Source organism: Bacillus cereus group sp. Bce019, assembly GCF_051781745.1.
GTDB classification, from domain to species: Bacteria; Bacillota; Bacilli; order Bacillales; family Bacillaceae_G; genus Bacillus_A; species Bacillus_A cereus.
In genome coordinates this window covers 1-43,817 of sequence record NZ_JBPWJX010000031.1, presented here as the reverse complement: position 1 = coordinate 43,817, position 43,817 = coordinate 1, and the positions used below count along the sequence as shown (strand labels likewise).

Sequence of the window (43,817 nt, the reverse complement as noted above, 5' to 3'; positions counted from 1 at the left end):
GCATGTATTAGGCACGCCGCCAGCGTTCATCCTGAGCCAGGATCAAACTCTCCAATAAAGTTAGTTTGTCTAGCATCAAAAATAAAAATTGACGTTTCACGTTGTTTGTTTCGTTTAGTTTTCAAAGTTCAACATCGCGTTTCAGCGACTTTTATAATATATCATACTATATTATTTTCGTCAACAAGTTTTTTTGATAAGTTGTATCTCTCATTTGCTGACTCTGCCTATTATATAGGCTTTCTCTTCCCTATGCAAGTATTATTATAAAAAAATAAAGAGAGGGAAAATTCCCTCTCTTATTCTTCTGAAGAAACCTCTTCACTCGTTTCTTCCTCTTCATCTTTTTGTGCTTTTGCTACCGTCGCTACCTCTTGGTCTTCCTCTAATCGAATTAGACGAACACCTTGTGTATTACGTCCCATTTGAGAGATTTGATCAACTGGCATACGAATAATAACGCCTGCCGCTGTAATTAACATAATATCTTCTTCACCTGTAACAGACTTAACAGCTACTAATTTACCGTTCTTATCTGTAATGTTACAAGTTTTCAGACCTTTACCACCGCGACTTTGCAGACGGTATTCATCAATCGGTGTACGCTTTCCGTAACCATTTTTCGTTACAATTAGAACATTTACATCCTCTTCGACAATTTCCATACCTACAACTTGGTCTTCATCGCCCAACGTAATAGCTTTAACACCTGCAGCATTACGTCCCATAGAACGAACATCTTGTTCATTGAAACGAATTAGCATACCGTTACTTGTCCCGACAATAATATCCTTATCACCCGATGTTAAACGTACAGATATTACTTCATCCTCTTCACGAAGAGAAATTGCAATTAAACCATTTGTACGTATATTTGCAAATGATGAAAGTGGCGTTCTCTTAGAAACCCCTTGTTTTGTCGTAAAGAATAAGAACTGATCGTCACCAAATTCACGAATCGGAATAATAGCGTTAATCCACTCACCCTTATCTACCCCTAATAGGTTAATAATTGGTAGTCCTTTTGCAGTACGACTATACTCTGGAATTTCATATCCTTTCGTACGGTATACTTTACCCTTGTTTGTAAAGAATAAAATATGATCATGAGTAGACGTTGTTAATAAATGTTCAACAAAGTCATCATCATTCGTACCCATTCCTTGCACACCACGTCCCCCACGGTTCTGTGTTTTGTACGTAGAAGCTGGTAACCTCTTAATATAACCGTTATGAGTTAACGTAATCGCAATGTTTTGTTCAGGAATTAAATCTTCATCTTCAATAAATTCCATACCGCCAATTGTAATTTCTGTTCGTCTCTTATCATTGAAACGCTCTTTTACTTCTGTTAATTCTTCACGAATAATCTCAAGAACTTTTTCTTCATCTGCTAAAATCGCTTTTAATTCAGCAATTAACTTCATTAAGTCTTGATATTCTTGCTCAATTTTTTCACGTTCTAATCCAGTTAAGCGTTGCAGACGCATATCTAAAATCGCTTGCGCTTGTTTCTCACTTAAACCAAAACGTTCCATTAAGCCTTGCTTTGCAATATCTGCCGTTTTTGAACTACGAATTAACGTAATAACTTCATCAAGATGATCTAAAGCAATTCGTAATCCTTCTAAAATATGAGCACGTGCTTCTGCTTTTTCTAATTCATAAGCAGTACGTCTACGAATTACTACCTTCTGATGCTCTAAATAATGATATAGATTTTGTTTTAAATTTAGTACTTGTGGCTCCCCATTTACAAGAGACAACATATTAATACCGAAACTTGTTTGAAGCGCTGTATGTTTATATAGATTGTTTAATAGTACGTTTGCATTAGCATCACGACGTACTTCCATGACAATACGCATACCATTACGATCTGATTCATCACGTAAATCTGTAATACCTTCAATTTTCTTATCGCGAACTAATTCTGCGATTTTTTCAATTAATCGCGCCTTATTAACTTGATAAGGTAGTTCAGTTACGATAATAGATTGTTTACCGTTTGACTTCTCTTCAATTTCAACCTTAGCACGAAGCATAATGGAACCGCGACCTGTTTCATAAGCTCTTCGAATTCCACTTCTTCCTAAAATTAAACCTGCCGTCGGAAAGTCTGGACCAGGAATATATTCCATCAATTCTGCGATAGTAATATCAGGATTATGACTTAATGCCAGCACACCATCAATTACTTCGCCAAGCTGATGCGGCGGTATATTTGTTGCCATACCAACAGCAATACCTGTTGTACCGTTTACTAATAAATTAGGGAAACGCGCTGGTAGTACTATCGGTTCTCTTTCGGAACCATCATAGTTATCTTGATAATCAATTGTATTTTTTGAAATATCACGTATTAATTCCATAGAAATCTTAGACATTCTTGCCTCTGTATAACGCATTGCTGCTGCTGAATCTCCATCTACAGAACCGAAGTTACCATGCCCATCTACAAGCATATAACGTTGACTAAAATCTTGCGCCATACGTACCATTGTTTCATAAACGGCTGAATCACCATGAGGGTGATACTTACCGATTACTTCACCGACAATACGTGCTGATTTCTTATACGCTTTATCAGCTGTAATTCCTAAATCATTCATCGCATATAAAACCCTACGATGCACAGGTTTTAATCCATCACGAACATCTGGTAATGCACGAGATACGATAACACTCATTGCGTAATCTAAAAATGAGGTACGCATTTCATGACTAATATTAATTTCTCGAATTCGTGCTTGTTGTTGATTGTCTGACATCAACGAGCACCTCCTCTTACATTTCCGTTACACATACATTGATTTATATGTAGAAGACAGGAATACTTAGATTCCTGTCATTACTCATTTAAATATCAAGGTTCTTCACGTATTTTGCATTCTCTTGGATAAAGTTACGACGCGGTTCTACTTTATCACCCATTAAAATTTCAAACGTTTCGTCTGCTTCTATTGCATCTTGAAGAGAAACTTGAAGTAACGAACGTACTTCTGGATCCATTGTCGTCTCCCATAGCTGAGTTGGATTCATCTCCCCAAGACCTTTATAACGTTGAATTCCTGGTTTCGGCTGGGCTGGTAGCTCAGCTAAGATTTTTTCAAGTTCCTTATCGTTGTAAGCATATTGAATTTTTTTACCTTGTTGTATTTTAAACAATGGCGGCTGTGCAATATAGATATAACCACACTCAATTATTTGACGCATATAACGATAGAAGAACGTTAATAATAGGGTACGAATATGTGCACCATCAACATCGGCATCGGTCATAATAATAACTTTATGATAGCGTGCTTTTTCAATATCGAAGTCTCCACCAATATTTGTACCGATTGCCGTAATAATTGTACGAACTTCATCATTTGATAAAATCTTATCTAAGCGCGCCTTTTCCACATTAATAATTTTACCTTTCAGCGGTAAAATTGCTTGGAAATGACGATCGCGTCCTTGTTTTGCAGATCCACCCGCAGAGTCACCCTCTACGATGTAAATTTCACTAATTGCTGGATCTTTCGAAGAGCAATCAGCTAATTTACCAGGTAAACTTGAAACTTCTAACGCACTCTTTCGACGTGTCAATTCACGCGCTTTTTTCGCAGCTACACGTGCACGTGCAGCCATCGTACCTTTTTCTACAATTTTTCGCGCTACATTAGGATTTTCTAGTAAGAACTTTTCAAATGCCTCTGAGAATACAGACTCTGTAATTGTTCTCGCTTCACTATTCCCAAGTTTTGTCTTCGTTTGTCCTTCAAATTGTGGATTTGGATGCTTGATTGATACAATTGCTGTTAAACCTTCACGAACATCCTCACCAGTTAAATTACTGTCCGCATCTTTTAAAATGCTATTTTTACGACCATAGTCGTTGATTACACGAGTTAAAGCTGTTTTAAAACCTACCTCATGTGTACCACCTTCATACGTATGGATGTTATTCGTAAATGAGTAAATATTATTTGTGTATCCTTCGTTATATTGAAGAGAAACCTCAACCTGAATACCATCTTTTGAACCTTCTACGTACACAGGCTCTTCATGAATCGGTTGTTTTGAGCGATTTAAATGCTCAACGTATGATTTAATTCCACCTTCGTAATGGAATTCTTTCTTTTGCTTATGTTCACGTTTATCTTCAATTGTTAATTTAATATTACGATTTAAAAACGCTAATTCACGCATACGAGTTGCTAGCGTATCAAAATCGTATACTGTTGTTTCTTGGAAAATTTCCGGATCTGGTTTAAATCGAGTTATTGTTCCTGTTTGATCGGTGTCACCAATGACTTTTAAATCTGCAACCGGAATACCTCTTTCGTATTTTTGATAATGGATTTTACCTTCACGATGTACAAATACTTCTAATTCTGTTGATAGAGCATTTACAACCGATGCCCCAACACCATGTAAACCACCAGAAACTTTATAACCGCCACCGCCAAATTTACCACCGGCGTGGAGAACAGTCATAATAACTTCTACAGCTGGACGTCCCATTTTTTCTTGTATACCAACCGGAATACCACGCCCATTATCCGTTACACGAATACTATTATCTTCTTCGATACTAACATTAATTTCATCACAATAACCTGCAAGTGCTTCATCAATACTATTATCTACGATTTCCCAAACAAGATGGTGAAGCCCTTTTCCACTTGTAGATCCAATATACATACCAGGGCGTTTCCGAACTGCCTCTAGTCCTTCAAGCACCTGTATCTGACTTTCATCATATGCATTTTCTTGCATTTGCTTTTGTTCCATTGACACAAAGATCACCTACTTTTCCATTTAAACAGGGGTTATTCCCTATCTATTTCACAATCTACAGTGCCGTTCGTTACATGAATTGTTTTCGCTTCTTTTAATGTTTCGTGTTCAATTCCGTCGACACTCGTCGTTGTAACAAATGTTTGCACTTTTCCTTGAATTGTATTTAAAAGATGTGATTGACGATAATCATCTAATTCTGATAAAACATCATCCAACAAAAGGATTGGATATTCTTTAACCTCTGAATAAATCAATTCAATTTCAGCTAATTTTAGGGATAGTGCGGTCGTTCGTTGTTGTCCTTGCGAACCAAAGACTTGAACATTTTTACTATTAACGAAGAATTGTAAATCGTCACGATGAGGACCAATTAAAGTCGTACCACGGAAAATTTCACGTTGTTTCACAGATTGAAAACTTTCATAGTATACTTCTTTTATTTTCGACAAATCCATTGATTCTGATACATCTACACTTGGTTTATAGACAATTTCTAACTCTTCTAATCCACGGCTTATACCTCGATGAATTGGAGCTGCCCATTCCTGTAGCAAATGCAAAAATTCAAAACGTTTTTGCAGTATTTTCGCACCATGCTCAATTAGTTGAAGTGTAAATACATCCAACATCGTTTCCTCATTCTTACTATTCCCTTGCATTTTTTTCAACAAGTGATTTCGTTGCGTGAGCACCTTTTGATATTGACTTAATTCATACAAATATACAGGAGCTATTTGTCCTAATTCCATATCTAAAAAGCGTCTTCTTACTTGAGGGCTTCCTTTTACAAGATTTAAATCTTCTGGGGCAAACATGACAACGTTCATCACGCCAATATATTGACTTAACTTTTGCTGTTCAAGTTGATTTAATTTTGCCTTTTTACCTTTTTTCGAAATATTTAATTCCAAAGACAAAGAACTGTTTCTTTTTTGTAATTTCCCTTTTATTTGACCAAAATCTTCATCCCAGCGGATAAGTTCGCGATCATTAGAGGTTCTATGAGATTTCGCCATCGCTAAAACATAAATAGCTTCCATCAAATTTGTTTTCCCTTGCGCATTTTCGCCGATAATTACATTTACCTTATCTTCAAAGGAAAGCTCTAATTTTTCATAATTGCGATAGTTTTTTAATTGTATTTCTGAAATAAACAAAGGGCTCCCCCTTTATGCCTGAACTTGGAAAGTTCCGCTTCCTGGAATTTCAATAACATCATTCGCATATAGTTTGCGACCTCTTCTATTTTCAAGTTCGTTGTTCACGTACACTTCATATTCTTGTAAAAACCATTTTACAGCGCCACCTGTATCAATTACATCAGCTAACTTTAAAAATTGTCCTAGTGTAATATACTCTGTTGAAATTTTAATACGTTTCATAAAATCGCTCACTTTCTGAAAGTGTTCATTCTTTCATTGTACTAAATAAACTAGCATTAGGAAAGTAATACCCAAAAATCAAATAAGGGCCACTAGCATCTTTAAACTAGCAACCCTTATTCCTTACCTAGTAAGTACGAACCGGTAAAATTAATTGAATAATTGAATCATCATTTACTGTACGAATTAAGAACGGTCTCATCGCCCCAGTAAAGCTAACTTTAATCTCTGTACTATCCAAAGCTTTCAATGCATCCATCATATATTTTGCACTAAAAGATATTTTTAACTCTTCTCCATCTACTTTTTCGCATTGTACTTCTTCGACAACTTTTCCGATTTCTGGTGAATTCGAAGAAATCTCTAGCATTTCTTGCTCTAAAGTTGATAATTTAACAACGTTATTGCGGCCATCTCTTGCTAATAGTGAAGCACGATCAATTGCTTGTAGGAATTCTTTTGTATTCACAAAAATATCCGTTTTACTCTCTGCCGGAATTAAACGTGTCGTATCAGGATAATTCCCTTCTAACAATCTTGAGAAGAATAATAAATGTTTTGTACGGAATAATACTTGATACTCCGTAATAACGATATCTACCATTTCTTCAGACTCATCTAAAATTTTACTTAATTCATTTAAGCTCTTACCTGGGATAACAACATTAGCTTGGAATTCATCTGCAATATTATGTCCTTCAATTTTTGCTTTTCGAAGTGCCAGCCTATGACTATCTGTTGCAATACAAGTTAACTCGCTGTTATATACCTTCCAGTTTACACCTGTCAAGATTGGTCTTGTTTCAGAAGTAGAAACTGCAAATACAGTTTGTCTGATCATATGTTTAAGTAAATCTGTTGGTATCTTAAATACATGATGTTCTTCAATCTGTGGCAATAACGGATATTCTGCAGAATCTAAACCATTTAAGTTAAACTCTGATTTTCCAGATTTTATTTTTGTCATAAAATGATTTTCTACAGAAATTTCGACAGTGTCTTTAGGTAGTTTTTTTACAATCTCACTAAAATATTTTGCCTGTAAAACAATGCTTCCTGATTGAGCTATTTCTACGATTTCTTTTCCATCTTCTTCGACTGGAATAAACGATTCAATCGAAATATCAGCATCGCTTCCTGTTAATGTAACTCCTTCTTCAGTTGCTACAACTTTAATTCCCGTAAGAATTGGGATTGTTGTACGAGAAGAAACTGCCTTCATTACATCTTGTACACCTCTTACAAGATAGTCTTTTTGTATTGTAAAACGCATAAAGAAAAACCTCCGGTAAGTATAAGATTTTATTTAATTAATAAAGATAAAAAATAGTAGTAATAGTAATAGGGCTTGTGGATATGTGGATAACCCCGCTAAAGGATGTAAAAACAGTCTATCTACATGTGGATAGACTGTGCGTAAAACAAGGTAAGTTATTCACACTATTCAGCTACTACTTTAAAATACCATTAATTTCTTCAACTTGCTTTTGTAATTGCGTATCGGTTTTTAGTAGTTTAGAGATTTTTTCATGGGCATGGATAACTGTTGTATGATCACGTCCACCAAATTCTTCACCTATTTTTGGTAAAGAGGAATCTGTAAGCTCGCGCGATAAATACATTGCAATTTGGCGAGGAAACGCAACTGATTTTGTACGTTTTTTCGCTTTAAAATCTTCTAATTTCACTTGATAAACGTCCCCGACAGCTTTTTGAATATCATAAATAGAGATAATTTTCGGCTTAGAATTTGGAATAATATCTTTAAGTGCTTCAGCTGCTAAATCAGCATTAATATCTTTATTAATTAAAGATGAATAAGCTACAACTCGGATAAGTGCACCTTCTAATTCACGAATATTTGAATCAATTTGATTTGCGATATAAAGCATAACTTCATTTGGTATATCAAGCCCTTCAGCTTTTGCTTTTTTGCGTAAAATCGCAATTCGTGTCTCTAAATCTGGCGGCGTAATGTCTGTAATAAGTCCCCATTCAAAGCGGGAACGAAGACGATCTTCTAAAGTTGGAATTTCTTTTGGTGGTCGGTCACTAGAAATTACAATTTGTTTACTTTCTTCGTGTAATGCATTAAATGTATGGAAAAACTCTTCTTGAGTCTGTTCTTTTCCAGCAAGAAATTGAATATCATCTATCAATAAAACATCTACGTTACGATATTTATTACGAAAATCAACAGCTTTATTATCACGAATAGAGTTAATAAATTCATTTGTAAATTTTTCTGATGATAAATATACAACTTTTGCATTTGGATTATGTTCAATTACATAATGACCAATTGCGTGCATTAAATGTGTCTTTCCAAGTCCAACTCCCCCGTAAATAAAGAGTGGATTATACGCTTTAGCTGGCGCCTCAGCTACAGCTAATGAAGCTGCATGGGCAAAACGGTTACCAGAGCCAATAACAAATGTATCGAATGTATATTTTGGATTTAACATGCTCTGTGGTAAATGAGCTGAATCATCTTGTGCTGGATTCGGCTTAACTGGAGGCAGATCAATGTCCTCTTCAGCTTGACTTTGGGGAATAATAAAGCGAATTGCTAATTTTGCCCCTGTTAAATCGTATAGTGTTTCTGAAATTAGTTCGGAGTAATGAGATTCTAGCCAGTCACGAGCAAATTCATTCGGAGCTGTAATCGTTAATACGTCTTTCTTCAAGTTATGAGCCGTTGTGGATTTTAACCATGTCTCATAACTAGGCTTGCTTACCTTTTTTTCTAATTCTTTTAAGGCACTATTCCATAAATCAGAGATATTTTCCAAAGGTGTCCCTCCTTTACTAAGTTGGTAAAAGAATAAGGTTGCGCAACAAATGTACAACCTAATAAATATAAAATGTATATTTATACGAAACGTATTTTAAAACCTAAAAACGTCGTTTGTATATGAGATAGGGTTTTCGACAAAAAAAGCAAATGTGGACAACTATTTACCCACATGTGATTAAAACTGTCCACATGTTATACACAAATTGTGGATAAGATAAAGGTGTGGAAAACTTATTCAAAGTGAAAACACAACTATAATATCAAAAAAAAGTGGCTATAGCAATGAATTTAAGAAAGTTATCCACAAAATCAATACCTTGTGGAATAAACTTGTCCACAACACGATATACTGTGTAAAAGTGCGAAAAAAGTTTGTGGATATAAAAAACGTGAAAAAATATTTATCCACAAGGAAATATAGGTGCTGTGAAAAAGTATGTGAATAGGTTCAAAATGAATATTTGATGAAAATTTCTAGAACCATTGACATTTTCCTAGTTAATTAACTATAATTTATAGGACTGTCTTTAACAGATATTCCTCAGGGAGGTGTCATATAATGAAAAGAACTTACCAACCAAATAAACGTAAGCGCAGCAAAGTACATGGTTTCCGCAGCCGTATGAGCACAGCGAACGGACGTAAAGTGCTAGCAGCTCGTCGTCGTAAAGGAAGAAAAGTATTATCTGCGTAGACCACTGATCGTTCAGTGGTCTTTTTTTCTAATAATAGTGAATTTCCGCTGATGAAATACAGGAGTGTCAATTGATATGAAGAAAAAACATCGTATAAAGAAGAATGATGAATTCCAGGCGGTTTTTCAAAAAGGAAAATCAAATGCAAATCGTCAGTTTGTTGTATACCAATTAGATAAAGAAGAACAGCCAAACTTTCGCATCGGCCTTTCTGTTAGCAAGAAAATAGGAAATGCAGTAGTTCGTAATCGAATTAAGCGCATGGTCCGTCAGGCTATTACAGAGTTAAAAGATGAGATAGCTTCTGGAAAAGATTTTGTTATAATAGCAAGGAAGCCTTGTGCAGAGATGACATATGAAGAAGTAAAGAAAAGCTTAATTCATGTCTTTAAACGCTCTGGTATGAAAAGAATAAAAAAGTAGCGTAAGGAAATGAATTACACTATATACATACCGATACAAGGAGGAGTAGGCTTTGAAAAAGAAATTAGGTTTACTAGCCATGCTTATTGCATTAATGGCGATTACTGCTGGCTGTAGTGAAGTAAATCAGCCAATTACACCAAAAAGCACTGGAATTTGGAATGAATACTTCGTATACCCGCTTTCTCAGTTAATCACGTATTTTGCAAACTTATTTAACAGTAATTATGGTTTAGCAATTGTTGTTACGACTCTTATCATTCGTTTTGCGTTATTACCATTAATGATTAAACAAACGAAGAGTACGAAAGCGATGCAAGCGTTACAACCGGAAATGGTGAAGTTAAAAGAGAAATATAGCTCTAAAGATCAAGCGACACAGCAAAAACTGCAGCAAGAAATGATGCAGTTATACCAAAAAAATGGTGTAAATCCATTAGCTGGTTGTTTACCAATCTTTATTCAAATGCCAATTCTGTTCGCTTTTTATCATGCAATTATGAGAACAGCTGAAATTAAACAACATAGTTTCTTATGGTTCGATTTAGGACATGCAGACCCGTTCTATATCTTACCAGTCGTTGCAGCAATTACGACATTTATTCAGCAAAAGCTTGCAATGGCAGGAACAGCTGGCCAAAATCCACAAATGGCAATGATGCTTTGGCTTATGCCGATTATGATTTTAATCTTTGCAATTAACTTCCCAGCTGCATTATCACTTTACTGGGTTGTTGGTAATATCTTTGGTATTGCTCAAATGTACTTTATTAAAGGGCCAGAGATTAAGGCTAGTAAGGCTGGTAAGGCTGGAGGCTCAAGCAAGTGAGTGTAATTACTGCTAAAGGACAAACAGTCGAGCTGGCAGTAGAGGATGCTTTAAGGCAATTAAATACATCAAAAGATCGAGTAGATATAAATATTGTCGATGAGGGTAAAAGGGGATTCTTAGGTTTATTTGGGAATCGCCCTGCAGTAGTAGAAGTTGTATTGAAGAAAGATCCAATTCAAGAATGTGAAGAATATTTAAGAAATGTTATTCACGATATGGGTGTGGAAGTCGAGATTAGTAAAATTGTAAAAGGACGCGAAATTGAATTTACAATTTCTGGTGATAATGTAGGTGTTTTAATTGGGAAAAGAGGTAATACATTGAACTCTTTACAGTATTTAACAAAACTTGTCGCGAATCGTAACACGAAGCAGTATATCGGTATTACACTAGATGCTGAAAATTATCGTAGTAAAAGAAAAAGTACGTTAGAATCACTTTCTTATCGATTAGCGAAACAAGTATTTAATACGAAAAAAAGAGTTATTTTAGAACCGATGCCATCTTTTGAACGAAAAATTATTCATCAGGCATTATCAAATCATCAAGGTATCAATACAACTTCTGAAGGAAATGAACCACATCGGCATGTTGTAATATCTCCTAAATGACCGGTTGCTCAAATGAGTGCCGGTTTTTTTGAGCGGAAAATAGATGTGGATAACTAAAAAACACTAAACTTATCCACTGTGAATAAGTTTAGTGTTTTTTACATGGGGATATAATAAAATGAGTTATTCTTCTTTTGTAGATAGGTTCGTTATGGTATCCTAATAATTTAGTGAAAGAAATAATCATGTTGAAATAGAGATAAATAAGCAAGTGAGGTGAAAGGACATGGAATTTGATACAATTGCTGCGATTTCCACAGCGCTTGGAGAGGGTGCAATTGCCATTGTTCGAGTAAGTGGGGATGATGCGGTTGAGAAAGTTGATCGTATTTTTAAGGGGAAGGATTTAACAGAGGTTCCTTCTCACACTATTCATTATGGTCATATTGTTGATTTAGATACAAATCAAGTTATTGAAGAAGTTATGGTGTCTATTATGCGCGCACCAAGGACTTTTACACGTGAAAATATAGTGGAAATTAACTGTCACGGTGGACTTGTTTCAGTAAATAAAGTATTGCAACTTATTCTAGCACAAGGAGTACGATTGGCAGAACCGGGCGAATTTACAAAACGTGCTTTTTTAAATGGACGTATCGACTTATCACAAGCAGAAGCTGTTATGGATTTGATTCGAGCAAAAACAGATCGTGCGATGAATGTAGCAATTAATCAAATGGAAGGGCGATTATCTAAATTAATTGGTCTTTTGCGTCAAGAAATATTAGAAACATTAGCTCATGTTGAGGTAAATATAGATTATCCAGAATACGATGATGTAGAAGAGATGACACATAATATTTTAATTGAGAAAGCGACGCATGTTCGTTCGGAAATCGAAAAAATATTAGAAACATCAAAACAGGGGAAAATTTTACGTGAAGGTATTGCTACAGCAATTATCGGTAGACCTAACGTTGGGAAATCATCGTTATTAAATAGTCTTGTTCAGGAGAAAAAGGCAATTGTAACTGATATTGCAGGAACAACTCGTGATGTTATTGAAGAGTACGTTAACGTGCGTGGTGTACCTCTTAAACTTATAGATACAGCCGGTATTCGGGAGACAGAAGATGTTGTTGAACGAATTGGTGTGGAACGTTCAAAAGAAATGATGAGCCAAGCGGATTTAGTATTAGTTGTTGTCAACTATAGCGAGGCTTTAACAAATGAGGATGAAGATCTATTCCGTGCGGTACAAGGAAAAGACTTTATTGTTATTGTGAATAAGACTGATTTACCGCAAGCGATTGATATGGAACGTGTTACAGAGTTAGCCGCGGGAAATCGTGTTATTACAACATCCTTAATTGAGGAACAAGGAATAGATGAACTCGAAAAGGCAATAGCTGATTTATTCTTTGAAGGAACAATCGATTCTGCAGATATGACATATGTTTCTAATGCGAGACATATTGGATTATTAACACAAGCAGGAAAAACAATCGGTGATGCAGTTGAGGCGATTGAAAATGGTGTACCAATTGATATGGTACAAATTGATTTAACAAGAACGTGGGAAATACTTGGTGAAATTACTGGGGACACAGTGCATGAAAGCTTAATTGACCAGTTGTTCTCTCAATTTTGTTTAGGAAAATAATATAGTGAAGTTGTAGAAAGATAGAGATTATTAGGAGGAATAAACAATGGGATACAATGCCGGTTCATACGATGTCATAGTAATCGGTGCAGGTCATGCAGGATGTGAAGCTGGTCTTGCGGCAGCACGAATGGGCTCAAAAACATTAATGTTAACAATTAATTTGGATATGGTAGCATTCATGCCATGTAACCCTTCTGTTGGTGGACCAGCAAAAGGGATTGTTGTTCGTGAAATTGATGCATTAGGCGGAGAAATGGGACGTAATATTGATAAAACTCATATTCAAATGCGTATGCTAAATACAGGTAAGGGACCAGCCGTACGTGCACTTCGAGCGCAAGCTGATAAATTCGCTTACCAACATGAATTAAAGAAAACAATTGAAGAAACACCAAACTTAACGTTGTTCCAAGGAATGGTAGAGCGTTTAATCGTTGAAGAAGGTGTATGTAAAGGGGTAGTTACACAAGCTGGTGCAGAATATACAGCAAAAACCGTTGTAATTACAACTGGAACATTTTTACGCGGCGAGATTATCATGGGCGACTTAAAATATTCAAGCGGTCCAAATAATCAGCAACCGTCTATTACATTATCTGAGCATTTAGAGGAACTTGGATTTGATCTTGTTAGATTTAAAACAGGGACACCTCCGCGTGTAAACAGTAATACAATTGACTACAGTAAAACAGAAATTCAACCAGGTGATGATAAGCCACGTGCGTTCTCTTTTGAAACAACGAAATTTATTATGGATCAAATTCCATGTTGGTTGACATATACAAGTACAGAAACACACCGTTTAATAGATGAAAATTTACATCGTTCAGCTATGTATTCTGGTATGATTAAAGGAACAGGCCCTAGATACTGTCCTTCTATTGAAGACAAAGTAGTAAGATTTAATGATAAACCACGTCATCAAATTTTCTTAGAGCCAGAAGGGCGTAATACACAAGAAGTATATGTACAAGGTTTATCCACAAGCTTACCAGAAGATGTACAACGTGACATGCTTAGAACAATTCCAGGCCTAGAAAATGTTGAAATGATGCGTACAGGTTATGCAATTGAATATGATGCAATTGTGCCAACACAACTATGGCCAACACTTGAAACGAAAAAGATTAAAAATTTATATACAGCAGGACAAATTAATGGAACTTCTGGTTACGAAGAGGCGGCCGGACAAGGGCTTATGGCTGGAATTAATGCAGCATGCCGTTCTTTAGGTAAAAAAGAAGTTGTTTTAGGTCGCGAGGATGCTTATATTGGCGTCTTAATTGATGATCTTGTAACGAAAGGTACAAATGAACCATATCGTTTATTAACGTCTCGTGCAGAATACCGTCTATTATTACGCCACGATAATGCTGATCTTCGTTTAACTGAAGTTGGTCGTGAAATTGGATTAATTAAAGAAGAGCGCTATGAGCGATTTACAAATAAAAAATTACAAATTGAACAGGAAAAGGAACGTTTAAGCAGCATTATTATTAAACCACGTCCTGAAGTTCAAGAATTAATTCGCAATATTGGCGGAAGTGAATTGAAAGATGGAATACGTGCAAGTGACTTATTACGTCGTCCAGAGATGACATATGAGCATATTCATCTTTTAGTACCAAGTGAAGTAGAATTAAGTGATGAAGTTAAAGAACAAGTTGAAATTCAGATTAAGTATGAAGGGTATATTGAAAAATCTTTACAGCAAGTAGAGCGTATGAAGAAAATGGAGAGTAAAAAAATCCCTGTAGATATTGATTATGATGCGATTTCTAGCCTTGCTTCAGAAGCTAGACAGAAATTGAAAGATGTTCGTCCACTTTCAATGGGGCAGGCTTCACGTATTTCTGGCGTAAATCCAGCGGATATTTCCATTTTACTTGTGTATATAGAACAAGGAAAAATTGCACGCGTATCGAACCAATAAATAGTAAGGAGATATTGCTAGATGAACATAGAACAATTTCAATCTATGCTAGAAGAGAAGGGAATCACCCTCTCTTCTAGACAGTTAGAGCAGTTCAAAATCTACTTTGAAACATTAGTAGAGTGGAATGAAAAAATGAACTTAACGGCTATTACAGAAAAAGAAGAAGTATATTTAAAACACTTTTTTGATTCCATTACAGCTGCTTTTTATTATGATTTTTCAAAACCATTCTCAATTTGTGATGTTGGTGCAGGGGCTGGATTCCCAAGTATTCCTTTAAAAATCTGTTTCCCGCACTTAAAAGTAACAATTGTAGATTCATTGCAAAAACGTATTAATTTCTTAAATCACTTAGCCCAAAAGTTAGAATTAAGTGATGTTGCATTTTGTCACGATCGTGCTGAAACATTTGGGAAAAAAGAAGGTGTACGTGAATCATACGATATTGTAATGGCACGTGCAGTTGCGCGTCTTTCTGTATTAAGTGAGCTATGTTTACCACTTGTAAAAGTTGGAGGAACATTCATTGCAATGAAAGGTGCAGCAGCAAACGAAGAAATTGAAAATGGCAAGTATGCTTTAGAGGTGCTAGGCGGAGAGTTGAAAGAGATGTCTACTTTCCAATTACCATTTGAAGAGAGTGAACGTAATATTTTATTAATCGAGAAAAAGCGCAAGACACCAAAGAAATATCCACGCAAACCGGGAACACCCAATAAATTACCTATTGAAAAATAAATCTTATTAGACGTAAGATTAAATTATATAAATGAAAACGTAAATGTTTCATAGGAAACATTTTATGGAGAATAGTCAATAGGCCTAAAAGGTGGTGGAATATGTATGAAAAATACGTTTTCTCGTTTATTTGGCTTTGGAGATAAAGAGAGCGAATTCGAATTACAAGACGAAAGCCATGAAGAGATAGATAAAAAGGTATATGAAGAAATACAAGAAATTCCGATAGTAAATATTACCCCTAACCGTTATCAACCAAGAACAGTTTTTGATGATGCGCGTATTGATGAGCTAGCATTAACAATTCGTACACATGGACTTATTCAACCGATTGTTGTAAGGCAATATGAGGATGATAAGTACGAGATTATTGCTGGAGAAAGACGTTTTCGCGCGGCAACAAAGTTAGGTTGGGAAAAGGTTCCTGCAATTATAAAGAATTTAAATGATACAGAGACAGCTTCTGTAGCTTTAATTGAAAACTTGCAACGTGAGGAACTAACGGCAATCGAGGAAGCTGTGGCATATCAAAAGCTGATTGAGTTACATAATTTAACACAAGAAGCATTGGCACAACGACTTGGAAAAGGACAATCTACAATCGCAAATAAGTTGCGCTTGTTAAAGTTGCCTGAAGAAATAAAAAGTGCATTATTAGAAAAAAGCATTACAGAACGTCATGCCCGCGCTCTCATTCCTTTAAAAAATGAGGAATTACAACTGAAGGTTTTACAGGAAATTGTTGAGAGACAACTAAATGTAAAGCAAACAGAAGAACGAATTGCGAAGTTACTAGAGGAAGCGAAACCGAAGCGTAAGGCAAAGCAAAAAGCAGTAAGTCGAGATACGAGGATTGCTATGAATACAATTAGACAATCTTTACAAATGGTTACTGAAAGTGGTTTGAATGTTAATTCTGAGGAAGAAGAATTTGATGAGTACTATCAAATTACAATTAAAATTCCAAAGAAAAAATAATAATGACGTGCTAGAGACCTTATCCTATTGGAGAGGTCTCTTTTACTATATTTTCTTGTTAAATGAAGAAGGAGTTTAGAAATAAATTTTGAAGTTTAATAAAGGACGTAAAAGAAAAAGTTTTATTTCATGTTACAATAAACGTAATTGTTACTAGAATAAGATAGAAAGGTTGAAAGTAGGTGACATCATGGGAAAAATCATTGCTATTGCTAATCAAAAAGGCGGTGTTGGAAAAACAACAACATCTGTTAATTTAGGGGCTGGATTGGCGCAAGTAGGTAAAAAAGTCCTTCTTGTAGATATTGATGCTCAAGGAAATGCAACGACTGGTGTGGGAATTGAAAAATCTGAATTAGATCAATGTATTTACAACGTTCTTGTGGAAGATGCAGATGTTCAAGGGGTTATACAGAAAACCGCAACTGAAAACTTAGATGTTCTACCCGCTACAATTCAATTGGCTGGTGCTGAAATTGAATTGGTACCGACTATTTCCCGGGAAGTACGTTTGCAAAGAGCATTACAGCCAGTTCGTGATGAATATGACTATATTATTATCGACTGTCCCCCATCTTTAGGGTTATTAACGATTAATGCATTAACAGCAGCAGATTCTGTTATTATTCCTGTACAGTGTGAATATTACGCACTAGAAGGGTTAAGTCAGCTATTAAATACAGTTCGACTTGTACAAAAACATTTAAATAAAAATTTAGCAATTCAAGGTGTATTGTTAACAATGTTGGATGCCCGTACAAATTTAGGGATTCAAGTTATAGATGAAGTGAAAAAGTATTTTAGGGATAAAGTATATCGCTCGATTATTCCGCGTAATGTACGCTTGAGCGAGGCTCCAAGTCATGGGAAACCTATTATGCAGTATGACGCTAAATCAAGAGGAGCAGAAGTGTATATAGATTTAGCAGAGGAAGTGATTGCAGGTGGCTAAAGGATTAGGAAGAGGAATTAATGTGTTTTTTCCTGATTTAGATGTGAAAGAAGAGGAAACAATTCAGGAGATTCTTGTAACTGAATTAAGGCCGAATCCATATCAACCGCGTAAACACTTTAATAAAGAAGCGATTCAGGAATTAGCAATTTCGATTAAGGAACACGGTATTCTACAACCATTAATTGCTAGGAAGAGTATTAAAGGATATGAAATTGTTGCAGGTGAAAGACGATTTCGTGCTGCAAAAGAGGCTGGTTTAGAAAAAGTACCTGCGGTTGTAAGACAATTAACTGAACAGCAAATGATGGAATTTGCTTTGTTAGAAAACTTACAACGAGAAGATTTAAATCCTATGGAAGAGGCAATGGCATACCAGATGTTAATGAATGAGCTAAATGTAACGCAAGAACAATTAGCGAAACGTCTTGGTAAAAGCAGACCTTACATTGCAAATTATACTCGGTTATTAAGCCTACCTTCTTTCGTACAAGATATGATTGCAAATGGTCAACTTTCAATGGCTCATGGGAGAACTTTACTTACGATAAAAGATGAAGAACAATTGAAGTCCTTATTGAAACGCATTGAAAAAGAAGGATTAAATGTTCGTCAATTAGAGAAAATCGTCCAAGAGATTAATCAACACGTTTCACGTGAAACAAAAAAAGTGAAAAAAGAGCGAAATATATTTTTCGTAGAACGTGAAACGTTCTTAAGAGAAAAGTTTGGCACAGATGTGAAAATTAAAGAGACGAAAAAAGAAAAAGGTAAAATCGAAATTGAATTTTTTAATAAAGAAGATTTAAATCGTATTTTAGAACTATTAGCACAGAAAAATTAAAAAGCAAACCATCTTATTATTTATAGATGGTTTGCTTTTTTTAATGCGGATAATTTTTGATCCGTCTCTTTTATACTTTTTGCGATTACATCAGCCATTTTCATAACTAAACTTAATCTTGTGTTTTGAAGAACGAAAAACTCCATAAACCCATTTAGATTGACGATACCGTGTATGTGCAAATCACCAACTGCAGGTAATTTCTTATTCATAGCAGCTCCAGGTTTACTAGGTCCCTTTCCAGTAGTGATTGATCCGATATTTTGGGACTTTCCTAAACATGCATCAACAGCAATTATAAATGCAGTAGGATATTCTTTCTGTATATTCTGAATTTTCTCTTCTAAATTTAGCGCATGTACTGGCTCATCTAGTGTACCGAATACTTGGAGGTTTTGGATGTCTATTTGTTCAAGTTTTGTACCAACTAATGGACCGAGTGCGTCACCTGTAGAGCGATCTGTGCCGATACAAACGAGAATGAGTGGTATATTAGTTTTAATAGGAATATGGGTAATTAAGAAATTACTGATTATCTCAGAGGCTTCTAGATCTTGGTGCATAACGTTTTGAGTTTCTTTCTCAAAAAATGGTAAGCGAAAACTTCCAATATTCATGAAGCACCCATCCTTTTAATAAATTTTCAATATATGTTATATGGTGAGGAAAATGGAAAGTTATAAGTGCGTAATTTTTGCAAAATGTGAATGAAAACGGAAATAATAGTACTAGTATATATATATTCGTTCCATTTTATACCTGGATGTCGGGGATAAAATAGGATTAAAATCATAAAATTTTTTCAGCAATTAGGGGACTTCTGATACAATAATAAGGGTAACTAAAAAGAAATTTTAGCTAGAGAGGTAGAGGAACATGGATTTATTAGCGAAGTGGTTTAATTCTATGAAACAGTATTTATTAGATGCTGATCGTTGGGCTCATATTGGAGTTGCGACATTAAAAATATGTATTATTTTAACAATTGGTGCAGTTGTTGTGCGAATTGCAAGGGCGGTTGTACGAAATGCGTTTCGTATGGGGAGTCGTTCTCCAATTCAAATTTCAGAACGTCGTACAGTTACAGTAGCGAAATTACTTGAAAATATTGTAGCGTACGTTGTTATGTTCATTATGCTAATTGCGATTTTAGGTGTGTTTGATATTAATGCATCAGGTTTATTAGCGGGTGCTGGGGTAATTGGTTTAGCAGTCGGATTTGGTGCTCAAAGTTTAGTGAAAGACGTTATTACAGGTTTATTTATTTTGTTAGAAGATCAGTTTTCAGTTGGCGATTATGTTAAAATCGGTCAATTTGAAGGAGTCGTTTTAGAAATTGGACTTCGTACAACGAAAGTAAAGAGTTGGACAGGTGAAATTCATACTTTACCAAATGGAAGTATTATTCAAGTTACTAACTACTCAGTTAGTAATAGTGTAGCGTTTGTTGATGTATCTATTTCATATGAGGCTGATATTGCGAAAGCAGAGCAAGTTATTGAAGATTTATTAGTAGAATTACCTTCAAAGTACGAAAAAATGGTAACAACGCCTCAATTATTAGGTGTGCAAACATTAGCTGCATCAGAAGTTATATTACGTGTTATTGCTGAAGTAGAACCGATGCAACATGCAGTTATTGCAAGGGCACTTCGTAAAGAGATTAAAAATCGTCTTGATTTACATGGAATTGAAATTCCATATCCACGTATGGTTTTATATAATCGTGAAGAATTAGTTAGTGGAAAAGCAATTTAGTATGGAGAGGAGTTTGGAGAATGGAGCAAAAGGAATATAACTTGTATGATGTTGTGGAAATGAAGAAAGCCCATCCATGTGGCGAGAATCGTTGGAAAATTATTCGTATGGGAATGGATATCCGCATTAAGTGCGAGGGGTGTGACCATTCAGTAATGATTCCTCGAAGAGAGTTTGATCGTAAGGTGAAAAAAATACTTGTGAAGCACGAAGAATAGAGGGAGAGTAACAGTTACAGTAGGTAACTGTTACTTTTTTTCGTTTGGCGGAAACTTGTCATTTTTTTCGTTACTATCTATAATGATGAAAGATTGAGACATAGGAGTGAAAAATATGGGATTAACGGCTGGGATTGTTGGATTACCTAACGTAGGGAAGTCCACTTTATTTAATGCAATTACACAAGCAGGAGCAGAATCTGCGAACTATCCATTCTGTACAATTGATCCAAACGTAGGGATTGTAGAAGTACCAGATGAGCGTTTAAATAAATTAACGGAATTAGTAGAACCGAAAAAGACTGTTCCGACTGTATTCGAGTTTACTGATATTGCAGGTATCGTAAAAGGTGCTAGTAAAGGTGAAGGTTTAGGAAATAAATTCTTATCTCACATTCGTCAAGTAGATGCAATTTGCCAAGTTGTTCGTTGTTTTGAAGACGAAAATATTACGCACGTTTCAGGGAAAGTAGATCCAATTGATGATATTGAAACAATCAATTTAGAGCTAATTTTAGCGGATTTAGAGTCTGTTGATAAGCGTATCGAGCGTGTTGCGAAATTAGCAAGACAAAAAGATAAAGAAGCGGTATATGAGCATGAAATTTTAGTTCGTTTAAAAGAAGCTTTTGAAGAGGGAAAACCAGCTCGTACTGTTGAATTTACAGAAGAGCAGATGAAGATTGTTAAAGGCCTTCATTTACTTACAACAAAAGAAATGTTATACGTAGCGAATGTAAGTGAAGACGATATTATCGATCCTTCGGAAAATAAATACGTACAAATGGTAAAAGAATTTGCAGCAAATGAAAATTCTCAAGTAATCGTTGTATGTGCAAAAATTGAATCAGAAATCGCTGAATTAGACGAAGAAGAGAAAAAAGTATTCCTTGAAGAATTAGGAATTGAAGAGTCTGGTTTAGATCAATTAATTCGTGCAGCATATGACTTATTAGGACTTGCTACGTACTTTACAGCTGGCGTTCAAGAAGTACGTGCTTGGACATTTAAACAAGGAATGAAGGCACCACAATGTGCTGGTGTTATTCATACAGACTTTGAGCGTGGATTTATTCGTGCAGAAACAGTTTCTTACGATGATTTAATGACAAACGGTTCTATGACAGCTGCAAAAGAAGCTGGAAAAGTACGTTTAGAAGGAAAAGAATATATCGTAAAAGACGGAGATGTTATGCACTTCCGTTTTAACGTTTAATTTAATATTTCCTAGGAAAAATAAAGATATGAACTTGGCAAATATATTATATGTTTGCCAAGTTTTTTATGTATTGGTGAGTTGATTCATATAACTTACTATGATATAATCTAAACTCGTGAGTAATTACTATAAATTAATTGCTCCTTGCCCATTACGGGCCGTTTAGACCAAAAGGAGGTGAAAGTGTAATGAGAAAGTACGAAATTATGTACATCATTCGTCCTGGCGTTGAAGAAGAAGCTCAAAAAGCTTTAGTTGAACGTTTTGCAGGTGTTTTAACAAACAATGGTGCAGAAATCATTAACACGAAAGAGTGGGGTAAGCGTCGTTTAGCTTACGAAATCAACGACTTACGTGAAGGTTTCTACATGATCTTAAACGTGAAATCTAACGCAGAAGCGATTAACGAATTCGACCGTTTAGCTAAGATCAACGAAGACATCCTTCGTCATATCGTTGTTAAAGAAGAAGAAAAATAATTGATATATAAGGGAGAGTGGTTCGATTGATGAATCGTGTTATCCTCGTTGGTCGTTTAACTAAGGACCCTGACTTACGTTACACGCCCAATGGTGTCGCAGTAGCTACTTTTACGTTAGCTGTGAATCGCGCATTTGCCAATCAGCAAGGTGAGCGTGAAGCTGACTTTATTAATTGTGTAATATGGCGTAAACAAGCAGAAAACGTAGCAAATTATTTGAAAAAAGGTAGCTTAGCAGGCGTAGATGGGCGTCTTCAAACTCGTAATTACGAGGGACAAGATGGTAAACGTGTATACGTAACAGAAGTTCTTGCGGAAAGCGTGCAATTTTTAGAGCCGCGTAATGGCGGTGGGGAGCAACGTGGTTCATTTAATCAGCAACCATCAGGAGCTGGTTTCGGTAACCAAGGCTCTAACCCATTTGGTCAATCTAGTAATTCAGGTAACCAAGGTAACTCTGGATTTACGAAGAATGACGATCCATTTTCAAATGTAGGTCAACCGATCGACATTTCCGACGACGATTTACCGTTCTAATACAGTAAATTTGTTAGTTTTAACAAAGAATGGAGGGAAATAGACATGGCAGGACGCAAAGGTGGACGTGCGAAACGTCGTAAGGTGTGTTTCTTCACAGCTAACGGCATCACTCGCATTGACTATAAAGATGTTGATTTATTAAAACGTTTCGTTTCTGAGCGTGGTAAAATTTTACCTCGTCGTGTAACAGGAACAAGCGCAAAATACCAACGCAAACTTACAGTTGCAATTAAACGTGCTCGTCAAATGGCACTTTTACCATATGTTGGTGAATAATAGCGTATGAAATGCACAGTAGAGTCGGACTCTACTGTGCATTTTGCTATGCTTTTCTTTTTGAAAGAGAGGTTAAAATGTGAAACAAACAAAGTTTATTACAGAAGGTGCAGCATTATTAGCTATATATGCAATTTTATTGCTTATATCTATGTATGTTCCGATTTTGGGTACAGTTGTAACTTTTGCGTTGCCGTTACCATTTATACTATTAATGATAAGACATAAACTATCTAATGTGCTCGTGGTTTTTGTAGCAGCACTTTTTGTTACTATTATTGTGAGTCAACCGCTGAATTTAGTGAAGACAATTATGTTTGGATTGATAGGGATTGTTTTAGGATATATGTATAAAACAAGAAAAAAGCCAGTTGAAATCTTAATAGCGGGGACGCTTGCATACTTAATTGGTTTTGTACTTATTTATGTTGCGAGTATAAAGTTTTTCAACATAGATATAATGAAGCAAATGCAAAGTATGTTTAGTGAAAGTATGGCGAAAAGCGAAAAGATAGTAAGTGCTACAGGTATGCCGATTAGTAAGGAACAAAAAGAGCTACTTGCAAAAATGAATGATATATTACAATCGTTACTTCCAAGTATACTTGTGCTAGTTTCAGTATGTTTTTCTTGGATTACAGTGATAATATCAGGTAGTGTTTTGAAAAAGTTAAAACATGAAGTTATATCTTGGCCTAAATTTAAAGATATACAATTACCAAAGAGTATCATTTGGTATTACGTTATATTTATTTTGTTAGCAACTTTTATAAAAGTAGAACCAACATCATATTTACATATGGTATTTTCTAACCTAAATGTCATATTTGCACTATTGCTTGTACTGCAAGGTCTGACATTTATCGCCTTTTTAGCGTATAGAAAAGGTTTTACTAAAGGGGTTCCTATTATTAGTTTTATTGCATGCATGTTTATTCCGATGCTGTTTCCTCTTGTGACAATCTTAGGTATAATTGACTTAGGGATTTCATTGCGTTCTAAAATAGGGGGATAAAATAATATTCCTTATACTATTTTAATCTGTTTAACTAACTGGAAGGTAAGTTAGTTTTACTTTATAGGAGTTGTATACATGCCTGAATTTGATAAGAAACAGTGGTTTTTATATCCTGTTTATGTATTGGCATTTTTTGTGTTTGTGCTCATTTCAATTCTCTGTTATTTTCATTTAATTATGGGTATAGCTGCTTTTGTCATTTTTTGTATCGTATTCTTTATCGTTATACGATTTGAACTTAATTTTCAAAGGAATTTCGAAAAGCATACGACAGATATGATTACAAGAGTAAAGAAAGTAAGTAATGAAGCATTTAACCAAATGCCGATTGGTATTTTGTTATACAATAAGGATTATGGGATTGATTGGGCAAATCCTTATTTATCTTCATGTCTGGGACAGCACGCATTAGCTGGATGGCACCTTTACGATGTATCAGAAACATTACTTCTTTTCATTAAAGGAGAAACTTCTGATGATATAGTCTCTTTAAATAATCGAAAGTTTCGCGTTTTTGTAAGGAAAGAAGAAAAGTTAATTTATTTCTTTGATGTAACGGAACAAACAGAAATCGAAAAGATGTACGAGGATCAAAGGACTGTTTTAGCTGTCATCTATTTGGATAATTATGATGAAGTTACACAAGGATTAGATGATCAATTACGTACGAATATAACAAGTCTTGTGACATCGCGACTAAATGAATGGGCACTTAAGTATGGTGCTTATTTAAAACGTGCATCTTCAGAAAGATTCTTCGTTGTGCTAAATGAAAGTATTTTGACGCAGATGGAGAAAGGGAAATTTAGCATTTTAGATCAGGTGCGTGAAGAAACATCTAAAAGGAATATACCACTTACATTAAGTGTGGGTGTCGGATCAGGTGATTTACCTTTATCAGAGCTTGGAGCAATGGCTCAATCTGGTTTAGATCTTGCGCTTGGGCGTGGGGGAGACCAAGTAGCTATTAAACAAGCGACAGGTAAAGTTAAGTTCTATGGAGGTAAGACAAATCCGGTTGAAAAACGTACCCGTGTACGCGCCAGGGTCATTTCGCATGCGTTAAAGGATTTAGTATTAGAAAGTAGTAATGTCATTATTATGGGGCATAGGGCTCCCGATATGGATGCAATTGGTGCTGCGATTGGTATTTTAAAAGTGGCTCAATTAAATGAGCGTAAAGGATATATTGTGTTAGATGAAAATGATTCCGATAAAGGTATTAAGCGTTTGATGGACAAAGTGAAACAAAATGAGGAGTTATGGTCTCATTTTATTACTCCAGAGCAAGCGATGGAATTTGCAAATGATGAGTCGTTACTTGTTGTTGTCGATACGCATAAACCTTCTATGGTGATGGAGCAAAAACTGTTACATAAAATTGAAAATGTAGTAGTTATTGATCATCATCGCCGTGGAGAAGATTTTATTGAAGACCCATTGCTAGTTTATATGGAACCATATGCTTCTTCAACGGCAGAATTGGTTACAGAATTACTTGAGTATCAACCTAAAAATTTAAAGATGACAATGTTAGAAGCGACGGCATTGTTAGCGGGTATTATTGTCGACACGAAAAGTTTCACATTCCGGACAGGGGCTCGTACATTTGATGCTGCTTCTTATTTACGCTCACATGGTGCAGATACTGTACTTGTACAAGAACTTTTAAAGGAAGATATGGATCAGTATTTACGGGTTGCAAAAGCTATAAAAAATGCGTACATTTATAAAAATGGAATTGCGATTGCTAAAGTTGATAGTGATGATTACTACGATCAAGTGCTTATTGCGCAATCGGCAGACACGTTATTAACGATGACAGGGATTATTGCATCATTTGTTGTTGCGAAACGTGGCGAGAATCTCATTGGAATTAGCAGCAGGTCTTTAGGTGAAGTGAATGTGCAGCTAATTATGGAAAACTTAGGCGGTGGCGGGCATTTGACGAATGCAGCCACACAGATGAAAAATGTTACAGTAGATGAAGCTGAGGAGAAGCTTCGATTTGTTATTGATGACTATTTACAGGGAGGCACACAATCATGAAAGTAATTTTTCTAAAAGACGTAAAAGGTAAAGGTAAAAAAGGAGAAGTAAAAAACGTACCAGATGGCTATGCAAATAACTTCTTACTAAAACAAGGATTAGCTGCTGAAGCAACAAATAGCAGTATGAAAACTTTAGAAGCTCAAAAGCGTAAAGAAGAAAAAGATGCAGCAGCAGAGCTTGAAAATGCAAAAGAGTTAAAAGAGACTTTAGAGAAATTAACTGTAGAATTAAAGGCGAAATCTGGAGAAGGTGGCCGTTTATTTGGTTCTATTACAAGCAAACAAATCGTAGATGCAATGCAAAAATCACACAAGATTAAACTTGATAAACGTAAATTTGAAATGGACGATGCAATCCGCGCGTTAGGTTATACAAACGTTACTGTGAAATTGCATCCACAAGTAACAGCAACAGTAAAAGTTCATGTTAGTGAACAATAAAAATAAATTAAGCAAGGAGGATTGCGTATGAGTGATGTACTTGCTGATCGTACCCCTCCGCATAATATAGAGGCTGAGCAGGCGGTTTTAGGGGCCATATTGATTGATCAAGATGCGTTAACTTCAGCATCAGAGTTATTGGTACCTGATTCGTTCTATCGAACGAAACATCAAAAGATTTTTGAAGTCATGCTTGGGCTATCTGATAAGGGAGAGCCGATTGACTTAGTAATGATGACATCAGCAATGGCTGATCAAGGATTACTAGAAGAGGTTGGTGGGGTTTCTTACTTAGCAGAGTTAGCAGAAGTTGTGCCAACTGCAGCTAACGTAGAATATTACGCACGCATCATCGCTGAAAAGGCGCTTTTACGTCGTTTAATTCGCACGGCGACTCATATTGTATCGGATGGATACGAGAGAGAAGATGATGTGGATGGTCTTTTAAACGAGGCTGAGAAAAAAATATTAGAAGTATCCCATCAAACGAATGCAAAAGCATTCCAAAACATTAAAGATGTTCTTGTAGATGCTTATGACAAAATTGAACTTTTGCATAATCAAAAGGGTGAAGTTACTGGGATACCAACTGGGTTTACTGAATTAGATAAGATGACAGCAGGTTTCCAACGAAATGATTTAATTATCGTGGCAGCACGTCCATCAGTAGGGAAAACGGCATTTTCATTAAATATTGCACAAAACGTAGCGACGAAAACGGATGAAAATGTAGCGATTTTTAGTTTGGAGATGGGTGCTGATCAGCTTGTTATGCGTATGCTTTGTGCAGAAGGGAATATTGATGCACAAAGACTTCGTACTGGTTCATTAACTTCCGATGATTGGGCAAAATTAACAATGGCAATGGGGAGTCTCTCAAATGCTGGTATATATATTGATGATACGCCAGGTATTAAAGTAAATGAGATTCGAGCAAAATGCCGTAGATTAAAGCAAGAACAAGGTCTTGGTATGATTTTGATTGACTATTTGCAGCTTATTCAAGGAAGTGGGAAATCAGGAGAAAACCGTCAGCAGGAAGTATCTGAGATTTCTCGTACCTTAAAAGGGATTGCGCGTGAATTGCAAGTGCCTGTTATTGCTTTATCACAGTTATCTCGTGGTGTAGAATCTCGTCAAGATAAACGCCCGATGATGTCTGATATTCGTGAATCTGGAAGTATTGAGCAGGATGCTGATATTGTAGCTTTCCTATATCGTGAAGACTACTATGATCGAGAAACGGAAAACAAAAATACAATTGAAATTATTATTGCAAAACAACGTAACGGTCCAGTAGGTTCAGTGGAACTTGCATTCGTCAAAGAGTTCAATAAGTTCGTTAACTTAGAACGTCGTTTTGAGGATGGACATGCTCCACCGGCATAAAGGCAGTATAAAAAAGAAACACATTTCTTATAATAAGATGTGTTTCTTTTTTTTTATAAGAAAGATAAGGCTTTCATAAGTTAAATATATAATTCTTACGAACGAAAATGTTTTTTTGTGAAAAAATGTTCGCTTTTCGGTTGACTTCTCTTTCGGTTTTGGTACAATTATATTGTTTGAATAGATCGTTTGAAAATTGCGGAGGTGCTTTAATAATGTCTTCAGTAGTAGTTGTAGGAACACAATGGGGCGACGAAGGAAAAGGTAAAATCACTGATTTTCTTTCTGAGCATGCGGAAGTAGTTGCAAGATATCAAGGTGGAAATAACGCGGGACATACAATTGTTTTCGGCGGAGTTAAATATAAATTACACTTAATTCCATCTGGTATTTTCTATAAAGAGAAAATTTGTGTAATCGGAAACGGATTAGTAGTAGATCCAAAAGCATTACTTGAAGAGTTAAAATACTTACACGATCGTGGTGTAAGTACTGATAATTTACGTGTAAGTAACCGTGCACATGTTATTTTACCTTACCACTTAAAACAAGATGAGTTAGAAGAAGCAAGTAAAGGTGATAACAAAATCGGTACAACGAAAAAAGGTATCGGTCCTGCATATATGGATAAAGCTGCTCGTATTGGTATTCGTATGGCTGATCTTTTAGACCGTGAAGCATTTAAAGAGAAGCTTGAGCGCAATTTAGTAGAAAAAAATCGTTTATTTGAAAAAATGTACGATACAGAAGGTTTCACTGTAGAAGAAATTTTCGAAGAGTACTTCGAGTACGGGCAACAAATCGCGCAATATGTATGTGATACGTCTGTTGTATTAAATGATGCATTAGATAATAATCACCGTGTATTATTTGAAGGTGCGCAAGGTGTTATGCTTGATATTGACCACGGTACGTACCCGTTCGTTACATCTTCTAACCCAATTGCTGGTGGTGTAACAGTTGGAACTGGAGTTGGTCCTGCGAAAGTTACTCGCGTTGTAGGTGTATGTAAAGCATATACAAGCCGCGTTGGTGATGGTCCATTCCCTACTGAGCTTCATGATGAAATTGGTCATCAAATTCGTGAAGTTGGTCGCGAGTATGGAACGACAACTGGTCGTCCACGCCGCGTAGGTTGGTTCGATAGCGTTGTTGTAAGACATGCACGTCGTGTTAGTGGTTTAACGGATCTATCATTAAATTCTATCGACGTTTTAACAGGTATTCCAACTCTTAAAATTTGTGTAGCTTACAAATACAATGGTGAAGTTATTGATGAAGTTCCAGCTAACTTAAACATTTTAGCGAAATGTGAGCCTGTATATGAAGAGCTTCCAGGTTGGGAAGAAGATATTACTGGTGTAAAATCATTAGATGAACTTCCTGAAAATGCACGAAAATACGTAGAACGTGTTTCTGAGTTAACAGGAATTCAAATATCTATGTTCTCAGTTGGACCAGATCGTAACCAAACAAATATTGTACGTAACGTATACGAAGCTTAATTAACATTTTTTGAAAAAAACTCATGTCTGCATGAGTTTTTTTTCTTATTCTTTTATAAAAAAACAAAAAAAGTATTGCAATAAATACAGAATACATGTTATGATACATCTTGTCGTCACGAAAATATGACGTTGGTGAGTATGAGCCATTAGCTCAGTTGGTAGAGCATCTGACTTTTAATCAGAGGGTCGAAGGTTCGAGTCCTTCATGGCTCACCATTTTATTTTTCGTGGCCCGTTGGTCAAGTGGTTAAGACACCGCCCTTTCACGGCGGTAACACGGGTTCGAATCCCGTACGGGTCATGTTTTTTTTTGCTTATTTTTGGTCCCGTGGTGTAGTGGTTAACATGCCTGCCTGTCACGCAGGAGATCGCCGGTTCGACCCCGGTCGGGACCGCCACTTTTGTTTATACCACCATTAGTGGTTTTATATATAGTTTTGGCTCGGTAGCTCAGTCGGTAGAGCAGAGGACTGAAAATCCTCGTGTCGGCGGTTCGATTCCGTCCCGAGCCACTCTCAGGATATTAAGTGGGCCCACTTAATATCCTTTTTATTTATGTAATTTTACAAAACTGAGTAGTTATTTTAAAATAGAACGAGGAGCCTCTAGCAGTTGAAGCTAGAGGTTTTTCTATAGATCGTATAGGATGCCGTGTAAAAGTGGATCATACATGAGTCTATGAGAATAGAGGAGAAAATACTTAAACAAAGGATGCGGTCATATAGGACATACTATGTAAACATCAATATGTTTAGGGATTATTGACCATATTTTTATAAGGAGGAAATAGACGATGATGGGAAAGAAAATTTTAGTAGTTGATGATGAAAAGCCGATTGCAGATATTTTGAAGTTTAACCTAGAAAAAGAAGGTTTTGAAATAGTAATGGCGCATGATGGTGATGAAGCAATTGAAAAGGCTAATGAAGAGCAACCAGATATGGTTTTATTAGATATTATGCTACCAGGTAAAGATGGCTTAGAGGTTTGCCGTGAAATACGTAAAAGCTCAGAAATGCCGATTATTATGCTTACAGCAAAGGACTCTGAGATTGATAAAGTATTAGGGCTCGAGCTTGGGGCAGATGATTATGTAACGAAGCCATTTAGTACGAGGGAATTACTTGCTCGTGTGAAGGCGAATTTACGCCGCCATCAACAAGGTGGTGCTGCGGAAAAAGAAGAAAATACAGAAATGGTTATTGGACCAATTGTGATCAATCCAAATGCATATAGTGTAACGAAGCGCGAGGAAAATATCGAGCTTACACATCGTGAATTTGAGTTGCTACATTATTTAGCGAAACATTTAGGACAAGTTATGACACGCGAACATTTATTACAAACAGTTTGGGGTTATGACTATTTTGGAGATGTGCGCACAGTAGACGTTACAGTACGTCGTTTGCGTGAAAAAATTGAAGATAATCCAAGCCATCCTACTTTAATTGTAACTAGACGTGGAGTAGGGTATTACTTGCGTGATCCAGAGCAGGAATAGTATATGAAGAAAGTTGGTTTTTTTCAATCTATTCATTTAAAATTTGTGCTTATATATATGCTATTAATATTAATAGCGATGCAAGTTATTGGAGTATATTTCGTAAGGGAATTAGAGAAGAGCTTAGTACAAGGTTTTAGGGATTCTTTAACGCAGCAAACAAACTTATTATCATATAATTTGAAGCAAGAGTTTAAAAAAAGTTATACAAAAGCAGAAACAGAGTCAACAGATGAAACGATTAAAACTTCAATTCGAAAATTTGCCTCTGATCAGAAGAAAGTTATACAAGAGGTAAGTGTATTTGATTCGCACAGAAAGTTACTGGCTATTTCAGATGAATCAAAGCAGAATAAGGTGAATCGAACATCAACTGATATAGCTGTTCAGCGAGTATTAGTACAAAAAAAGCCGGAAGTGAAAATTGAGAAGGATGGTAGTACAGGTCATCGTGTTCAAGTTATGCTTACTCCGATTCTAGATGATAACGGTAAGGATGCGCTTGGTGTTATTTACATTGTGGCATCTATGGAAGATGTATATAAACAAATGAAGGATATAAATCAAATTTTTGCTACGGGAACAGTAATTGCTTTATTAGTAACGGCCGTACTTGGAATTTTATTGGCTCAAACAATTACAAGACCAATTTCAGATATGCGGAGACAAGCAATCGAAATGGCAAAAGGAAATTATTCGAGAAAAGTAAAAGTGCATAGCCATGATGAAATTGGACAACTGGCATTATCCTTCAATAATTTATCAAAAAAATTACAACAAGCTCGTTCTTCTACAGAAAGTGAAAGGCGTAAATTATCATCTGTTTTATCACATATGACAGATGGAGTAATTGCTACTGACCGAAAAGGGGATATTATTTTACTAAATGATCCTGCGGAAAAGATGTTAAATGTTTCTCGTGAAACAGCGCTCGATCAATCTGTTTTAGAGGTATTAGGGATACAGGAAGAATTTACGCTCGATCATTTATATGAAGAGCCAGATTCTGTTTTATTAGATTTTAGTACGAGAAACGAACCATATATTTTACGTGCTAGTTTCTCTGTTATTCAAAAAGAAACAGGGAAGGCAAACGGCTTAATTGCTGTACTATATGATGTAACAGAGCAGGAGCGTATAGAACGGGAACGCCGTGAGTTTGTGGCGAATGTCTCTCATGAATTAAGGACGCCATTAACGACGATGCGCAGTTATTTAGAGGCACTTACAGATGGAGCATGGCAGGATCCAAATATTGCACCACAATTTTTAACGGTTACACAAGAAGAAACAGAAAGAATGATTAGACTTGTAAATGCGTTGTTACAGCTATCTAAACTTGATAGTACAGAGCATCGTTTAATGAAAGAATGGGTCGACTTTACTGATTTCTTTAATAATATTATTGATCGCTTTGAAATGTCTAAAGAGCAAAATGTAAGTTTCAAACGATCTTTCTCTAAGAAATCTAGATTTATTGATATGGATACTGACAAAATTACTCAAGTGCTGTATAACATTATTTCTAACGCATTAAAGTATTCACCAGAAGGTGGAACAGTAACATATCGTTTACGTGATCGCGGTGATTTATTAGAAATTAGTGTAAGTGACCAAGGAATGGGTATTCCAAAAGAAAACGTTGATAAAATCTTTGAACGTTTTTATCGCGTAGATAAAGCTCGTTCAAGACAAATGGGTGGTACTGGGCTTGGATTAGCAATTGCAAAAGAAATGATTGAGGCACATGGTGGCTCTATTTGGGCGAAGAGTGAAGAAGGAAAAGGGACAACTATTTATTTCACGTTACCAATGGCAGCAGATGAAGAGGACGATTGGGAATGAGTATGGAAAACTTTAAAACAATAGTTTTAATTAACCTAGTTGTAATTAGCCTGTTTCTTACTTTTAACCTATGGACGTATGTGCCAGATTCTACATCCATGCAAAACGCGAAATTTGTGCAGGGAAATGAAGGAATGAACCAAACTAAAATTTCCGATGTTGTCCGTCCTACTTCTATCATCGTGCATAAAGATAAAAATCATTATGGGAGCAGAAGAGAGGCAGATATAGAATCAATCTATAAGCCTCTGGAAGTAGGGGAACTACATGATTTTAAAGAGATATCAATCACTAAGGGTGACTTCCTTTCATATGTGCATGGTGAAGGGAAAGTTGAACTTGTTTTCCCTACCGATATCCCATTTGATGCAGTAAAATCCATGTTTAACATGAAAGAGAAGAGTACAGATAAGCCTAAACATTTTAACCGTATTCTCCTCGATCCTTCTCGAAGTAAGGATCAAGAAATTAAAATTAACTTTGTTTCTGATGGTGATAACTTTAAAATATACGAGGCAAAATTAAGTGGCGTGTATTTAAAAGATATTGTAAATGCCCAAAATCAATTTATAGTATCAGCAAAGCCTTATTTTGATTATCAACTTAATGATATGAAAAAGTTATTTTTACCAGATGGAACGACAGAGTTAAACAATATAACATATATTTCATCTAATTTAGCAGTTGATACGTTTAAGAATGCTCTGTTTAGTGATCCTCGTTATTTAAGTCCGATTACCGAGATGTCGAAAGAAACATTTACAGATGGTATTAGATCCATGGAAATTGAAAACGATCGTCACATGCTAAAGTATAAAAACTCTTCTGTCTTAACTGAGAAAACGATAGATAATTTAATGCTTTTACAAAAAAGCTTTGAATTCGTAAGTGGTCACAGTGGAAGTTTGGATTCATATCGTTTGGACTATATGAATAAAGGAGAGACAGTATTTCGTTTAAATGAAGATGGATATTCAGTATTCAATGAAGATGGATTAGCTGAATTGAGACAAATATGGGGATCAGAAGAAGTAATGGAATATGAAAGACCGTTGCTGTCTTTAAATACTAAAGGTATAGAACAGAAGGTTACTCTTCCGTCAGGGCATGTTGTAATAGCATCTCTAGAAAATAATCCAGAGATAAAGAAACAAGTAATTAAGGATATTGGTATTGGATACAAGTTATCACTAGATGGACAAGTAGTTCGATTACAACCAATTTGGTATGTAAAGCTTGTTGAAGATGAAACAGGTAAACAGAAAATCTATGAGTGGAGTGAGGGAGGACTAAATGGATTGGGATCGGATTAAAACCATATTTATTGTGACCTTTTTTGTTTTGGACCTCTTTCTCATTTTCCAATTCATTCAAAAGCAAGATAGTAATCAATTGGAGCTTATTGCAGAAACAAAGATAGATCAAGAATTAAAAGCAAACAAAATTACGATGGGAAATATCCCTAAAGAACCGAAAAAAGAGTCATTTATTAGAGCAGAAAATAAAGCCTTTAAAGAAGAAGATATACAGTCTTTGAAAAATCAAACGGTGCATATACAAAATATGTACAAGATAGAAAGTAAGCTAAAAGAGCCTTTTTTAAATACGAAATCATTATCAAAAGATAAGTATAATGAATTTTTGAAGAACTATGTATTGGATGGACAAAAGTATGAATTTGGAGCGGTGAAAGACTCTAAAATTTATTTCTTCCAAAAATATAAAGATAAGCCTATTTTCTATAATAATCAGGCGATGATTGTTGTGGAATTAAATGAAAAAAATGAACTTGTTTCATATACGCAGACAATGCTAACTGATTTAAAAGAAATGGGCGAAGGTGAAAAAACGAAAGAGCAAGAAATTATTACGGCTCAAACAGCTTTAGAAAATTTGTATTTAAAAAATAAAATTCATGGAAATACGCATGTTAAAGAAGCGCAAATTGGTTATGCCACTCTTACCGCATCTACTTCTAATAACCAAGTACTGGCTCCAACGTGGAATTTGAAAACGGAGCAGAAGCAGGACTTCTTTGTGAATGCAATTGAAGGACAAGTTATGGAATTAGGAGAAAAGGAAAATCAAGTGGTTGATGAACATACTGGAGTGAGAAAGAATGGGGTTGCATTTTAGCGTACTTGCAAGTGGAAGTACAGGAAATATGCTATACGTAGGAACCGATGAAAAAAAATTACTAGTCGACGCAGGTTTAAGTGGTAAAGCAACAGAGGCTTTATTTAAACAAGCAGAACTGAATATAAATGATGTATCAGGTATTCTTGTAACGCATGAGCATAGTGATCATATTAAAGGTTTAGGTGTACTGGCACGTAAATATGATTTACCTGTTTATGCGAATGAGAAAACATGGAATGCAATGGAACATTTAATAGGAAATATCCCAACTGAACAAAAGTTTATTTTCTCAGTTGGTGATGTGAAAACCTTTGGTGATATTGAAGTCGAGTCATTTGGAGTTTCTCATGATGCGGCAGAACCGATGTTTTATGCTTTCCATAACAATAATAGGAAGTTAGCGCTTATTACAGATACGGGATACGTAAGTGACCGTATGAAAGGCGTTATTAAGGGAGCTAATGCTTTCGTATTTGAAAGTAATCATGATGTAGAAATGCTTCGTATGGGACGTTATCCATGGAGCATTAAACGACGTATTTTAAGTGACGTTGGGCATGTTTGTAATGAGGATGCTGCATTAGCGATGGCAGATGTAATTACAGATGAGACAAAGCATATTTATTTAGCCCATTTAAGCTTAGATAATAACATGAAAGAACTAGCGCGTATGTCAGTATCACAAGTACTAGAGGAAAGAGGATTTGGAGTGGGTGAATCCTTTGAAATTCACGATACAGATCCAAAAATGCCTACAAAAATTCAATACGTATAATTCTTCATTTTAGTAAACAATAAAGGTGAATATAGTTGTTTTCAGGAAGATAGGTGAACAAATATGTCCTTTATTGATGAAGAAAATTATCGTATGAAACGTGCAGGAAAAAAGAAGCACAAAGGTATAGTTCTTTCTAGTATAGCGGGAACAATTGTAGGAGCTTCTTTATTCGCGTTTGGAGCGCCTTTATTTTCAAATTCTGCTGATACGCTTCCGCAAGCTGAAGCAAGCGGAAGTAATATGGCCGAAGCTCAAGGGATTAAACAAATTAGCTTTGTAGATGCTGTTGATCGTGCATCTGAAGCTGTTGTGGGTGTTATTAACATTCAACGAGATAACTTTTCAGAGGCAGATTCAGAGGCCGGTACAGGATCAGGAGTAATTTATAAAAAGACAGATGGTCAAGCTTATATTGTAACGAATAATCATGTTGTAGCTGGAGCGAATCGTATTGAAGTAAGTCTAAGTGACGGTAAGAAGGTTCCTGGAAAAGTATTAGGAACCGATGTAGTCACAGACTTAGCTGTATTAGAAATAGATGCAAAGCATGTGAAAAAAATAATTGAAATTGGCGATTCTAATACTGTTCGCAGAGGAGAGCCAGTTATTGCGATTGGAAACCCGCTTGGACTGCAATTTTCTGGAACAGTTACACAAGGTATTATTTCAGCTAATGAACGTATTGTCCCTGTAGATTTAGATCAAGATGGACATTATGATTGGCAAGTAGAAGTGTTACAAACAGATGCAGCGATTAATCCGGGGAATAGTGGCGGTGCGCTTGTAAATGCAGCAGGACAATTAATTGGTATTAATTCAATGAAAATTGCTGCAAAAGAAGTAGAAGGAATCGGCCTTGCTATTCCGGTGACTAGAGCTGTTCCGATTATGAATGAACTTGAGAAGTATGGAAAAGTAAGAAGACCATATGTTGGGATTGAACTTAGGTCATTAAATGAAATTCCAAACTATTATTGGTCAAAAACATTACATTTACCAGGTACTGTAACAGAGGGAGTTTGTATTTTGGATGTGAAAAGTCCTTCGCCAGGTGCGGATGCTGGTTTAAGAGAACATGATGTTATTGTAGCGGTAGATGGAAAACCGATTCGCGATATTATTGGATTCCGTACGGCCTTATATGATAAGGAAATTAATGATAAAATGACTCTTACGTTTTATCGTGGCACAAAAAGAGTAACAACAACAGTGAAATTAGGCATTCAAAAGTATTAAAAACAGGAGGGCCTACCTCCTGTTTTCTATTGTAGAAAAGTGAGGTGAAGAAAATGAATTTACCTTGTTGTTTAGAGCATGTTGAATTAGCGTTAGATATTATTGTGGATGAGTGTGAAGTTGCGCCAGTTATCAACAATGTGGATAACTCAGAAAAAGAGAAAAAAACATGTGAATTTTGTCAAAATGAGGCGACATATGTTGTATCGAACACAGATTCTCACACAATATGTGGGTAGTATTTGTGGATATGTGGATAAGTTTTGTGGATAACATGTTTGTAAGGTGGAGGATACGTGTGAATATCTCGATTATTTCAATTGGGAAATTAAAAGAAAAATATTTGAAACAAGGTATAGCAGAATACTTAAAACGATTATCTGCATACGCAAAAGTAGAAGTAATTGAATTGCCTGATGAAAAGGCGCCAGAAAATTTAAGTGAAGCAGAAATGTTAATTGTAAAGGAAAAAGAAGGTATACGTATACTGGATAAAATTTCGGATGACACGCATGTGATTGCATTAGCTATAGAAGGAAAGCAAAAGTCATCAGAAGAATTCGCGATAAGTCTAGATCGCCTTGCTACATACGGAAAGAGTAAAATCGCATTTGTAATTGGTGGATCACTCGGACTAAGCTCAGAAGTGATGAAGCGTTCAAATGAATCACTTTCTTTTTCAAAGATGACATTACCACACCAATTAATGCGATTAGTGTTGCTTGAGCAAGTGTATAGAGCGTTTCGGATTAATCGTGGTGAGCCGTATCATAAATAAATTTATTCTTTGTATATAAAAGGATAAAAAGACCATTGGACAAAAATTACCGATGGTCTTTTTCACATTAATAGGTGTTATATAGATTTCCTAAAATAAGTATGTTTCTATTTCTAAAAAAGTGTGATGTAATATGAAGAGGAAAAAAGTACAAGTAGTCATAGAAGTGAGGAGTTAAAGGTGAAGAAGTTTAAGAAATTTTACTTGGAGATTACGAGTGTATGTAATCTTGCGTGCAGCTTTTGTCCGCCGACGGAAAGACAGAAGCAATTCATTTCTGTGGAGGATTTTGCTAAAAGATTAGACCAAATTAAACCACACACAGACTACATTTATTTGCACGTGAAGGGTGAGCCGTTGCTGCATCCAAAAATAGATCAATTGTTAGATTTAAGCCATGAAAAAGGGTTTAAAGTTAATATTACAACGAACGGAACGTTAATTAATAAGAGAAGGCATAGATTGTTAAATAAGCCTGCTTTAAGACAAATGAATTTTTCACTGCATAGTTTTGATGGACATCCAGGTTCGCAAGATAAAGAGGGCTATGTAAGGAGTATACTTTCCTTCATTAGGGAAGCGACAAGTCAATCAGATTTAATTGTATCGTTAAGGTTATGGAATTTAACTCAGGATAATAAAACAAATGCTGAAATCCAGAAGAATAGAGAGTTATTATCTATCATTGAAAATGAGTTTAATTTATCTTATCAAATTGAAGAGAAGCTTACACCAGGAAAAGGTATAAAAATTGCGGAACGTGTCTTTATTAATCAAGACTATGAATTCCAGTGGCCAGCATTGCATGAAGAAGAGGATGATGGAAAAGGATTCTGTCATGGGCTTCGAAATCAAGCTGGTATTTTAGCGAACGGAACAGTTATTCCTTGTTGTTTAGATGGTGAAGGGATTATTAACCTTGGAAATATTAATAATGATTCATTTTCTAACATTATAGAAGGTGAAAGAGCAACAAACATTGTTGATGGATTTTCCAGAAGAGTTGCGGTTGAAGAGCTATGTAGAAAATGTGGATACCGTAAAAGATTTGGAAAGTAAATATGAAATAAGCCCTCATTAAAGCGAGGGCTTATTTTTTTATTCTTGATAAGAATGCTCTAATTCATTAATTAATGAACCAACGTAAGAAACAGCTTTACGGATTGCATCTGGTTTTGACATATCTACTCCGGCATGTTTCATTAGTTCAAGTGGTTTCATTGTACCACCAGCACGAAGCACATCTAACCAGCGATCAATAGCAGGTTGTCCTTCCTCTTTAATCATTTGAGCTACTGCAGTGGATGCAGTGAGGCCTGCGGAATATGTATAAGCATATAGACCCATATAATAATGAGGCTGACGCATCCAAGTTAAGCCCGCACCTTCATCGATTTCTACAGAATCTCCCCAGAATGTCGAAAGGACATTTGTTTTAATTTCAGTTAAAGTTGTAGCTGTAAGGGCCTGTCCTTTTTCTGCTAGAGCATATACTCTACGTTGATATTCACCCTCAAGTAAATGAGTAACAAAGTTGTGATAATATGTGCCAAGTAGTTGTAGAATGACCCATCTGCGCATTCTCTTATCGTCAGTAGTCGCTAGTAAATGCTGAGCTAATAGTAATTCATTCATGGTTGATGGTGCTTCAACAAAGTACATAGATGGGCGTACGTTCATGATACGTTGGTTTTTATTTGCTAAATAGAAATGACCAGCATGTCCAAATTCATGTGCTAATGTAAAGCATCCACGCATCGTATTTTGCCATGTAATTAAAATATAGGGATGAGAGCCGTATGGACTTGAGCAAAATGCCCCTGTTGATTTGCCTACGTTATCTGCAAGATCTACCCATCTTTCTTTGAATCCTTTTTGGATTATGGAACTATATTCATCGCCTAATACTTTTAAAGAATCTTGAATGAGCGTGCCTGCTTCTTCATAAGTAATCGCCGGATTAAATTCGGGATCTAAAGGTGCATGTAAGTCACAGAAAAGCATTTGATCGAGTCCTAATACTCTCTTTTTTAAATCTGCAAAACGGCGCATATGAGGTGCTAGTTCTTTATAAATAATATCAAGTTGGTTGTTATACATTTCAAGTGGAACCTTTTGTGGTTCTAATAGCATATGAGTAACGGATTCATATTTACGTAAACGAGAAAGTGTTACTTGTTTTTTTACTTCAGTAGCATATGTTGTGGCAATTGTATTTTTATATCGTTTTAGTGTGGAAACAAATGATGAATATGCTTTTCGACGTATATATGTGCTTGGAGAAAATTCATATTTGCTTTCAAATAATGAGAATGAAACAGGAAGTTCGTTTCCTTGTTCGTCTTGTATAGAAGTGAAATCCATATCGGCCAATTTAGTCATGCCGTAAATTTTGTATGGAGAACTATGAACTTCGCCAAGTGCAGCAAGTGCTTCTTCTGTTTCAGGAGAGAGTGTGTGCTGTCTTTTTTGTAGTATTTTTAGTAAAGATTTACGGAAAGGTTCGAGTTTTGTTTCTTCAGTTAAACATCTTTCAATTGTTCCTTCGTCGAATGAGAGGATTTCATTATGAATAAAGGATAGTGCAGTATGTACTTTCGTCCATAAAGCAGAAATTTTGGAAGAGTTCGCTTGAATACTTGGATTTGTACGATCAGTAGCTTCTTTTAAATTTGCATATGAGTACAGTTTTGTTAACGTCATTAAAAGCTCTTCTTCTAAAAGTAGGCAATTTAATAAAGTTTGGGAGCTAGTATGTAAATGCCCTTTAAATGAATCAAGTTTCTGTATATCATTTTCCAATGCGTTTAATGCAGTATGCCATTCGGCATCAGAATTATACAAATCGGATAAATCCCATGTTAGTTCAGCGGGTACCTCTGCGCGATTAAGGCGATTTTCTATTACATTTTTCAAGTCGTATCTCCCCCTTATTAAGACTATCTAAACACATAATACTAGAAAATTCAGTTAAATTAAAATGTTTTACATTTTCATATACAAAAAAGAAGGACAAGCATGAAAATGCTTGTCCTTCGAGTTAATTTAAGAATTAATATACTTTGTCACCATTGAAAATCGAGTTTTTCACGACAACATAATCTACAGTACGAATAGCGTCTAATTTTGTTCCGCCAGCGTAAGAGATAGAAGATTGAAGATCTTGTTCCATTTCGATTAACGTATCTTCTAAAGAACCTTTATGCTCAACGAACATTTTCTTACCTTCAACGTTTTTCTTCTCACCCTTTTGGAATTCAGAAGCAGAACCGAAGTATTCTTTATAAAGTTTTCCATCTCTTTCAATTGTTTCCCCTGGAGACTCTTCGTGACCAGCAAATAGAGAACCGATCATGACCATAGTTGCCCCAAAGCGAATAGATTTAGCTACGTCGCCGTGTGTACGAATACCACCATCAGCGATAATTGGCTTACTTGCAGCTTTTGCACACCAGCGAAGTGCAGCTAGCTGCCAACCACCAGTTCCGAAGCCTGTTTTAATTTTAGTAATACAAACTTTACCAGGTCCAATACCAACTTTTGTTGCATCGGCACCAGCATTTTCTAATTCTCTTACCGCTTCTGGAGTTCCAACGTTTCCAGCGATAACGAAGCTCTCTGGTAAATGTTTTTTAATATGTTGAATCATGTTGATCACAGCATTAGAATGACCGTGTGCGATATCAATCGTGATATATTCAGGTGTAAGTTGCTCAGCAGCTAATTGTTGTACGAATTCATATTCGTCCTCTTTTACACCAACGCTGATAGAAGCGATTAATCCACGTGATTGCATATCTCTAATGAATGAGATTCGTTTCTCTGGTTGGAAACGATGCATGATATAAAAGTAGTTGTTCTCAGCTAAATAAGTTGCAATTCTTTCATCAATAATCGTTTGCATATTTGCAGGCACGACAGGTAATTTAAATTTATGTTTTCCTAAAGTGACAGTTGTATCACATTCAGAGCGGCTATTTACAATACATTTTGCAGGAATTAATTGAATATCTTCATAGTCGAATACGTTTTCCATCATTTACACCCCTAAAATACGAATATTTTATTTTTATTAATCAAAAATGTTCGTCCATAGGATAATTTACATTATTTTTATTAAGAAGTCAAAGGATTTCTTAACATTTTTTGAAAAAATAGATTTTATACCTGAAAAACAACGTTAAAAACGAATTTAAAACATTTTTTTGTTTTTATTGTTCGTTTATGGGAAGGGTTGAAAAATTAAGATAATTATACAAGGTTGTATGTATTCTTTTTATTTTTTTGATTGGATGTAGGATACTATAAAAAGGTTAATGCTAATAATACGAGCAAAAGATGTTATCAAGTAGTTGAACAATATATGAAATGAAAAGGTTTATTTCTATATAAAAAGATGAATCTGGCATGATTCACCTTTTATGTGAGGTTTCAAGTATAATAAGTAGGGTGATAGTAACGTATACAAAAGATAAAAAAGAAAATAATACAGAATAAAATGAGGTTAATATATGAGTAAAAAAAGTTTTTCTGATTATAAATTAAGTAAGGAAATTGTAAGGGCACTTAATGGGTTAGGGTATGATCATCCAACAGAAGTACAAGGTGAGGTTATTCCAGTTGCATTACAAAAGAAGGATCTTGTTGTGAAGTCCCAGACTGGAAGTGGAAAAACAGCTTCATTTGGTATTCCACTTTGTGAAATGGTGGAGTGGGAAGAGAATAAACCACAAGCATTAGTTTTAACACCAACGAGAGAGCTTGCGGTACAGGTAAAAGAAGATATTACAAATATAGGTCGATTCAAAAGGATTAAGGCTGCGGCAGTTTATGGGAAATCTCCATTTGCACGTCAAAAATTAGAATTAAAGCAAAAGACACATATTGTAGTTGGGACTCCTGGTCGTGTGTTGGATCATATTGAGAAGGGTACCCTTTCTTTAGAGTGTTTGAAGTATTTAGTTATTGATGAAGCAGATGAGATGCTAAATATGGGCTTTATCGATCAAGTAGAGGCAATTATTGATGAATTACCTACAAAAAGAATGACGATGTTATTTTCAGCAACACTTCCAGAAGATGTTGAGAAATTGTCTCGTACATATATGAATTCACCAACTCATATTGAAATTAAAGCGGCTGGGATTACGACGGATAAAATTGAACATACTCTTTTTGAGGTGATAGAAGACGAGAAGCTTTCACTACTTAAAGATGTAACAACGATTGAGAATCCTGATAGCTGTATTATTTTTTGCCGTACACAAGAAAATGTAGATCATGTATATAGACAATTAAAACGAGCTAACTATCCCTGTGACAAAATACATGGTGGTATGGTACAAGAAGATCGTTTTGAAGTCATGGATGATTTTAGAAAAGGAAAATTCCGCTATTTAGTAGCAACAGATGTAGCTGCGAGAGGAATTGATATTGATAATATTACACATGTTATTAATTATGATATTCCACTTGAAAAAGAAAGCTATGTACATCGTACTGGAAGAACGGGACGAGCTGGAAATAGTGGAAAAGCTATTACATTTATAACACCATATGAAAATAGATTTTTAGAAGAGATTGAGGAGTATATTGGATTTGAAATTCCAAAGGCAATTGGACCTTCAAAAGAAGAAGTTATGAAAGAGAAAGCTGCATTTGAAGAAAAGATACATGCTAAACCAATTATAAAGAAAGATAAAAATGCAGACATCAACAAAGGCATTATGAAGCTGTACTTTAATGGCGGGAAGAAAAAGAAAATTAGGGCGGTAGATTTCGTCGGTACAATTGCTAAAATTAAAGGTGTTACAGCAGAAGATATAGGTATTATTACGATACAAGATAATGTTTCTTATGTTGAAATATTAAATGGAAAAGGCCCACTCGTCTTGAAAGTCATGAAGACTACAACGATTAAAGGGAAACAACTAAAAGTTCATGAAGCAATTAAGTAAATAAAAAACTATCCACTTTAATTAATCTGTACCCTTTGTAAAGGACATTTTAAAAAAAGTTAGGCGGCATCAAGAAGATGATTTCTGTATTCGACAGGA

Annotated in this window: 40 protein-coding genes and 4 tRNA genes; 35 read left to right on the top strand and 9 right to left on the bottom strand. The window is 35.6% G+C overall.

All coding sequences use genetic code 11. The features are described 5' to 3' along the window. Nucleotides 1–299: 299 nt before the first annotated feature. The 6 genes from gyrA to dnaA form a co-directional block, all read right to left on the bottom strand. Nucleotides 300–2,771: a DNA gyrase subunit A gene (gene gyrA, locus ACS2QP_RS26010; protein ID WP_001282864.1), complete on the bottom strand. Its 2,472-nt coding sequence runs from the start codon at nucleotides 2,769–2,771 to the stop codon at nucleotides 300–302. A gap of 88 nt (nucleotides 2,772–2,859) precedes the next feature. Then, nucleotides 2,860–4,782: a DNA topoisomerase (ATP-hydrolyzing) subunit B gene (gene gyrB, locus ACS2QP_RS26005; protein WP_000435982.1), complete on the bottom strand. Its 1,923-nt coding sequence runs from the start codon at nucleotides 4,780–4,782 to the stop codon at nucleotides 2,860–2,862. 38 nt (nucleotides 4,783–4,820) lie between these two features. Further along, on the bottom strand, nucleotides 4,821–5,948 hold the full coding sequence (recF, locus tag ACS2QP_RS26000) for a DNA replication/repair protein RecF (RefSeq protein ID WP_000470745.1): 1,128 nt from the start codon (nucleotides 5,946–5,948) through the stop codon (nucleotides 4,821–4,823). A gap of 12 nt (nucleotides 5,949–5,960) precedes the next feature. Continuing rightward, entirely contained in the window at nucleotides 5,961–6,173 is a 213-nt protein-coding gene (gene yaaA, locus ACS2QP_RS25995) for a S4 domain-containing protein YaaA (RefSeq protein ID WP_000821364.1), read from the bottom strand. 127 nt (nucleotides 6,174–6,300) lie between these two features. Then, nucleotides 6,301–7,446 carry a DNA polymerase III subunit beta gene (gene dnaN, locus ACS2QP_RS25990; protein ID WP_001212884.1) on the bottom strand — a complete coding sequence of 382 codons (1,146 nt, stop codon included), beginning with the start codon at nucleotides 7,444–7,446 and terminating at the stop codon, nucleotides 6,301–6,303. A gap of 178 nt (nucleotides 7,447–7,624) precedes the next feature. Continuing rightward, on the bottom strand, nucleotides 7,625–8,965 hold the full coding sequence (gene dnaA, locus ACS2QP_RS25985; RefSeq protein ID WP_000428017.1) for a chromosomal replication initiator protein DnaA: 1,341 nt from the start codon (nucleotides 8,963–8,965) through the stop codon (nucleotides 7,625–7,627). Nucleotides 8,966–9,529: 564 nt separating this feature from the next. Here dnaA and rpmH point away from each other — a divergent pair. The 10 genes from rpmH (at nucleotide 9,530) to spo0J (ending at nucleotide 18,585) form a co-directional block, all read left to right on the top strand. Then, nucleotides 9,530–9,664: a 50S ribosomal protein L34 gene (gene rpmH / locus ACS2QP_RS25980; RefSeq protein WP_000831901.1), complete on the top strand. Its 135-nt coding sequence runs from the start codon at nucleotides 9,530–9,532 to the stop codon at nucleotides 9,662–9,664. Nucleotides 9,665–9,740: 76 nt separating this feature from the next. Further along, nucleotides 9,741–10,088: a ribonuclease P protein component gene (rnpA, locus tag ACS2QP_RS25975; protein ID WP_000726619.1), complete on the top strand. Its 348-nt coding sequence runs from the start codon at nucleotides 9,741–9,743 to the stop codon at nucleotides 10,086–10,088. 52 nt (nucleotides 10,089–10,140) lie between these two features. Beyond that, a complete protein-coding gene (spoIIIJ, locus tag ACS2QP_RS25970; protein ID WP_000727734.1) occupies nucleotides 10,141–10,917 on the top strand; it encodes a YidC family membrane integrase SpoIIIJ in 777 nt (258 codons plus the stop codon). Continuing rightward, nucleotides 10,914–11,531: an RNA-binding cell elongation regulator Jag/EloR gene (gene jag / locus ACS2QP_RS25965; protein ID WP_000111516.1), complete on the top strand. Its 618-nt coding sequence runs from the start codon at nucleotides 10,914–10,916 to the stop codon at nucleotides 11,529–11,531. The genes spoIIIJ and jag overlap by 4 nt, the downstream gene beginning before the upstream one ends. Nucleotides 11,532–11,757: 226 nt before the next feature. Then, nucleotides 11,758–13,134 (top strand): tRNA uridine-5-carboxymethylaminomethyl(34) synthesis GTPase MnmE, encoded by a 1,377-nt coding sequence (gene mnmE / locus ACS2QP_RS25960; protein ID WP_000393757.1) that lies wholly within the window; start codon nucleotides 11,758–11,760, stop codon nucleotides 13,132–13,134. A 46-nt stretch (nucleotides 13,135–13,180) separates the two neighbouring features. After that, nucleotides 13,181–15,070, top strand: a complete 1,890-nt coding sequence (mnmG, locus tag ACS2QP_RS25955) for a tRNA uridine-5-carboxymethylaminomethyl(34) synthesis enzyme MnmG (RefSeq protein WP_000541031.1) — start codon at nucleotides 13,181–13,183, stop codon at nucleotides 15,068–15,070. Nucleotides 15,071–15,091: 21 nt separating this feature from the next. After that, nucleotides 15,092–15,811 (top strand): 16S rRNA (guanine(527)-N(7))-methyltransferase RsmG, encoded by a 720-nt coding sequence (gene rsmG, locus ACS2QP_RS25950; protein WP_001019628.1) that lies wholly within the window; start codon nucleotides 15,092–15,094, stop codon nucleotides 15,809–15,811. 105 nt (nucleotides 15,812–15,916) lie between these two features. After that, a complete protein-coding gene (noc, locus tag ACS2QP_RS25945) occupies nucleotides 15,917–16,789 on the top strand; it encodes a nucleoid occlusion protein (RefSeq protein WP_326263559.1) in 873 nt (290 codons plus the stop codon). Between the two features lie 190 nt (nucleotides 16,790–16,979). Continuing rightward, nucleotides 16,980–17,741, top strand: a complete 762-nt coding sequence (gene soj / locus ACS2QP_RS25940) for a sporulation initiation inhibitor protein Soj (RefSeq protein ID WP_000516114.1) — start codon at nucleotides 16,980–16,982, stop codon at nucleotides 17,739–17,741. Next, nucleotides 17,734–18,585: a stage 0 sporulation protein Spo0J gene (spo0J, locus tag ACS2QP_RS25935; RefSeq protein ID WP_001051832.1), complete on the top strand. Its 852-nt coding sequence runs from the start codon at nucleotides 17,734–17,736 to the stop codon at nucleotides 18,583–18,585. Before soj ends, spo0J begins: the two co-directional genes overlap by 8 nt. A gap of 20 nt (nucleotides 18,586–18,605) precedes the next feature. Here the strand turns inward: spo0J and yyaC are convergent, their stop codons facing one another. Then, nucleotides 18,606–19,202 carry a spore protease YyaC gene (gene yyaC / locus ACS2QP_RS25930; protein ID WP_438882976.1) on the bottom strand — a complete coding sequence of 199 codons (597 nt, stop codon included), beginning with the start codon at nucleotides 19,200–19,202 and terminating at the stop codon, nucleotides 18,606–18,608. A 259-nt stretch (nucleotides 19,203–19,461) separates the two neighbouring features. On the opposite strand from yyaC, the gene ACS2QP_RS25925 reads away from it, so the two are divergent. The 24 genes from ACS2QP_RS25925 to ACS2QP_RS25810 all read left to right on the top strand — a co-directional run bounded on the left by ACS2QP_RS25925 (nucleotide 19,462) and on the right by ACS2QP_RS25810 (nucleotide 38,820). Beyond that, nucleotides 19,462–20,343, top strand: a complete 882-nt coding sequence (locus tag ACS2QP_RS25925; protein ID WP_000364814.1) for a mechanosensitive ion channel family protein — start codon at nucleotides 19,462–19,464, stop codon at nucleotides 20,341–20,343. Nucleotides 20,344–20,363: 20 nt separating this feature from the next. Further along, nucleotides 20,364–20,561, top strand: coding sequence for a DUF951 domain-containing protein (locus tag ACS2QP_RS25920; protein ID WP_000435485.1), 198 nt, complete (start codon nucleotides 20,364–20,366; stop codon nucleotides 20,559–20,561). Between the two features lie 115 nt (nucleotides 20,562–20,676). Next, nucleotides 20,677–21,777 carry a redox-regulated ATPase YchF gene (gene ychF, locus ACS2QP_RS25915; protein ID WP_000524657.1) on the top strand — a complete coding sequence of 367 codons (1,101 nt, stop codon included), beginning with the start codon at nucleotides 20,677–20,679 and terminating at the stop codon, nucleotides 21,775–21,777. Between the two features lie 191 nt (nucleotides 21,778–21,968). Then, nucleotides 21,969–22,259 carry a 30S ribosomal protein S6 gene (gene rpsF, locus ACS2QP_RS25910; RefSeq protein ID WP_001233778.1) on the top strand — a complete coding sequence of 97 codons (291 nt, stop codon included), beginning with the start codon at nucleotides 21,969–21,971 and terminating at the stop codon, nucleotides 22,257–22,259. 26 nt (nucleotides 22,260–22,285) lie between these two features. Next, the gene (gene ssb, locus ACS2QP_RS25905) at nucleotides 22,286–22,798 is read left to right on the top strand and encodes a single-stranded DNA-binding protein (RefSeq protein ID WP_000981966.1); all 513 of its coding nucleotides are present in this window, start codon (nucleotides 22,286–22,288) and stop codon (nucleotides 22,796–22,798) included. Nucleotides 22,799–22,843: 45 nt separating this feature from the next. After that, the gene (gene rpsR, locus ACS2QP_RS25900; protein WP_000918873.1) at nucleotides 22,844–23,077 is read left to right on the top strand and encodes a 30S ribosomal protein S18; all 234 of its coding nucleotides are present in this window, start codon (nucleotides 22,844–22,846) and stop codon (nucleotides 23,075–23,077) included. Between the two features lie 79 nt (nucleotides 23,078–23,156). Next, entirely contained in the window at nucleotides 23,157–24,092 is a 936-nt protein-coding gene (locus tag ACS2QP_RS25895) for a YybS family protein (protein WP_061457942.1), read from the top strand. Nucleotides 24,093–24,170: 78 nt separating this feature from the next. Beyond that, nucleotides 24,171–26,144: a DHH family phosphoesterase gene (locus ACS2QP_RS25890; protein WP_001113785.1), complete on the top strand. Its 1,974-nt coding sequence runs from the start codon at nucleotides 24,171–24,173 to the stop codon at nucleotides 26,142–26,144. Beyond that, entirely contained in the window at nucleotides 26,141–26,587 is a 447-nt protein-coding gene (gene rplI / locus ACS2QP_RS25885) for a 50S ribosomal protein L9 (RefSeq protein ID WP_000864228.1), read from the top strand. Before ACS2QP_RS25890 ends, rplI begins: the two co-directional genes overlap by 4 nt. A gap of 27 nt (nucleotides 26,588–26,614) precedes the next feature. Beyond that, nucleotides 26,615–27,976: a replicative DNA helicase gene (gene dnaB, locus ACS2QP_RS25880; RefSeq protein WP_001286148.1), complete on the top strand. Its 1,362-nt coding sequence runs from the start codon at nucleotides 26,615–26,617 to the stop codon at nucleotides 27,974–27,976. Nucleotides 27,977–28,191: 215 nt separating this feature from the next. Next, on the top strand, nucleotides 28,192–29,481 hold the full coding sequence (locus ACS2QP_RS25875; protein ID WP_000100238.1) for an adenylosuccinate synthase: 1,290 nt from the start codon (nucleotides 28,192–28,194) through the stop codon (nucleotides 29,479–29,481). A gap of 143 nt (nucleotides 29,482–29,624) precedes the next feature. Then, a tRNA-Lys gene (locus tag ACS2QP_RS25870) sits at nucleotides 29,625–29,700 on the top strand. A gap of 13 nt (nucleotides 29,701–29,713) precedes the next feature. Beyond that, nucleotides 29,714–29,785 (top strand) — tRNA-Glu (locus tag ACS2QP_RS25865). 21 nt (nucleotides 29,786–29,806) lie between these two features. Continuing rightward, nucleotides 29,807–29,882: transfer RNA gene (locus tag ACS2QP_RS25860), tRNA-Asp, on the top strand. A gap of 41 nt (nucleotides 29,883–29,923) precedes the next feature. Continuing rightward, nucleotides 29,924–29,996, top strand: a tRNA-Phe gene (locus ACS2QP_RS25855). A 281-nt stretch (nucleotides 29,997–30,277) separates the two neighbouring features. Beyond that, nucleotides 30,278–30,985: a cell wall metabolism DNA-binding response regulator WalR gene (gene walR / locus ACS2QP_RS25850; protein ID WP_000971865.1), complete on the top strand. Its 708-nt coding sequence runs from the start codon at nucleotides 30,278–30,280 to the stop codon at nucleotides 30,983–30,985. A 3-nt stretch (nucleotides 30,986–30,988) separates the two neighbouring features. Further along, nucleotides 30,989–32,830: a cell wall metabolism sensor histidine kinase WalK gene (walK, locus tag ACS2QP_RS25845; RefSeq protein ID WP_000755367.1), complete on the top strand. Its 1,842-nt coding sequence runs from the start codon at nucleotides 30,989–30,991 to the stop codon at nucleotides 32,828–32,830. After that, complete coding sequence (locus tag ACS2QP_RS25840; RefSeq protein WP_000061560.1) at nucleotides 32,827–34,143, top strand: YycH family regulatory protein; 1,317 nt, start codon at nucleotides 32,827–32,829, stop codon at nucleotides 34,141–34,143. Before walK ends, ACS2QP_RS25840 begins: the two co-directional genes overlap by 4 nt. Then, entirely contained in the window at nucleotides 34,124–34,966 is an 843-nt protein-coding gene (locus tag ACS2QP_RS25835) for a two-component system regulatory protein YycI (protein ID WP_000383740.1), read from the top strand. Before ACS2QP_RS25840 ends, ACS2QP_RS25835 begins: the two co-directional genes overlap by 20 nt. Beyond that, on the top strand, nucleotides 34,950–35,744 hold the full coding sequence (locus tag ACS2QP_RS25830) for an MBL fold metallo-hydrolase (protein ID WP_000522838.1): 795 nt from the start codon (nucleotides 34,950–34,952) through the stop codon (nucleotides 35,742–35,744). The genes ACS2QP_RS25835 and ACS2QP_RS25830 overlap by 17 nt, the downstream gene beginning before the upstream one ends. 63 nt (nucleotides 35,745–35,807) lie before the next feature. Beyond that, complete coding sequence (locus tag ACS2QP_RS25825; protein ID WP_000008031.1) at nucleotides 35,808–36,983, top strand: S1C family serine protease; 1,176 nt, start codon at nucleotides 35,808–35,810, stop codon at nucleotides 36,981–36,983. Between the two features lie 53 nt (nucleotides 36,984–37,036). Then, nucleotides 37,037–37,222 carry a CxxH/CxxC protein gene (locus ACS2QP_RS25820; RefSeq protein ID WP_001052827.1) on the top strand — a complete coding sequence of 62 codons (186 nt, stop codon included), beginning with the start codon at nucleotides 37,037–37,039 and terminating at the stop codon, nucleotides 37,220–37,222. Between the two features lie 59 nt (nucleotides 37,223–37,281). Continuing rightward, nucleotides 37,282–37,761 carry a 23S rRNA (pseudouridine(1915)-N(3))-methyltransferase RlmH gene (rlmH, locus tag ACS2QP_RS25815; RefSeq protein WP_438882975.1) on the top strand — a complete coding sequence of 160 codons (480 nt, stop codon included), beginning with the start codon at nucleotides 37,282–37,284 and terminating at the stop codon, nucleotides 37,759–37,761. Nucleotides 37,762–37,941: 180 nt separating this feature from the next. Further along, nucleotides 37,942–38,820, top strand: coding sequence for a radical SAM/SPASM domain-containing protein (locus ACS2QP_RS25810; protein WP_000713636.1), 879 nt, complete (start codon nucleotides 37,942–37,944; stop codon nucleotides 38,818–38,820). Nucleotides 38,821–38,859: 39 nt separating this feature from the next. Here the strand turns inward: ACS2QP_RS25810 and pepF are convergent, their stop codons facing one another. Both pepF and guaC read right to left on the bottom strand, forming a co-directional pair. Beyond that, the gene (pepF, locus tag ACS2QP_RS25805; RefSeq protein WP_438882974.1) at nucleotides 38,860–40,677 is read right to left on the bottom strand and encodes an oligoendopeptidase F; all 1,818 of its coding nucleotides are present in this window, start codon (nucleotides 40,675–40,677) and stop codon (nucleotides 38,860–38,862) included. A 136-nt stretch (nucleotides 40,678–40,813) separates the two neighbouring features. Then, nucleotides 40,814–41,797 carry a GMP reductase gene (gene guaC / locus ACS2QP_RS25800; RefSeq protein ID WP_000432447.1) on the bottom strand — a complete coding sequence of 328 codons (984 nt, stop codon included), beginning with the start codon at nucleotides 41,795–41,797 and terminating at the stop codon, nucleotides 40,814–40,816. A 475-nt stretch (nucleotides 41,798–42,272) separates the two neighbouring features. Between guaC and ACS2QP_RS25795 the strand changes: the two genes are divergently transcribed. Continuing rightward, nucleotides 42,273–43,718: a DEAD/DEAH box helicase gene (locus tag ACS2QP_RS25795; protein WP_438882973.1), complete on the top strand. Its 1,446-nt coding sequence runs from the start codon at nucleotides 42,273–42,275 to the stop codon at nucleotides 43,716–43,718. The last annotated feature ends 99 nt before the right edge of the window (nucleotides 43,719–43,817 follow it).

Bases quoted from the DNA above. Each gene is read 5' to 3' on its own strand.
- yyaC (WP_438882976.1), bottom strand. From the start codon at position 19,202: ATGAATATTGGAAGTTTTCGCTTACCATTTTTTGAGAAAGAAACTCAA.
- ACS2QP_RS25840 (WP_000061560.1), top strand. From the start codon at position 32,827: ATGAGTATGGAAAACTTTAAAACAATAGTTTTAATTAACCTAGTTGTA.
- ACS2QP_RS25795 (WP_438882973.1), top strand. From the start codon at position 42,273: ATGAGTAAAAAAAGTTTTTCTGATTATAAATTAAGTAAGGAAATTGTA.
- ACS2QP_RS25820 (WP_001052827.1), top strand. From the start codon at position 37,037: ATGAATTTACCTTGTTGTTTAGAGCATGTTGAATTAGCGTTAGATATT.
- rsmG (WP_001019628.1), top strand. From the start codon at position 15,092: ATGAACATAGAACAATTTCAATCTATGCTAGAAGAGAAGGGAATCACC.
- ACS2QP_RS25890 (WP_001113785.1), top strand. From the start codon at position 24,171: ATGCCTGAATTTGATAAGAAACAGTGGTTTTTATATCCTGTTTATGTA.
- ACS2QP_RS25835 (WP_000383740.1), top strand. From the start codon at position 34,124: ATGGATTGGGATCGGATTAAAACCATATTTATTGTGACCTTTTTTGTT.
- ACS2QP_RS25830 (WP_000522838.1), top strand. From the start codon at position 34,950: ATGGGGTTGCATTTTAGCGTACTTGCAAGTGGAAGTACAGGAAATATG.
- dnaB (WP_001286148.1), top strand. From the start codon at position 26,615: ATGAGTGATGTACTTGCTGATCGTACCCCTCCGCATAATATAGAGGCT.
- ychF (WP_000524657.1), top strand. From the start codon at position 20,677: ATGGGATTAACGGCTGGGATTGTTGGATTACCTAACGTAGGGAAGTCC.
- ACS2QP_RS25825 (WP_000008031.1), top strand. From the start codon at position 35,808: ATGTCCTTTATTGATGAAGAAAATTATCGTATGAAACGTGCAGGAAAA.
- rplI (WP_000864228.1), top strand. From the start codon at position 26,141: ATGAAAGTAATTTTTCTAAAAGACGTAAAAGGTAAAGGTAAAAAAGGA.
- rpsR (WP_000918873.1), top strand. From the start codon at position 22,844: ATGGCAGGACGCAAAGGTGGACGTGCGAAACGTCGTAAGGTGTGTTTC.
- gyrA (WP_001282864.1), bottom strand. From the start codon at position 2,771: ATGTCAGACAATCAACAACAAGCACGAATTCGAGAAATTAATATTAGT.
- mnmG (WP_000541031.1), top strand. From the start codon at position 13,181: ATGGGATACAATGCCGGTTCATACGATGTCATAGTAATCGGTGCAGGT.
- dnaN (WP_001212884.1), bottom strand. From the start codon at position 7,446: ATGCGTTTTACAATACAAAAAGACTATCTTGTAAGAGGTGTACAAGAT.
- soj (WP_000516114.1), top strand. From the start codon at position 16,980: ATGGGAAAAATCATTGCTATTGCTAATCAAAAAGGCGGTGTTGGAAAA.
- walK (WP_000755367.1), top strand. From the start codon at position 30,989: ATGAAGAAAGTTGGTTTTTTTCAATCTATTCATTTAAAATTTGTGCTT.
- gyrB (WP_000435982.1), bottom strand. From the start codon at position 4,782: ATGGAACAAAAGCAAATGCAAGAAAATGCATATGATGAAAGTCAGATA.
- mnmE (WP_000393757.1), top strand. From the start codon at position 11,758: ATGGAATTTGATACAATTGCTGCGATTTCCACAGCGCTTGGAGAGGGT.
- yaaA (WP_000821364.1), bottom strand. From the start codon at position 6,173: ATGAAACGTATTAAAATTTCAACAGAGTATATTACACTAGGACAATTT.
- rpsF (WP_001233778.1), top strand. From the start codon at position 21,969: ATGAGAAAGTACGAAATTATGTACATCATTCGTCCTGGCGTTGAAGAA.
- guaC (WP_000432447.1), bottom strand. From the start codon at position 41,797: ATGGAAAACGTATTCGACTATGAAGATATTCAATTAATTCCTGCAAAA.
- rpmH (WP_000831901.1), top strand. From the start codon at position 9,530: ATGAAAAGAACTTACCAACCAAATAAACGTAAGCGCAGCAAAGTACAT.
- noc (WP_326263559.1), top strand. From the start codon at position 15,917: ATGAAAAATACGTTTTCTCGTTTATTTGGCTTTGGAGATAAAGAGAGC.
- rnpA (WP_000726619.1), top strand. From the start codon at position 9,741: ATGAAGAAAAAACATCGTATAAAGAAGAATGATGAATTCCAGGCGGTT.
- walR (WP_000971865.1), top strand. From the start codon at position 30,278: ATGATGGGAAAGAAAATTTTAGTAGTTGATGATGAAAAGCCGATTGCA.
- ACS2QP_RS25920 (WP_000435485.1), top strand. From the start codon at position 20,364: ATGGAGCAAAAGGAATATAACTTGTATGATGTTGTGGAAATGAAGAAA.
- ACS2QP_RS25875 (WP_000100238.1), top strand. From the start codon at position 28,192: ATGTCTTCAGTAGTAGTTGTAGGAACACAATGGGGCGACGAAGGAAAA.
- ACS2QP_RS25925 (WP_000364814.1), top strand. From the start codon at position 19,462: ATGGATTTATTAGCGAAGTGGTTTAATTCTATGAAACAGTATTTATTA.